Origin of the sequence: Paenibacillus nuruki, from assembly GCF_963311185.1 — a bacterium.
Classification (GTDB): domain Bacteria; phylum Bacillota; class Bacilli; order Paenibacillales; family Paenibacillaceae; genus Saccharibacillus; species Saccharibacillus nuruki.
The window spans coordinates 3,587,501-3,645,171 of record NZ_OY725677.1 but is presented as its reverse complement, the minus strand read 5'-3'; the positions used below and the strand labels follow the sequence as shown (position 1 = coordinate 3,645,171).

General features: G+C 40.3%; 52 protein-coding genes, 1 pseudogene and 1 riboswitch (2 of these 54 running past the window's edge). Of the genes and pseudogenes, 36 read left to right on the top strand and 17 right to left on the bottom strand.

Annotation, left to right across the window (positions count from 1 at the left end; translation table 11 throughout):
• Positions 1–1,055: the 5' portion of an aconitate hydratase AcnA gene (gene acnA, locus RCP16_RS16145; RefSeq protein ID WP_069329415.1), read on the bottom strand. 1,675 nt of this gene lie to the left of the window's left edge; the window shows 1,055 of its 2,730 coding nt (coding positions 1–1,055); it begins with the start codon at positions 1,053–1,055; its stop codon lies off the left edge, out of view.
• Positions 1,056–1,730: 675 nt separating this feature from the next.
• Here acnA and RCP16_RS16140 point away from each other — a divergent pair.
• From RCP16_RS16140 to RCP16_RS16065, 16 genes are all read left to right on the top strand, one after another.
• Positions 1,731–2,705, top strand: a complete 975-nt coding sequence (locus RCP16_RS16140) for a glycoside hydrolase family 5 protein (protein ID WP_069329414.1) — start codon at positions 1,731–1,733, stop codon at positions 2,703–2,705.
• Positions 2,706–2,862: 157 nt separating this feature from the next.
• Positions 2,863–3,162 carry a chorismate mutase gene (locus RCP16_RS16135; protein WP_137225978.1) on the top strand — a complete coding sequence of 100 codons (300 nt, stop codon included), beginning with the start codon at positions 2,863–2,865 and terminating at the stop codon, positions 3,160–3,162.
• Positions 3,163–3,291: 129 nt separating this feature from the next.
• Positions 3,292–4,383 (top strand): D-alanine--D-alanine ligase, encoded by a 1,092-nt coding sequence (locus tag RCP16_RS16130; protein WP_273593126.1) that lies wholly within the window; start codon positions 3,292–3,294, stop codon positions 4,381–4,383.
• Positions 4,384–4,634: 251 nt separating this feature from the next.
• Positions 4,635–4,952 carry a hypothetical protein gene (locus tag RCP16_RS16125; protein WP_069329411.1) on the top strand — a complete coding sequence of 106 codons (318 nt, stop codon included), beginning with the start codon at positions 4,635–4,637 and terminating at the stop codon, positions 4,950–4,952.
• Positions 4,953–5,044: 92 nt separating this feature from the next.
• On the top strand, positions 5,045–6,046 hold the full coding sequence (gene uvsE / locus RCP16_RS16120) for a UV DNA damage repair endonuclease UvsE (RefSeq protein WP_308640807.1): 1,002 nt from the start codon (positions 5,045–5,047) through the stop codon (positions 6,044–6,046).
• 47 nt (positions 6,047–6,093) lie between these two features.
• Complete coding sequence (locus RCP16_RS16115) at positions 6,094–6,966, top strand: inositol monophosphatase family protein (protein WP_083243679.1); 873 nt, start codon at positions 6,094–6,096, stop codon at positions 6,964–6,966.
• A 135-nt stretch (positions 6,967–7,101) separates the two neighbouring features.
• The gene (locus RCP16_RS16110) at positions 7,102–7,371 is read left to right on the top strand and encodes a hypothetical protein (RefSeq protein ID WP_069329408.1); all 270 of its coding nucleotides are present in this window, start codon (positions 7,102–7,104) and stop codon (positions 7,369–7,371) included.
• A 127-nt stretch (positions 7,372–7,498) separates the two neighbouring features.
• Complete coding sequence (locus RCP16_RS16105; protein ID WP_308640806.1) at positions 7,499–8,773, top strand: stalk domain-containing protein; 1,275 nt, start codon at positions 7,499–7,501, stop codon at positions 8,771–8,773.
• Positions 8,774–8,894: 121 nt separating this feature from the next.
• Complete coding sequence (locus tag RCP16_RS16100) at positions 8,895–9,800, top strand: alpha/beta hydrolase family protein (protein ID WP_371748110.1); 906 nt, start codon at positions 8,895–8,897, stop codon at positions 9,798–9,800.
• Positions 9,801–10,033: 233 nt separating this feature from the next.
• The gene (locus RCP16_RS16095; RefSeq protein ID WP_308640805.1) at positions 10,034–11,797 is read left to right on the top strand and encodes a sensor histidine kinase; all 1,764 of its coding nucleotides are present in this window, start codon (positions 10,034–10,036) and stop codon (positions 11,795–11,797) included.
• Complete coding sequence (locus tag RCP16_RS16090; RefSeq protein WP_308640804.1) at positions 11,790–13,349, top strand: response regulator transcription factor; 1,560 nt, start codon at positions 11,790–11,792, stop codon at positions 13,347–13,349. The genes RCP16_RS16095 and RCP16_RS16090 overlap by 8 nt, the downstream gene beginning before the upstream one ends.
• Positions 13,350–13,890: 541 nt before the next feature.
• Positions 13,891–15,183, top strand: a complete 1,293-nt coding sequence (locus RCP16_RS16085; protein WP_069329403.1) for an ABC transporter substrate-binding protein — start codon at positions 13,891–13,893, stop codon at positions 15,181–15,183.
• Between the two features lie 115 nt (positions 15,184–15,298).
• Positions 15,299–16,207 (top strand): carbohydrate ABC transporter permease, encoded by a 909-nt coding sequence (locus RCP16_RS16080; protein ID WP_069329402.1) that lies wholly within the window; start codon positions 15,299–15,301, stop codon positions 16,205–16,207.
• Between the two features lie 2 nt (positions 16,208–16,209).
• The gene (locus RCP16_RS16075) at positions 16,210–17,115 is read left to right on the top strand and encodes a carbohydrate ABC transporter permease (protein WP_083243647.1); all 906 of its coding nucleotides are present in this window, start codon (positions 16,210–16,212) and stop codon (positions 17,113–17,115) included.
• A gap of 76 nt (positions 17,116–17,191) precedes the next feature.
• Positions 17,192–18,487: a rhamnogalacturonan acetylesterase gene (locus RCP16_RS16070; RefSeq protein WP_308640803.1), complete on the top strand. Its 1,296-nt coding sequence runs from the start codon at positions 17,192–17,194 to the stop codon at positions 18,485–18,487.
• A gap of 88 nt (positions 18,488–18,575) precedes the next feature.
• Positions 18,576–19,610 (top strand): glycoside hydrolase family 88/105 protein, encoded by a 1,035-nt coding sequence (locus RCP16_RS16065; RefSeq protein ID WP_273593132.1) that lies wholly within the window; start codon positions 18,576–18,578, stop codon positions 19,608–19,610.
• Between the two features lie 154 nt (positions 19,611–19,764).
• Here RCP16_RS16065 and RCP16_RS16060 read toward each other — a convergent pair whose 3' ends face one another.
• Positions 19,765–20,850 carry a hypothetical protein gene (locus RCP16_RS16060; protein ID WP_308640802.1) on the bottom strand — a complete coding sequence of 362 codons (1,086 nt, stop codon included), beginning with the start codon at positions 20,848–20,850 and terminating at the stop codon, positions 19,765–19,767.
• Positions 20,851–21,022: 172 nt separating this feature from the next.
• On the opposite strand from RCP16_RS16060, the gene RCP16_RS16055 reads away from it, so the two are divergent.
• Positions 21,023–22,321: a VWA domain-containing protein gene (locus RCP16_RS16055; RefSeq protein WP_308640801.1), complete on the top strand. Its 1,299-nt coding sequence runs from the start codon at positions 21,023–21,025 to the stop codon at positions 22,319–22,321.
• 197 nt (positions 22,322–22,518) lie between these two features.
• On the opposite strand, the gene RCP16_RS16050 is transcribed toward RCP16_RS16055, so the two are convergent.
• The gene (locus RCP16_RS16050) at positions 22,519–23,439 is read right to left on the bottom strand and encodes a DMT family transporter (protein ID WP_069329398.1); all 921 of its coding nucleotides are present in this window, start codon (positions 23,437–23,439) and stop codon (positions 22,519–22,521) included.
• Between the two features lie 263 nt (positions 23,440–23,702).
• Here RCP16_RS16050 and RCP16_RS16045 point away from each other — a divergent pair, with 263 nt between their 5' ends.
• Entirely contained in the window at positions 23,703–25,061 is a 1,359-nt protein-coding gene (locus tag RCP16_RS16045; protein WP_308640800.1) for an aminotransferase-like domain-containing protein, read from the top strand.
• 162 nt (positions 25,062–25,223) lie between these two features.
• On the opposite strand, the gene RCP16_RS16040 is transcribed toward RCP16_RS16045, so the two are convergent.
• Positions 25,224–26,543, bottom strand: coding sequence for a glutamate-1-semialdehyde 2,1-aminomutase (locus RCP16_RS16040; protein WP_069329396.1), 1,320 nt, complete (start codon positions 26,541–26,543; stop codon positions 25,224–25,226).
• Positions 26,544–26,702: 159 nt separating this feature from the next.
• Positions 26,703–27,806, bottom strand: a complete 1,104-nt coding sequence (locus RCP16_RS16035; protein ID WP_069329395.1) for an LCP family protein — start codon at positions 27,804–27,806, stop codon at positions 26,703–26,705.
• Positions 27,807–28,029: 223 nt separating this feature from the next.
• Between RCP16_RS16035 and RCP16_RS16030 the strand changes: the two genes are divergently transcribed.
• The 7 genes from RCP16_RS16030 to RCP16_RS16000 all read left to right on the top strand — a co-directional run bounded on the left by RCP16_RS16030 (position 28,030) and on the right by RCP16_RS16000 (position 33,748).
• Positions 28,030–29,055 (top strand): ABC transporter ATP-binding protein, encoded by a 1,026-nt coding sequence (locus tag RCP16_RS16030; RefSeq protein WP_069329394.1) that lies wholly within the window; start codon positions 28,030–28,032, stop codon positions 29,053–29,055.
• On the top strand, positions 29,048–29,842 hold the full coding sequence (locus RCP16_RS16025) for an ABC transporter permease (RefSeq protein ID WP_137225949.1): 795 nt from the start codon (positions 29,048–29,050) through the stop codon (positions 29,840–29,842). Before RCP16_RS16030 ends, RCP16_RS16025 begins: the two co-directional genes overlap by 8 nt.
• Positions 29,843–29,846: 4 nt before the next feature.
• Positions 29,847–30,635, top strand: coding sequence for an ABC transporter permease (locus tag RCP16_RS16020; RefSeq protein WP_069329392.1), 789 nt, complete (start codon positions 29,847–29,849; stop codon positions 30,633–30,635).
• Positions 30,636–30,697: 62 nt separating this feature from the next.
• Positions 30,698–31,156, top strand: coding sequence for a thioredoxin-dependent thiol peroxidase (bcp, locus tag RCP16_RS16015; protein WP_308640799.1), 459 nt, complete (start codon positions 30,698–30,700; stop codon positions 31,154–31,156).
• A gap of 32 nt (positions 31,157–31,188) precedes the next feature.
• Complete coding sequence (locus RCP16_RS16010; RefSeq protein WP_308640798.1) at positions 31,189–31,755, top strand: DUF3290 domain-containing protein; 567 nt, start codon at positions 31,189–31,191, stop codon at positions 31,753–31,755.
• A gap of 31 nt (positions 31,756–31,786) precedes the next feature.
• Entirely contained in the window at positions 31,787–32,422 is a 636-nt protein-coding gene (locus RCP16_RS16005; RefSeq protein ID WP_069329389.1) for a DUF421 domain-containing protein, read from the top strand.
• A gap of 150 nt (positions 32,423–32,572) precedes the next feature.
• Complete coding sequence (locus RCP16_RS16000) at positions 32,573–33,748, top strand: M20 metallopeptidase family protein (RefSeq protein ID WP_308640797.1); 1,176 nt, start codon at positions 32,573–32,575, stop codon at positions 33,746–33,748.
• A gap of 206 nt (positions 33,749–33,954) precedes the next feature.
• Here RCP16_RS16000 and RCP16_RS15995 read toward each other — a convergent pair whose 3' ends face one another.
• On the bottom strand, positions 33,955–34,608 hold the full coding sequence (locus tag RCP16_RS15995; protein ID WP_069329387.1) for a DedA family protein: 654 nt from the start codon (positions 34,606–34,608) through the stop codon (positions 33,955–33,957).
• Positions 34,609–34,877: 269 nt separating this feature from the next.
• On the opposite strand from RCP16_RS15995, the gene guaA reads away from it, so the two are divergent.
• The 9 genes and pseudogenes from guaA (at position 34,878) to RCP16_RS15950 (ending at position 42,489) form a co-directional block, all read left to right on the top strand.
• Complete coding sequence (gene guaA / locus RCP16_RS15990) at positions 34,878–36,416, top strand: glutamine-hydrolyzing GMP synthase (RefSeq protein WP_308640796.1); 1,539 nt, start codon at positions 34,878–34,880, stop codon at positions 36,414–36,416.
• A gap of 158 nt (positions 36,417–36,574) precedes the next feature.
• Positions 36,575–36,961 (top strand): DUF6794 domain-containing protein, encoded by a 387-nt coding sequence (locus RCP16_RS15985; RefSeq protein WP_308640795.1) that lies wholly within the window; start codon positions 36,575–36,577, stop codon positions 36,959–36,961.
• A 79-nt stretch (positions 36,962–37,040) separates the two neighbouring features.
• On the top strand, positions 37,041–37,436 hold the full coding sequence (locus RCP16_RS15980; protein WP_308640794.1) for a DUF5071 domain-containing protein: 396 nt from the start codon (positions 37,041–37,043) through the stop codon (positions 37,434–37,436).
• Between the two features lie 44 nt (positions 37,437–37,480).
• Entirely contained in the window at positions 37,481–38,638 is a 1,158-nt protein-coding gene (locus RCP16_RS15975) for a DNA glycosylase AlkZ-like family protein (RefSeq protein ID WP_308640793.1), read from the top strand.
• 40 nt (positions 38,639–38,678) lie between these two features.
• Positions 38,679–39,047: a hypothetical protein gene (locus RCP16_RS15970; RefSeq protein ID WP_069329382.1), complete on the top strand. Its 369-nt coding sequence runs from the start codon at positions 38,679–38,681 to the stop codon at positions 39,045–39,047.
• 195 nt (positions 39,048–39,242) lie between these two features.
• Positions 39,243–40,082 (top strand): helix-turn-helix domain-containing protein, encoded by an 840-nt coding sequence (locus tag RCP16_RS15965; protein ID WP_308640792.1) that lies wholly within the window; start codon positions 39,243–39,245, stop codon positions 40,080–40,082.
• A 346-nt stretch (positions 40,083–40,428) separates the two neighbouring features.
• Positions 40,429–41,433, top strand: a pseudogene (locus tag RCP16_RS15960) (chitinase); the annotation flags it as partial.
• A gap of 6 nt (positions 41,434–41,439) precedes the next feature.
• On the top strand, positions 41,440–41,643 hold the full coding sequence (locus RCP16_RS15955; protein ID WP_308642499.1) for a carbohydrate-binding protein: 204 nt from the start codon (positions 41,440–41,442) through the stop codon (positions 41,641–41,643).
• 60 nt (positions 41,644–41,703) lie between these two features.
• Entirely contained in the window at positions 41,704–42,489 is a 786-nt protein-coding gene (locus RCP16_RS15950) for a lytic polysaccharide monooxygenase (protein ID WP_308640791.1), read from the top strand.
• Positions 42,490–42,643: 154 nt separating this feature from the next.
• Here RCP16_RS15950 and RCP16_RS15945 read toward each other — a convergent pair whose 3' ends face one another.
• From RCP16_RS15945 to RCP16_RS15930, 4 genes are all read right to left on the bottom strand, one after another.
• Positions 42,644–42,871, bottom strand: coding sequence for a hypothetical protein (locus RCP16_RS15945; RefSeq protein ID WP_069329379.1), 228 nt, complete (start codon positions 42,869–42,871; stop codon positions 42,644–42,646).
• The gene (hydA, locus tag RCP16_RS15940) at positions 42,871–44,304 is read right to left on the bottom strand and encodes a dihydropyrimidinase (RefSeq protein ID WP_308640790.1); all 1,434 of its coding nucleotides are present in this window, start codon (positions 44,302–44,304) and stop codon (positions 42,871–42,873) included. Before hydA ends, RCP16_RS15945 begins: the two co-directional genes overlap by 1 nt.
• Positions 44,301–45,593: an NAD-dependent dihydropyrimidine dehydrogenase subunit PreA gene (preA, locus tag RCP16_RS15935; protein ID WP_069329377.1), complete on the bottom strand. Its 1,293-nt coding sequence runs from the start codon at positions 45,591–45,593 to the stop codon at positions 44,301–44,303. Before preA ends, hydA begins: the two co-directional genes overlap by 4 nt.
• Positions 45,594–45,731: 138 nt before the next feature.
• Positions 45,732–47,123 (bottom strand): NAD(P)-dependent oxidoreductase, encoded by a 1,392-nt coding sequence (locus tag RCP16_RS15930; protein WP_308640789.1) that lies wholly within the window; start codon positions 47,121–47,123, stop codon positions 45,732–45,734.
• 331 nt (positions 47,124–47,454) lie between these two features.
• Between RCP16_RS15930 and RCP16_RS15925 the strand changes: the two genes are divergently transcribed.
• A complete protein-coding gene (locus RCP16_RS15925) occupies positions 47,455–49,143 on the top strand; it encodes a PucR family transcriptional regulator (RefSeq protein WP_308640788.1) in 1,689 nt (562 codons plus the stop codon).
• Here RCP16_RS15925 and RCP16_RS15920 read toward each other — a convergent pair.
• The 5 genes from RCP16_RS15920 to RCP16_RS15900 all read right to left on the bottom strand — a co-directional run bounded on the left by RCP16_RS15920 (position 49,118) and on the right by RCP16_RS15900 (position 54,220).
• Positions 49,118–50,476, bottom strand: a complete 1,359-nt coding sequence (locus RCP16_RS15920) for an aspartate aminotransferase family protein (protein ID WP_308640787.1) — start codon at positions 50,474–50,476, stop codon at positions 49,118–49,120. The two genes, RCP16_RS15925 and RCP16_RS15920, sit on opposite strands and share 26 nt — an antisense overlap.
• A 49-nt stretch (positions 50,477–50,525) precedes the next feature.
• On the bottom strand, positions 50,526–51,602 hold the full coding sequence (locus tag RCP16_RS15915) for an ABC transporter substrate-binding protein (RefSeq protein ID WP_308640786.1): 1,077 nt from the start codon (positions 51,600–51,602) through the stop codon (positions 50,526–50,528).
• A 75-nt stretch (positions 51,603–51,677) separates the two neighbouring features.
• Positions 51,678–52,604, bottom strand: coding sequence for an ABC transporter permease (locus RCP16_RS15910; protein ID WP_308640785.1), 927 nt, complete (start codon positions 52,602–52,604; stop codon positions 51,678–51,680).
• Positions 52,601–53,416: an ABC transporter permease gene (locus tag RCP16_RS15905; RefSeq protein ID WP_308640784.1), complete on the bottom strand. Its 816-nt coding sequence runs from the start codon at positions 53,414–53,416 to the stop codon at positions 52,601–52,603. The genes RCP16_RS15910 and RCP16_RS15905 overlap by 4 nt, the downstream gene beginning before the upstream one ends.
• Before the next feature lie 3 nt (positions 53,417–53,419).
• Positions 53,420–54,220, bottom strand: coding sequence for an ABC transporter ATP-binding protein (locus RCP16_RS15900; RefSeq protein WP_069329372.1), 801 nt, complete (start codon positions 54,218–54,220; stop codon positions 53,420–53,422).
• Positions 54,221–54,663: 443 nt separating this feature from the next.
• Positions 54,664–54,762: riboswitch (purine riboswitch) on the top strand.
• Positions 54,763–54,931: 169 nt separating this feature from the next.
• Here RCP16_RS15900 and RCP16_RS15895 point away from each other — a divergent pair.
• Entirely contained in the window at positions 54,932–56,323 is a 1,392-nt protein-coding gene (locus RCP16_RS15895) for an NCS2 family permease (RefSeq protein ID WP_069329371.1), read from the top strand.
• A gap of 498 nt (positions 56,324–56,821) precedes the next feature.
• Here RCP16_RS15895 and RCP16_RS15890 read toward each other — a convergent pair whose 3' ends face one another.
• Entirely contained in the window at positions 56,822–57,601 is a 780-nt protein-coding gene (locus tag RCP16_RS15890) for a MerR family transcriptional regulator (RefSeq protein WP_308640783.1), read from the bottom strand.
• Positions 57,576–57,671: the 3' end of a DUF2268 domain-containing putative Zn-dependent protease gene (locus tag RCP16_RS15885; protein ID WP_308640782.1), read on the bottom strand. Its footprint extends 834 nt past the window's final position; 96 of the gene's 930 nt are visible here — the last part of the coding sequence; its start codon lies beyond the right edge, outside the window — the gene reads right to left on this strand; it ends in the stop codon at positions 57,576–57,578. The genes RCP16_RS15890 and RCP16_RS15885 overlap by 26 nt, the downstream gene beginning before the upstream one ends.

The following is a 57,671-nucleotide window of genomic DNA, read 5'->3' as shown; positions in this document are numbered from 1 at the left end:
GTGCGGAACATGTTTTGTGCTTTGTAATACGCTTCAACCAATTCTACTTGCTCATCAGCACGTCCTGTGTTGCGAAGATAGAACAAAGTCTCATCATCAACAGGGAAGAAACCAATAGTAGCACCGTACTCAGGAGCCATGTTAGCTACAGTTGCACGGTCAGCAAGACTGATATTGCTTAGGCCTGGACCGTAGAATTCTACGAATTTACCAACAACGCCTTTTTTACGAAGCATTTGAGTAACAGTAAGCGCCAAATCTGTTGCTGTTGCGCCTTCGCTCAAGCTACCTGTTAATTTGAAACCAACTACTTCAGGCATAACGAAGTATAGCGGTTGTCCAAGCATACCTGCTTCAGCTTCAATACCACCAACGCCCCAACCAACAACACCTAGACCGTTGATCATTGTAGTATGTGAATCTGTACCCACTAGGGAATCAGGGAATACTTGCAATTCGCCATCAACGGTACGAGTTGCTGCTACAGAAGCAAGATACTCCAAGTTTACTTGGTGAACAATACCTGTAGCTGGTGGAACAGCACGGAAGTTATCAAATGCTGTTTGTGCCCAACGCAAGAAGCGGTAACGCTCTTCATTACGTTCAAATTCAATATTCATATTATATTCAAGTGCATCAGGCGTACCGAATGCGTCTACCATAACGGAGTGGTCAATAACAAGGTCAACCGGTACTAGCGGATTGATCTGTTTAGGATCGCCACCTGATTTTTTAACAAAATCACGCATAGCGGCTAAATCAACAACTACAGGTACACCGGTGAAATCCTGAAGCACGATACGTGCAGGAATAAATGGAATTTCTTTCTCTTCGCGACCTTCACTCCAGTTCGCAAGTTGCTTCACATGCTCTTCAGTAATCGCACGTCCATCATATTGACGAACAGCGGCTTCAAGTAGCACACGAATAGAGAAAGGAAGTTTGGAAATGTGTTCATAACCTTTTTCAGCTAAAGCATTAAGGCTGTAATAACGGTAAGACTGGTCTCTCACTTTCAGTTCTCGGCCAACAGAAAATGAATCTTTTGGTGACATAGATGCCCCTCCTCAAATAAAATACGGCTTACTTTTTGGATTTTGCGTTACAGGGAAAAATCCTCAACATTTTGGCAAATGATCTTCAAACGCTTGCTGGATAAAATTAGAAATGAAAACGGTTCAATTCATTACTATTCTATACTATTAAGCAACTAAAATCGAATTATTCAAAATGGAGAACGATAAAAATGTTTATAGTTTCACACAGTGAAACACAATTTCAAAAAGTAATTCTTGTATTAAGTATACCGTTTACATGGGAGGTAGTAAAGATGTTTTTGGAAGAAATTTGTTAAGATGACAATCTTGAAAATGACTTGATGTAACTGGACTAATTAAGCCGAAAATATCATATCAGGTGCAAATATAGCTATGAATATAGAGGACAAAAATGAGATCACTCATATAAACATATTGAGTTACTTTATACGATCATTTTACTTCTATATAGTTATATTTTTATTTGAAATACCTTTATAAAAAAGGATTAAAATAAATTATATACTTCTTTTAAATTATGCTCATTAGTCGCTCTATTAGATTAATACCATATTCATCACCTAATTGAATAATTACAATTAAAACAAATATTGTAATTTAATACGTTTGGTGATAATTTACAGGGGACAGTCGGAAGACAGCTTATTTTCAAAATAGCAGAGGAGGAATAATATGTTGTTGAGAAAAAGCTTGATGGTGGTATTGGCAATGATGTTGGTTGTTGTAACGATAGGAGTATCGAAATCATCTGCTGCTACCGGATTTTATGTAAGCGGTACCAAATTATATGATTCAACAGGCAAGCCTTTTGTGATGAGAGGGGTCAATCATTCTCACACTTGGTTTAAAAACGATCTGAATGCTGCTATTCCAGCCATCGCCAAAACAGGTGCCAATACAGTACGTATTGTATTATCCGATGGAACACAGTACACCAAAGATGATATCAACTCAGTTAAAAATATTCTGGCTTTGGTCAATCAATATAAAATGATCGCTGTTTTGGAAGTGCATGATGCGACAGGTAGTGATGATGTAGCCAAATTAAATAATGCTGTGAACTACTGGATCAGTATCAAAGATGCGCTAGTCGGCAAAGAAGATCGAGTCATTATCAATATTGCCAACGAATGGTACGGTTCATGGAATAGTGAAGGTTGGGCGAATGGCTACAAGCAAGCTATTCCTAAATTAAGAAATGCTGGACTCAATCATACACTCATCGTTGATGCTGCTGGTTGGGGACAATATCCACAATCCATCGTAGATTATGGACAAGCCGTATTGGCAGCCGATTCTAAAAAGAATACGGTATTCTCGATCCATATGTATCAATATGCAGGTAAAGACGATGCAACAGTCAAAGCAAATATGGAAAATGTACTCAATAAAGGTCTGGCTCTAATCATCGGTGAATTTGGTGGATACCATCAAGGTGAAGATGTGGATGAGTATGCCATTATGAAATACGGTCAGCAAAAAGGAGTCGGTTGGTTAGCATGGTCATGGTATGGTAATAGCTCTGATCTATCTTACCTTGATCTGAACAATGGACCCGCAGGTAGCTTAACAAGTGCTGGTAATGTAGTTGTTAATGATCCGAATGGTATCAAAGCGACTTCGAAAAAAGCTGGAATTTATCAATAAAACGATATGTAATAGCGAATCACAAGAAGGCAACTGGATCGTCCAGTTGCCTTTTTTGTTGATTTTGTATTGGGTAATATAAGGAAGACATTTATAATAGTACGAAACAAGATTTAGAAATGATCTAGCTAGAGGATAATAGAGGAGATGAGCAGAGATGAGAGATTGTCAGAATTTAGATGAGGTAAGGGAAAGTATTGATCAATTGGATCAACACATCATTCAATTGTTAAGTGAACGGAGTCAGTATGTAAGGCAAGCAGCCGCTTTTAAAAAAGATAAAGATGCTGTAAAAGCACCCGCAAGAGTTGAATCAGTGATCCATAAAGTTCGTCAGCTGGCTGTAGAACACGCATTAAATCCATCGATTGCAGAAAAGGTCTACCGAGCAATGATTGCCGGTTTTATTGAAGATGAACTACAAGAACATGAGCGAATCAATCCAAGTAATAGATAAGCATACAAAGTTTTTTTGCAGTGTTTTTCTACAAGCTTTATACTGAATACAGGTTATATAATAACGATCATTTACAATAGCATTTATTCACATGCTTTCATATGTACAATGACTAACGGGGGTTCTGAAATGACAGCAACAAAATTAACAGTAGGTTTGATTTATGGTGGTAAATCTGGAGAACATGAAGTTTCTTTACAGACTGGATTTTCTGTTTTAAATGCGATTGATTACAACAAATATAATGTAGTGCCTATCTATATCGATCCGCAAGGACGCTGGAATATGGGCGAAGTGTATCATGGTGCGCCTAGCCAATTGAGTGATTTACAGATCGATGGTGGTGCAGAAGCCACTTCACAAGCGATGAGCATCCTTTGGAAAAAATTAAGCGGACAAACTAGCGAAATCGATGTATTGTTCCCACTTCTTCATGGTACATACGGTGAAGATGGTACTATTCAAGGTCTTTTTGAAATGATGGATATGCCTTATGTTGGTGCAGGTGTACTTGCTTCTGCAACAGGTATGGATAAAGCGATTATGAAAAAGCTATTCGCTCAAGCTCATTTACCACAGTGTAAATACGAAACGTTTATTGCAAAAGAGTGGGAAACGCAACAATACGACATTTTGACAACGATCGAAACCAATCTTGGCTACCCGTGCTTCGTCAAACCAGCGAACCTCGGATCAAGTGTAGGTATTTCCAAAGCTAAAGACCGTAATGAACTGGAAAAAGCAGTTGACTATGCTTTACGTTACGACCTGAAAGTGATCGTTGAAGAAGCTGTAGATGGTCGTGAAATTGAAGTCGGCGTACTCGGTAATGAATTGCCATTATCTTCGGTTCCAGGCGAAGTCGTATCCACTAGCGATTACTATGATTACGATGCTAAATATATCGACGGTACATCCAAAATGGTCATCCCTGCTGAAATCGACAGCGAACTTGCCGAAAATCTACGCGAACTCGCTATCCGCGCATTCCGTGCTATCGACGGAAACGGTCTATGTCGTGCCGACTTCTTTGTTCGCCGTAGCGATGGCGAAATCTTTATCAACGAAGTCAACACTATGCCAGGATTCACTGCTTTTAGCATGTATCCACTACTATGGCGCGAAACCGGTACAGCCTATCCAGACCTATTGGATCAGCTGATCACACTAGGTATAGATCGCTATAACCAACGCCATGAACTGAAATACGGAAGAGAATAGTAAGCAACCATCAATGATTCTAAAATAAACTAGCTTCATCCCATCTCTAAGGTTTTTTTAAGGTATTAAATGTACTAAACCGCGTGGAAAAAGTGTAGGTACCTCTAGCGGAGGGGATAGAATGTTCTGAAAGAGCTACAAGCTTTCATTGAAAGCTACTTCGGAAGCTTAACAGCGACGGCGAGAACATCCTATCCCCGAAGCGTCCGTACCTCACCTCAACCACCGCCCACTCGAAAGGAGCAATGGCCATGGGATTTCAAACCGAATTTAACTCCGTATGCAAGTTCAAAAACGAACAAGAACTACTCGAACTGCTTGAATACGGCAAAGGCAAAATGCTCAAAAGCGGATTTCGCGTCTATCCAACCGGACAAAAAGTAATCGCCTATACACCCAAAAACGTAGCGATTGCCATCGTCAAAATCACAGCGTCTATCGCTGAAATCAACTTCCAAGGTCGTGAAGTCACCGCCGTAGAACTTGAATTGGTTCGCAAATTAACAGAAGAAGAAGCAAGAGTACAGACCGATCTTGCACATGAAATGTTTTTCGGAGAGCAAGAATAGGTTTAATCATACACATACAGAATCATACTAGATCGAATGCTTTTCTTCTGTATACACCTTGGACATCACACTAGAGGAGGCACTTGAACCCTATGATTGTACGATTCGGATATGTGGCGATGTCACTAGAGATCGCAGATTCTTCACCTTCCAAAACAATGACAATGGCAAGATTCAGCAAACTGCCTGATCGTGAAGCAGGCTTGCGTTTGTTAGAACAAATTGCTACGACTAACTTACACAATACCTTGCGTTTGTTACGCCATAATGTAGCTGAAGGTATTCAGATGTACCGTTTTTCATCCAAGTTAATTCCGCTTGCGACCCATACCGATTTACACGATTGGAATCCGTTTGAAGCGTTGGCAGAACCTTTTGCAGAGATCGGAGACTATGTGCGTAAGCATGACCTGCGAGTATCGTTTCATCCAGATCATTATACTGTACTCAGCACGCCAAGACCGGAAGTACTGATCTCTTCGATTCGTGATCTGCAATACCATGTGAATATGCTCAAAGCCATGGGGCTGGATGCTCGTTCAAAGAACAATATCCATATTGGCGGAGCTTATGGAGACAAGCCTACATCGGCGGCACGATTTGTAGAACATTTTGGTCGCTTGAGTGCAGAGATTCAGTGCCGTCTCACGCTAGAAAATGATGATAAAACCTATACCACAGGCGAGACGCTTGCAGTAGCCCAGCAGACCGGTCTGCCGATGGTGCTCGATATTCATCATCATATGGTCAATTGTCATGGAGAACCAGCTTCCGATTGGTGGGAAGAAGTAGCCAAAACATGGGATTCTCCATTAGCACGTACCGATGTGCCTGATGGTATACACTTACCACCCAAAATTCATGCGTCTAGTCCTAAAAGCGACACCGATCGTCGAAGTCATGCAGATGGTGTAGAAGCAGGTCCTTTACTGGATTTCCTCAGAGTCGCTGCACGCACTTCTTCTCATCTGGATGTCATGCTTGAAGCGAAGCATAAAGACCATGCACTATTTCAATTAATGCGTGACTTGACAAAGTATGAAAATGACGGAGTACGGATCATAGATGGTGGAAGTATAGAAGTGTTGTCGTGATATAATGTAGGTAGATGTAGATTCCAGAAATCAGGGGGAATGAAATGATGGAAGAACAACAAAAAGTACCTTATGTAGTCAGTGGAAAAAGTAAAGTAGCTGTAGCTATTAATGCGGCGTCCAAAACAGGCGAATGGATCAAAAGCAAGCTAGGTGACTATAAACAATTAAATACTAAAGTCTCTTCACAAGATCTGGTCACTGAAGTCGATAAAGGCGCAGAACAGATGATTCGTAAGCTTATTCTAACCTACTGCCCGGATGATGAATTTTTGGGAGAAGAAAGTGTGGGCGCAGGCGCAGCAGCTTCAGCCAAAGCGATTGATGCAGTGAAAGATTCAGAATATGTATGGATCGTCGATCCAATTGATGGCACGACTAACTTTGTGCATGGTTTCCCATACTTTTGTGTATCGATTGCGCTTGCTCACAAAGGTGAAGTAATCATCGGTGTCATCTATGACCCTTCTCATGATGAACTGTTTGTAGCCGAAAAAGGTAAAGGTGCTTATGTGCATGGTAATCTTATGAAAGTTTCACAAGAAGCTACACTGGGCGAAAGCTTGGTCGCTACAGGTTTCCCAGCAGATCGAGGAGAATCATTGCGCCTGAATATGAGTGGATTGAATGCGATTGTACCAAAAGTACGTAGTATTCGTAATGGGGGTTCAGCAGCATTACATTTAGCTTATGTTGCCGCAGGACGCTTAAGTGCGTACTGGGAAATTGGATTGAACGCATGGGATTTGGCGGCAGGTTCATTGTTAGTGACTGAATCGGGTGGTCAAATTGGAGATATCTCAGGAGATGATTACCATCTAGCTGTGCGCAATGTGTTAGCCACTAATGGTCATATTCATCAAGAATTAATGACTGAATTACACGATGCTGGGCTTCAACATATTCCGGCTCAAAAGTAATGATTTGAATCGGGAGCATGTGGTATACAACGATTAACATCCCTACGATTTGGGGTAATACCATACTATCCAGCTTTATTACAAATACCAAGTCCTTATGGCGAATCGATTATTATCGTTAAAGGAGTGACCAAGATGAGCTCATCTGAGAAATCAGCCGAAGAATTAGAACGCGAGCTAACCGAACGTTTAACAGAAGGCTTTATGCAAGAAGAAGACCGTGAGGTTAGAGAGCGACGTATGATTCCTTCGAAGTATGAGATTCGTATTCAGACTACACTTGATCCTATCGCTGAAGAAACGATGCAATATCGCAAAATGGCGAAAGAAATCGATGGACGTTATGATGAATACATGAACAAAATCAAGCGCCCAGAGTCAACAGATGATACTGAATCTCGTTGATCACATCATACAGGGTAAAGAGCTGTTATCTACCACCCTTTAGGGAAAATAGATAACAGCTTTTTTTGGTGTAAATAACAATCGAAGTTACTAGACAGAACCAGAGATAGAAAGGATGAAGCACGGAATGAAAAAGAATTATAAACAAATACTAGGTTTGATGGTGGTAATAATCAGTCTAGTCGGTAGTAGTGTAGGTCTAGGAGGAGCGCAAGTGGATGCCGCCACCTCAAGTCAGAATCCAGATGCCAAGCGTGCTTTTTCACATATGGTCTTTCTTGGCGATTCGATTACAGCAGGATATGAGCCAGGTGTGAAAGCTACTAATTATGATGGATTTGCACCCCGAATCGCAGAACAAGGGTTATTCCGTAGTGCTGTACAATCTCAGAACCACAGCATCCTCGGATTAACCAGCACAGGACTTGATAATTATTTAAGCGAAGTTACCGCAGGATCAAAGATCACGACGAATGATATTCAAGCTAATTTGCCCGGAGCCGTCTATTCACTAGGTACGATTCAGGTGAAAAAAGATATTGCTCAAGCGGATCTGATTACGGTAACGATTGGAGGTAACGATTTCCTGAACGCATTGGGTTCTCTGAATGAATTGCCACAAGATATTTCCAGTCTGAATCTAGATCAAGTAGGTACAAAGTACAAAATCAATATCGATCATATTATGAAGCAATTAACATCGCTCAATGCCAAAGCAGTCATTGTAGTTGCGGATCAATACCAACCTATGCCTGCTGAAGTAGGCACTCAATTATATGCAGGACTGAATACAGTGGCTAATCAATTTAGCCAGATTGTTGATCAGACTGTAAAGTCTTATGTCGCTCAAGGATATGATGTGCGTGTCGCTCATGTTTCTAAAGATTTTCCGGGCAAAGAGTTAGCTATGACTCATATTGCAGAGGGAGATATTCACCCGAATCAGACAGGGTACGATGCGATTGCTCATACTTTTGCACAAACGATCTGGGGAAGTAAAGGGGATAGGACTCCATTTATAAAAGGACAATCTGCTACATCAACAACTCCTGTGATTGTAACCAACGGGCAACCCCTTCAAACGGCATATGCTCCGCTGATTCGTAAAGGCAAAACCTATGTTACATTGCGAGATGTCACTACAGCTTTGGGTGCAACAGTCAACTGGTCGAATGCTACACAAACAGCAACGATCCAAAGTGGCAAAAACAAAATCAGTATTCCAGTAAATAGTAAACAAATCAAAGTAAATGGTGCTACTCAAATGATAGATAATAGTGCTTTTATACAAACGACTAAAGGAACGCAGAAAGTCTATGTGCCTTTAACTGTACTCACTCAAGCATTTGATTATAATGTACAGTATGTAGCTCGCTGGAAAGCTGTCTTTATTAGATCATAATAGAATAAATAACATCGTATTTAGCAATCAAATAGAGAGGGTTCTTAGAAATAAGCCCTCTATACATAATAAGCAACTACTAACTTTAGAATAGCAATAGATACGAAAAGGAAGGTGTTATGTGGAAAGTAAAGAAATAAGCCATCGTTATCATGCAGGATATCGTCAGGTGGTAGTAGAGGATAAATTATTAGCTGTATCCTTGCCAATGACGATTATGTATCCGACAACAAGTCCTGAATGTATCAAACCACTCGGACCCTACACATTAGAATTGTCAAAAGATGCAGACCCCATCGAAGACATGTCATTCCCTTTGGTGATCATCTCCCATGGGAATAGTGGGTCCCCTTTGGTACATCGTACATTAGCTCAATATTTAGCACGTCGTGGATTTGTAGTGGGCATGCCAGAGCATCTTTACAATAATCGCAATAATAATCAATGGGAAGGTACGATACAGAATCTTACACATAGACCAAGACATATTGGACTAGCTATCGATTGGTTTTGTGAGAATAATGTATTTCAAAAAGTGGTACAGTTTGATCACATATCTTTAATTGGTCATTCTTTGGGAGGGTACACAGCATTAGCTGTAGCAGGTGGGTTACCGACTTCATTTGACCATGAGTCTCCAGATCAAACCGAACATCCGATAGAAGTAACTTCAGATCACCGAATTCAATCACTTGTATTATTAGCACCTGCATCGGTATGGTTTCGAGAAGAAGGAGCATTGAAAAATGTAGATATACCTATTCTGATGCTAGATGCTGAGCAAGATCAGTATACTCCTTATTTTCACGCTCAAATTGTTTTACATGGAGTAGCATATCCTCAACAAGTTGAATATCGAACGATTCAAAATGCAGGACATTTTTCATTTCTTAGTCCTTTTCCTGAAGCGATGAAAAATCCAGCTTTTCCTCCTTCTCAAGATCCTGCCGGATTTAATCGTACCGATTTTCATGAGATCCTAAATAGCGATATATTAAACTTTCTTCAAGCAAATACGCTTAAGTAAAATGTAAACTATAGTGTATTAAACTAGATCATATCAAATAACCTCTGAGGCTCAAAAGAGGTTATTTTTTGCTATATACGATTGTAAAACTTGGTATTTATAAACATATACTGAAATTTTGGAGTATTCACGCTATAATAAACATACAGGAATTGGAATTTAATTAATAAAAATGTAAACGTTATCATTAAAAGTGTAAATACTAAGGGGTAGCAAAGGTGGAGACTATTCTTATGTTTACCAGAATTAAAAGCGCTTACAATAATCTAGGTATTCATCGAAAAATGTTGCTACTTATCTCTGTGTTGTTGTTAGGAAGCTTTGCTTTTTATGCACTGGTACTCAGTAATTTGTATGAAACGTATGATAGCCAAATGTATGAGAAGACTTCTGAACTACTCAATATGTCTTCGGTCGGAATCGAAAATCAACTGAAAGATATGGAGCATTTATCATTCAAAGTTGTCACAGACGAGCAATTACAGCGGTACTTAACAGAACTGGAACAGACTAATTCGGTATATCAAAAAAATGTATTACGCAAAAAGCTGACCAATCGCTTGATCGCTTTTGCGGGTTCTGAACCTTTTGTATACTCCATGATGGTGATTGATAAAGAAGGCGAAGTGATGTCAGCAGGCAATCGGGAAGGCATACCGGCTGAATTACGAACCGATCTAACAACATTGGCAGACCAGAATAATGGAGCGAATGCTTGGTATGTTGGTGGCAAATCTTCATTGTTGGCAGTGCGGCAATTCAAAGCATTTACCGGATCAACCTTCACACTGAAAAATCTAGGTACAGTTATTATCCGTATTCGGATCGACCGGATCGTCGATAAACAGGTTCATCAGTCAGCAGGGAGCACACTGGTGATCGCAGATCATCAAGAGATTGTGTATCCTGAGAAATTATCATTTAGTGAAACAGAGATTAACCAAGAACTGAGTCGCAATCAGCCATATGGTGTAGTGAACTTGCCGGAAGGCGGGTATTTTTCCGCTCGGATTCAATCGCCTTACACGGGCTGGACGTATTTGCATATGACTCCTTTTGACCCGATGTTCGAACGAATTACATGGATGAAGCGTCTGGTGACTATTATTTTTATCGCTATCTTTTTATTAGGATTAGCTTTCGGCACACGATTATCTCGCAGTATTACAAGACCGATGGAACGTTTATTGCAGAAAATGAGAACGGTAGAGACCGGTAATCTGGATCGTTTGGAAGAATTAACACTGGGGCCTGTACCCGAAGGCTCGCAGACAGAAGTCGGATTATTGCACCGTACCTTTAATCGTATGTTACGGCGAATCAGTGAATTAATCGATGAAAATTATGCCAAACAGCTTATCATTCGTGAGACTGAACTCAAAGCATTACAAGCACAGATCAATCCCCATTTTCTATACAACACCTTAGAATCTATTAACTGGATGGCAAAAGTAAATAAACAATCCAAAATCTCTGAAATGGTCGAAGCTTTAGGTTTTCTGTTACGCAGTTCTGTGAATATGAGCGAAAAGTTGATCCCGTTAGGACGTGAACTTGATATCGTCTATAGTTATGTCACGATTCAGCAGATGCGATTTGAAGAACGATTACATTTTGAAGTCGATATCCCTGACGATCTCAAAGATGCGCTTATTCCCAAGCTTACTTTACAACCACTGATCGAGAATGCGATTCATTATGCGTTGGAACCCAGTGTGAACGTATGTCATATTCGGATTGTAGCTAGGCATGAAGAAGATGTACTTTATATCAGTGTCGAAGACGATGGGCCCGGGATGACGGCTGAATTTCTAGAACGTCTGCATAGCGGACAAGTACAGACACGTGGTGAAGGGATTGGACTCAGTAATATTATCGAACGGATTCGGCTAACATTTGGCTCAGAGTATGGGATGGAAATTGAAAGTCTACCCGGTGTGATTACTGCTTTTCATATTCGTATTCCTTATGAAAGAGGGGAAGCGCAAGATGTATAAAGTATTGTTAGTGGATGATGAACGGATGATCTTAGAAGGAATATCACAGGTTGTGAACTGGCAAGAAAGTGGAACCGAATTGATCGGTACGGCTCGTAATGGACTGGAAGCGTATGAACAGATTCAAGCGAATTGTCCGGATATCGTGATCAGTGATATTTCGATGCCGGGATTGGATGGGATTGGACTTGTAGCGAAGACACATGCATCATTTCCAGATGTACGGTTTATTATGTTGTCCGGTCATAAAGACTTTGATTATGCACGTAGAGCGATGCAATACGGGGTGAAGCATTATCTGGTTAAGCCTTGCAACGAACGTCAGATTCAAGAAGCGATCAGTGAATTATTATCCGAACGTGAGGTTGAACATGAACGGGATCAATTCGTAAACAGTATGAAAGAACAATTCACACGTATGTTGCCACAAGTGAAAGAACAATTTCTGAAAGAATTTATTGCGAATAAAATGTACGGTGTACGTGATCTCGATTATTATGAGCAACTGTTTCATCTCAATCTACGTGATCGTCCAGTACGTATGGCTTTGATGCGTGTCGAAGAATCTCATGAATATGAACATTTATTTGCACTGAAAAATATCGCGGATGATCTATTGGATGGCGTGTTGATGGGCACAACGATTCATATGCAAGATGAATTACTTCTTTTATTAGATGATCCTACTTCGATCTCGAAGCTGATTAGTGATCTGGAACATGTACAGAATGTCTTTGCAGGCTTTTACAAATTAGAAGTAACAATCGCTCTCAGTGAACCGGATTATATGATCTCATTACGTCGTATGTATCGGGATACTCAACAGTGTATGAATCATCGCTTCTATGTAGGCGAGGGCAGTATTATTACCAAGTCCGATCTAGCATTAGCCGATCAGAAAGACAGTACTTCTTTTGAACTGGATGAAGAAGCATTCACACTGTTAATCAAATCAGGGCAAATGGAAGAAGTGACTGCGGAAATTGACCGCTTATTTGTAACTTTAGCGGAGTGGAGACATGATATTGGAGTCACCCGCTCGTATGTGTTGCAATTGTATGCCGTTATGATTCGCTTATGCTTACCAGAAGAACGATCTTTATTTACCAGCCGAATGGCAGAACTGGCAATGGTAGATACACTGACTGGATTGCATGAATTTGTGCAAGAAGCGGCGGCTTACTTAACGATGAGTTACTATAAGAGCAATGTGAATCGTCAATCTTCGGTCGTCAATAAAATGATCCAGATCATCGAACAAAATTATACCAGTGCTGAATTATCACTTAACGGTGTCGCCAATCAGATGCTCTATATGAACCCTGATTACCTCGGTAAGATTTTCAAAAAAGTAACCGGCGATAATTTCTCTCATTATGTCAATCGTTATCGAATTGAACGCTCAACCGATCATATTCGTCGTAGTGGAGATGTAAAAGTATTCGAACTCGCCGAACTATTCGGATTCGGTGGCAACTCTCAGTATTTCAGTCAAGTATTCAAAAAATGGACAGGCATGACCCCAACCGAATATCGGAAAAGTGAAGAGTAAACTCATTTCTAAAAATACATTAAATATGATAATCAACAACGAAATAAATCATCAAAATACATTAATAGTAAAATATCGTACAACATACCTCAAAATAAAAAGCGACTTTTGATTGTCGCTTTTTATTTTGACTTAAATCAAATTTACAGTACCTCAACGCACAAGCGAAGAGCATCATCATATTCTGAAAGAGCGAAGCGCTCGCCTTTGTACTAAACTCCCTACCGCATAGCGGTTATTCAAGGGAGTTCAGTACAACAAGCGACGACAAGAATAAGATGATGATCGTAGCGAAAGCCACTTTATACCGTAAACTCAGTCATTTTTATACAAATATCCGTCTTAGCAGAAATTCAGACTACTCTGTTTTTTACACGATCACATCGGATTTGTGTATTCATTTGTGATCTTTCATCTGCGAAAATGAAGGTATCACTTAAATGTAAGCGTTAACAAAAAGGAGTATCATCGTATTCTACTTACTTATTTTGAGCAATATGAACAGCCATCATCTGTTTGATTAACGAAAGGGGAGAATATAATGAGAAAAAAAACAGCACTGTTATTCATGGTTACTATTCTACTTTTTATCACAGCTTGCGGTAATTCAGGTAGCGGAGGTAGTAATGCGAGTGGAGGTACAGATGGCAAAACGCTTCGTATTGCCTGGTGGGGATCAGACACTAGACATGAATATACACAAAAAATTATTGATATGTATAAAGAGCAAAATCCAGGTGTGAATATCGATATCGAATATGCTTCTTTTGACGATTATTGGAAAAAGCTAGCGCCACAAGCAGCGGCTAATCAATTGCCAGATATTATGCAAATGGATGTATCTTATATTAGCCAATATGCTAAAAATGGACAATTGGAAGACTTGACCCCTTACTTAGGCAGTAAAATTAAAGTCGATGATGTGACTGAAAACGTACTTAAAACAGGTGTGATTGGTGGCGTACAATACGGTATGCCAACAGGGGTTAACGTTTTAGGATTCCAATATGATCCAGCGATTTTGAAAAAAGCAGGAATCAATGAAATTCCAGACAATTGGACATGGGATCAATATAAAGAAATTGCGCTTAAAGCAAAAGACAAAGGAATTTACTTTGATAGTTCGATGGCAGCAGATATTTTCTTTAACTACTTTTTACGTACCAAAGGTCAATCGCTTTACAATGCAGAAGGAACCGCACTTGGATATGAAGATGATGCGCTATTCACTGAATTCTTCGGAATGTTAGCAGAGCTGATCAAAGAAGGTGCAGTCCCTTCCCAAGAGAAATTGAACCAGACTAAAGGGATTCTAGAAGAGTCGGATATTGTAAAAGGTACAGGTATCGGGATCTGGCAATGGTCGAATCAATTCGTAGCGTTACAGCGTGTTGTGAATCGTCCGATGGAGCTTGCTCCTATGGTAGGGCCGGATATGGAAAAAGGAATTTATATGCAACCAAGTATGTACTGGGCTGTAGCGAAAAGTTCACAATCCAAAGACGAAGCAGCTAAATTTATCGACTTTTGGATCAACAATCAAGATGCGAATAAATTGATCAAAGGTGAGCGTGGTGTACCGATCTCTGCGGCTGTGAAAAAAGCAGTGGCACCAGAACTCAGTGAAACAGAGAAACAAGTATTTGATTTTGTTGCCAAAATGGAACCAATTAGTTCGCCTATGAGCCCGCCACCACCTGTAGGATCTGCTGAGATTATTGCAGCACTAACCGATTACGTGGAGCAAATTAACTTTGGACAAGCAACCGCTGCTGAAGTCGCACCGAAGTTTCGTGCAGATGCTAATGCGATTTTGTCAAACAATCAACCTTAATATGGCACTCGTTAGCTGATACATGTAGAGAAAGTGAACCGGACGTTGGATAATTCTCCACCCGGTTCACCCTTATCTCTCAAAATCTCAACGATCTGAGGAGGTGCGAACGCTTATGGCTATACGTAATGAGTCTTTAAAAACCAATTTGACCGGATATGCTTTTATTAGTCCTTTTATTATTGGCTTTCTGGCTTTTACTTTGATTCCCATGTTTATATCGCTCTATCTGTCTTTTACAAGCTATAACTTGTTTACTTCGCCACGCTGGATAGGACTTGGTAATTTCGAAAAAATGTTTACCAATGATCCGAAGTATTGGAACTCGGTGAGAGTCACGATCTATTATGTATTTGTAGGTGTTCCATTACGATTAGCTTTTGCTTTATTTGTTGCGATGGTGCTGAATACAGCATCACGGATGGTGGGTACATATCGGACGATTTATTATTTACCATCGATTATTGGTGGGAGTGTAGCCGTATCTATTATGTGGCGTAATATTTTTAGTGAGCAAGGGATCGTCAACCATTTCTTGATGGCGTTCGGTGCGGCACCTGTAAACTGGTTTGGTAATGCTACAGCTGCTCTAGGTATGCTGATTACGTTATCAGTATGGCAATTTGGATCATCGATGTTGATTTTCCTTGCTGGCTTGAAAAATATTTCACCGGAAATGTATGAAGCCGCTAGTGTCGATGGCGCTTCACCTGTACGCAAATTTCTGAATATAACATTGCCATTACTGAGTCCGGTCATTTTATTTAACCTGATTATGCAGACGATTAGTGCATTTATGACATTCGTACCTGCCTATGTGATTTCTAAAGGAGAAGGCGGACCACTGGATGGAACCATGTTGTATTCACTGTATTTATTCCGTCAGGCATTTATGTTCAACAATATGGGTTATGCCGCTGCAATGGCATGGGTAATGTTGATCTTTATCGGTATTCTAACATTTGTATTATTCAAAACATCTAAAATGTGGGTGTTCTATGAATCTGAAGGGGGAGGGCGTTAATTATGGCTGAACGTAAAGCGTCTATCCCAGAATACAATGTCATCAGCAGTACACGAGCGCAAAAAGGTTGGTTCTGGCGCAAAATCAAATGGCCCATCTATCATATTTTTGTCGGTTTACTCGCTGTCTTAATGATGTATCCGATTGCTTGGATGTTACTAAGTTCATTCAAAGAAAGCCGTACGATCTTTGCAACAGCCAATACACTATTACCCGCACAGTGGATGTGGGATAACTATATTACGGGCTGGAAAGGTGTCGGCGGTTATTCTTTCGGACATTATATGTGGAATTCACTGGTGATTGTAGTGATCTCTACGGTCGGCGTTGTCTTATCGTCTGCTGTGATTGCCTTTGGATTTGCTCGCTTAAATTTTAAAGGTCGGAACTTCTGGTTTGCGATTATGATGGTTACTTTGATGTTGCCTCATGATGTCGTGCTAGTTCCACAATATATTATTTTCACCAAATTAGGATGGTTGAACAGTATCTATCCAATTGTCGTTCCACAGTTTTTCGGAGCACCATTCTTTATTTTCTTAATGGTACAGTTTATCCGTACGATTCCTAAAGATTTGGATGAAGCGGCAACGATTGATGGCTGTGGTAAATTCCGTTTATTTATACAGATCATTTTGCCATTGATTAAGTCTTCGCTAGCTACAGCAGCGATTTTCTCCTTTTACTGGCGTTGGGAAGATTTACTCGGTCCGGTATTGTACTTGAATTCACCGGATAAATATACAGTCTCTATGGGTCTGAAAATGTTTTTAGATAGCGAATCGTCTTCTAACTGGGGTGCGATGTTTGCGATGTCGATTGTCAGCTTACTACCTGTTGTTGCAATCTTCTTCGCTTTCCAAAGACATATCGTTGAAGGGATTAGTTCTAGCGGAATCAAAGGATAATTTTAACGACAACAAAGTATACACAATACTGTAGCAATTCAGGATCAAAGCGATCTAGGCAAGGATGGTGGAACCAATGAATGATCAATCAACCACTCATACTTCTACAGAACCATGGCGGATAACAGAAGGTGGCGATGCCAACGCAGCATTAGGTGAATCGTCCTCTATCCCTATTTCATCTACATCTGATCTTTCAGTGCCTGAACCGTTACCTGCACCATTGCGATATGATTTTGGACCGGGAGAAGTCACTCCCGGTTATATCGCTGTGTCTCCTGATGATCGGTACGAGGAGAATGAACAGACTAAAGGGTCTTATGGATTTGCACATCCAGAAAGAGTATATGGACGAGAACGAAGCGCTATGTACAGTCATTACAACCGTACAGACCAGAGTGTCATGACTACCGATCATTTGAAAAGTAGTTTCTGTATTCCGCTAGGGACTTCATTTATAACTGATCTACCTAATGGTACATATCAGATCCAGATCATGGTGGGAGATGAACAAGCGGCTACCCATACGATTATCAAATGTGGAGCAGACAAGTTGATGTTACCGCCTATCGACACGTTGCCAGGGCAGTGGATCAGTAAATTATTTACCGTTCCTGTGATCGACAATAAATTGCAACTGCATATCAGTGGCAAAGCGCCACGTCTAAATGCGGTAGAGATTACAGCAGTACCTCAAGTGCTCAAACTATTTATCGCAGGAGATTCTACTGTAACCGATCAGAAGGAAGGCGGCGCTCCTTATGCGGGTTGGGGGCAAATGTTGCCTGCACTATTCAAACATGATGTGTGTGTAGATAATCATGCGATATCCGGTCGTAGTTCCAAAAGCTTTATTGATGAAGGACGACTGACTATCATTGCAGATCAGCTCAAAGCAGGTGATTTTCTGTTGATTCAATTCGGTCATAATGATGAAAAGAATGATCCTGCGCGTGGTACAGAACCATTTACAACATACAAAGATTATTTATTGCAATATATCGAAGTCGCTCGCACTAAAGGAGCTAACCCAATCTTAATCACACCGGTAAGTCGGCGTTACTTTGATGCCAATGGATTCCTTATGGATACACATGGCGATTATATTGTAGCTGTCAAAGAATTAGCGATAGAACAGCAAGTACCCCTAATTGATCTAGCAGAGCAGACCAAGATGCTATTAGAGTCGTTGGGTGAAGAACAAAGCAAGTCGTTATTCGTATGGTTGTATCCGGGAGAATATATCCATTTTCCTGATGGGATGGAAGACAATACGCATTTTCAAGAACAAGGTGCATTTCAAGTTGCCCAATTGGTTGCTGAACGTATTCGTGAGCTAGCGATTCAACCTTTATTGATGTATTTACGCTAACCTACATGCTGATCTAGCTATTCTGTAATAAGAATATTCCGATTTCTGATCATAACTCTATAAGTGATAGCGAAAGGATGATTATATTATGCCTGCATTACAATTTGATGAACAACATATCCGTGATGTGATAGATCGCGTCGTTGAACGTACATTTAATATGGATTTCCGTTGGGATTGGCCGGGTGGTGTGGCTTTTTATGGTATATGTGAAGCCTATGAAGCGACTGGCAAAAAGGAATACTTGGACAAACTCAAAATCTGGATCGATGAACAGATCGAAGAAGGACTACCACAGTTATCGGTTAATGGCGTCTCGATCGGTCACTGTTTGCTAACGTTATATGAAGCAACAGGTGAAGAGAAGTATTTGGATATTGCGAAAGAAATGGCAGAATTTCTCGATAGCAAAGCAGAGCGCTTCGCAGATGGTATTTTCCAGCATACCGTTAATTCGCTGACAGATGTATTTCCACAGCAAGCATGGGTAGATACGATGTTTATGGCGGGTTATTATTTGTTGCGGATTGGTCATTTGTTAGGCAATGAAAAATATATTGAAGATGGCTTGAAGCAGTATCACGGACATGAAGAGTTTTTGCAAGATAACGATACCAATCTGTATTATCATGGTTGGGATCATGTGAATCAGCATCATATGTCAGGCATGTACTGGGCACGTGGCAATTCATGGGCAGCACTCACGATGGCAAAAGCACTCAAATTTATTCCGGTGCAACATCCATCCTATATGATTATCGATGGTTCTCTACGAGATCAACTAAGTGCTCTGGTGCGTCTGCAATCGCCAGAAGGGTTATGGCATACTGTACTGACAGATGAGACGTCTTATCTAGAAACATCAGGTTCTGCCGGTATTGCGACAGCGTTGTTATTGCAAGGCAGACTGTATAATAAATATACGCAAAAAGCGATAGATGGCATTCTATCCAAAATCAAAGAAGACGGCACCATCACAGGTGTATCCGCAGGGACGGCTGTCATGAACGATATCGACGGCTACCGCAAAGTGCCAGCCAAACGTATTCAAGGTTGGGGACAAGGATTAGGTTTAGCTTTTCTAGCTCAACTGGTACGAACCAAAGAAGATGTGTTTGGTTAAATCGTTTGCTATCGTATAGATAGTTGTCTCGAAAAAAGGGATAAGATATCACGTTAAGTAGACTTGTCAGCTCCATAAATAAGATATAAAAAAACACGCTGCTCTTTGTATAAGAACAGCGTGTTTATCTTTTTATTTCAACAGATAGATAAGATTACAATAGCGGTTGCTTCACGATCGAGAATTGATGATCTAGATTCTCAACAATCATATAAAGTAGACCATTTTCGTATTTAATAAATTTGGATACTGTGTTGTCAGATGTTTTGGACATTTGCCAGATTTCTTTACCGTTACGATCATACAAATAATTTTTCTGCTCACTATCGTCTACAAGAAAGACTTGATTGTTATTATAATCGGTTGTCCATTCTGCATCACGATCCGCTAACGTACGCATCATTTCATACGTAGGTTGAGCTGTGGCTAGATTATAACGTGCATAGACTGGAAAAGGTTTGTCTGTATTGGCGCCTAACGGATTCCCTTTAATATTGGTAGTGTAGAGAATCAGTTCGTTATTTTGCAATTGAAAATCAGCATCGATATTCCATGGAGTCGTAATCGTTTTGCCTTTTACTGTAGGTTGAGCAGTATCCCAGATATAAAAGACATTTTGGGATTGCATCAAGCTACTACCGTTATATTGAGCGACCACATAATGCGATTGAGTATTTACTTGATACGGAGTAGCATTTTCATAATTAAAGGTCTGCTGAATCGAAGGTGTTGTGCTGAGAACAGCCTTTTTCCACGGTGCTTGATAGACCGATAACTGTTTAGTTGATTGAACTACAATCTGTTCTTTAGTTGTTGCTGTTGGTGCAGACCAATCTAGCTGCGAACCATTCCCAGCAACAGATTGATACAGAGTCTGTGGCAAAGTCGTGGTGGATAGCACTTTACCCATTGTGGCTTTCGCTGTAGATAATGTGATTTTCTGTAGCGAGCTCTTATGATCAACAAGCAACACCATCTTATTAGAACCGATCAACACATCGTAGCTGAAAATACGATCATAAGACTGTTTCCAGAGTGACTTCGATGTATTGAGATCAACCATTTCAATATGGTACTTAGCCATATCTACTAGAACAGCTTGATCATGGGGTAGATTCACAATTTGTGTATCAATATGGAAATCTTCAGGAAAAGATAAATGATCATCTGTACTATTTGCAGCAAAGGCTTGTACAGGTAATAATAGAAGCAATACTATCGTTAATATCCATTTTTTCATCAAAGATAATCCTTTCTGTACGATCTTTTATTTTATGTAGCATACCTATATATTCTATTCTATTCTATTATACCGTATATTTATAGCCTATGTAATGTTTAGATTTGACGAGGAAAATAATAGGCTTTATGGTAAGAATATAACAATCATGATTCAAAAAGGGGTTGCTGTTATGGCTAGCGAACATATCGTATTGAATCAAGGGCAAAATACTAATCTAGCACAGGGTCATTCATTGAACGTCACAATTCAATGTGAATCTTCACCGTCACCACTCGATATCAGTTGCTTTATGGTCGATGAAGCAGGCAAAGTTCCTTCGGATGACTATTTTATTTTTTATAATCAAAATGTTGATCCGCATCAATCGGTTCAATGTACACAATCGACAGAGCGAAGTACACAATTCACATTAGATATGGATAAACTACAAAGTGTTCCTGTTGCCAAATGTGTATTTACAGCAACATTAGAAGGAGCCGGTACTTTTGCAGAAGTACAAGGATGCCAGGCTGTGCTTCATATTGGTGAGCAAGAGATTACATATACCATTACAGAAGCGACCGCAGAGACAGCGCTTATTTTTATAGAAGTGTATCGTTATCAGCAAGGATTCAAAGTTCGAGCGATCGGACGTGGATTTTTTGGCGGATTGAAGCCTTTAGCTGAATCATTTGGGGTAGAGATTGATGACAGTCCTGAAGAAACGGTAGATGTTCCAACAAGTTCTGTTGAGACTACACCGGCACCAGTGAGTTCTGAACCAACACCCGAATCTGCGACACCACCGCCTAATCCATCTTTAGGCAAAATCGATTTACTCAAACGCAAAGTGACTTTATCTTTGGAAAAGAAACAAATTCCACCGATTCAAGCGAGAGTCGCGGTTGTATTCGATGCGTCAGGTTCGATGTATTCCCTTTACAAAAAAGGAATCGTGCAAGAAGCGTTTGAGCGTATTCTGGCGATTGCAACAGCATTTGATGATAATGGAGAATTGGATGTATGGTTTTTTGCCAAAGAATTTTTACGGGCTCCAAGCGTACGAGCCGAAGATTATAAAGATTATGTCGCACGCACGTATAAGCTAGGAAGCAAAGGTGGAACAAACAATGAACCGCCTGTGATGGAAGATGTGATTCGCAGATATACGGTGGAAGAACCGAATGTACGGATTCCAACGTATATTATCTTTTTCAGCGATGGTGGAGTAAGTAGTAAGAGCAAAATCACCAAGTTGATTACCGACAGTTCGCATCAGAATCTATTCTGGCAATTTGTCGGTCTGGGCAATGCCAACTACGGTATTCTGCGTCAATTGGACGAACTCAAAGGACGATTTATAGATAATGCGAGCTTTTTTGAATTAGATGATATTTCCAAAGTCAGTGATGAAGAGTTATATGATCGATTGTTGAGTGAGTTCCCAAGCTGGATTGTAGAAGCGAGAAGAAAAGGCATTTTGGCATAATGTTAAAAGAATGAAAAGCCAGAAGGTAGCAAAGTATCTTGCGTAATATGCAGATGGCTTTCACTATCTTTTGGCTCTTTTTAAGTTTGAAGAACTAACAGATATCTATTGTAACCATTCATTGAGATAAAGAAAGGTTACACATGTGGTTACTACATATGACTGATGTGTAAAATCTGATTTCTCTTTTTCACATATCAACTTTCTATCGAACGCTTCCCCCAATTGGTTCCCAATACGCCGAGAATAATCAAGGCTGTACCAATGATGTGATAATACATCAACTGCTCATGTAGAAATACAGTGCCTGCGATCATCGATGTAATCGTAGCAAAATTGCTAAATACGCTCATTTTGGTTGCTTCCAGATGAGAAAGGGCATAACTAGATAACAAAGTTGTGCCTAGCGAAGATAAGATACCTAGATACAATAAAGCCAATCCATAATTCGGTTGTAGCAAGGGCTGCACGTAGTCGATCATATTCCCGAGGATCAGATGGCGACCAAGTGCGACAACATTAAATAATACACAAGCTGTAATCATCGTCACCCATGTTAATTGAAGCGGATTGTACTGTCGTGTCAGCGGACGAGCCAGTACCCCGTACCCTGCAAAACAAAGCGCAGATCCCACCAACAACAAGATACCTCCTAGATTACTCAATGAAAAGTGGGTACCGCCTTTCATAACAAAAATAAACACTACCCCTATCACCGACAATAACAGTGAACTTTTCTGTATCCATGACGATTGTTCTTTAAGAAAATAAGTCGCCAATATTAATGTAAAAATAGGCGCGGTTGCTTGTATAATGCCAGCTTCGGAAGAAGAAGCATACAATAACCCAAACGCTTGAAAAGCAAAAAATAGAATCGGCGATAACAACGCCAAAGGTAGCATGCGCCAGATATCTCGCCATGTACATGTGACCTTAATCCAACCGAACACAATCGGAATGCCCATCACCAACGTAGATAACAAAAACCGATGAGCCAGTACATCCAATGGATGAGCGGTATCGACTGTCATTTTCATAAATAAAAATGAGAATCCTATAATTAGTGCATAAGCCAGTGCAGCAAAATAAGCGGGTAAACGCTTTGAATCTGTAGACATCGGTATACCTCCAAACGATCATTTGCTATAGAATAAGAACGCTTATTCAATATACTGCGGCTAGTAGACCGCTCACAATCACGATAAAATCAAACTGTACCGATACAGATAGAGTAGAAGATAATAGAAAAATGGATGTAGCATATGACATACTAATGCTACTAAAGAATGACATATATATGATTAAAAATAATGAGGTACACATCACTCGGACTCATGTGTACCTCCATATCAAAATGAGAAGGTTGGCAAGGAGTAGACCGATGAATAAACAACAACAATTAGTTGCTCAGATTCAAGAGCAGATTCAGCAAGGTATTTTATTATCAGGCCAGAAGCTACCTTCGATTCGTGTTATGTCTCAGACGAACCATTGTAGCCCATCGACTATTATTGGAGCCTATGAACAATTAGCACGCGAGCGGTGGATCTATGCTATGAATCGCAGTGGGTATTATGTGGCACAGCAAGGGTATCATCAACAGCGTTATCCAGTACGCGATCAAGTGGATTTATCATCGGCAGCCCCAGCGTCTGAATTGTTTCCCTATGATGATTTCCAAAGTTGTCTTAATCAGGCGACACAAGTCTACCGAGATCAATTGTTTTCGTACGGTATGCCTCAAGGATTGCCACCCTTATTATGTGAAGTGAGGCAACAGTTAGAAGAGGTTCAGGTATTTGCACGAGAATCGCAGTTATTTGTCACTTCAGGCATTCAGCGAGCATTATCGATCTTGACGATGATGCCTTTTCCGAACGGTCGACAGACAATTATGATTGAACAACCCAGTTACCATTTGCTGATTGAATTACTGGGAGCGCTACATGTACCTGTGGAAGGGGTAGAACGAACTGTTCATGGACTGGATTGGGAAAAAGTAGAACGTCTTTTCCAGAGTGGAGAGATTAAGTTTTTCTATGTGATTCCACGATTTCATAATCCACTCGGTACATCGTTATCGACAGCAGATAAGAAGAGGTTAGTTGCCTTAGCTACCAAGTATGATGTGTATATTGTAGAAGATGATTATTTGTCTGATCTGGAACATGCTGTCTCGAATGATCCGCTATATGCGTATGATACGTCAGAGCATGTCATTTATCTCAAAAGCTATTCTAAAATTCTTTTTCCCGGTCTACGAATCGGTGTCGCTGTTTTACCTGAAGCGCTTATTTCTACCTTTTCACAATATAAACGATTACTCGATATCGACAGTTCTGTTCTTTCGCAAGCAGCTTTACATATGTACATCAAAAATGGAATGTTTACACGTTATCGTCGGTATCTACTGGAAGGATACGATCGCCGTATTGCTCAACTGCATCGTACATTAGATGAATTATCTGCTGATCCTATTTTTGCCAATGCTCCTCGCAATCAGGCTGTGCATACATTTTTGCGATTACCGGATAATTTCCCTACGGCTGTCTTGATCAAGCGCTTAGCACAACAGAAAATTGTTGTAGGGGATGGCAGTCAGCACTTTTTAACTAATAGCCCGTATACTATGAATTTACTGCGGATTAACGTATCAAATGTACCTGAAGAACAGATTGATCCTACACTACAAATCATAGCCAAAGAAATTCGCAAATTATCTATCACGCCCAAGTTGTAACTTTATGATGAGGAGCTACTAGTTACTGATCGTAACTATTTTTATAAAAATGAATCGAGCAAAAGAAAAGCGACCTGTGATATATACACAAGTCGCTTGATTTATGTTTTGGATCATCCAAACGATATATGGATGTGCTAAATAATGAAGCGTAGTCGCATATTACTTCCCTGCTGCAACTAACTTCAACGCTTCATCTGCCGCTTGCAACGTCTGATCAATATCTGCATCCACATGAGCAGTCGTTAAGAACCATGCTTCATACTTGGATGGAGCCAGACATACACCACGATCTAGCATATGACGGAAGAACGCTGCGAATTTCTCGCCATCCGTATCTTGAGCTTGATCATAATCTGTCACTGGATGATCGCAGAAATGCGTTGAAAATGCACCACGAATACGGTTAATGGTCATCGCTACGCCGTGACGATCCGCAGACTCACGCAATCCATCGGTTAAGCGAATCGCTAGACGTTCCATTTCTTCATAGACACCTTCGCCTTGTAACACTTCCAGACAAGCGATACCCGAAGCAACAGACGCAGGATTACCTGCCATCGTACCTGCTTGATAAGCAGGGCCTAGTGGAGCCACTTGTTCCATAATATGTTTGCGTCCACCATAAGCACCGATAGGAAGCCCGCCACCAATAATTTTACCAAGAGCTGTTAAGTCAGGGACGATCTGATCGTGATTGTCTAAGCCGGCATACGTCTGACTGGAACCATAATGGAAACGGAAAGCTGTAATGACTTCATCGTAAATGACTAAAGCGCCGTAATCATGAGCTAATTTACATAATCCTTCTAGAAAACCAGGAGCAGGCATTACCATACCGAAGTTCCCAACGATCGGCTCTACCATTACAGCTGCAATCTGATCGCTCCAATGTTCCAGAGCTTCGCGTAATGCTTCTAGATTGTTAAAGGGAACAGTAATCACTTCTTGCGCAATACTGGTTGGAATCCCTGCACTATCTGGAATGCCCAGCGTAGAAGGGCCAGAACCAGCTGCTACTAATACCAGATCCGAATGACCGTGATAACAGCCTGCAAATTTAATAATTTTATTTCGCTTGGTATACGCACGAGCGACACGGATTGTAGACATCACTGCTTCTGTACCAGAGTTGACGAAGCGAACTTTATCCAATGAAGGAATACTGTCTTTAAGCATCATTGCTAATTGGATTTCGATTTCTGTCGGTGTACCATACAGAATTCCATTTTGCGCGGCTTTGGTAATCGCTTCAGTAATATGAGGGTGAGCATGCCCTGTAATAATAGGACCGTATGCCGCCAGATAATCGATATACTTATTGCCATCAACATCTGTGAAATGAGCACCTTTGGCATTAGCCATAAATACAGGTGCACCGCCACCGACAGCTTTAAATGAGCGAGACGGGCTATTTACACCGCCTACAATATGTTCTAGTGCTTGTTCATATAATTGGGAAGAACGTGTTCGTGGATTCAATACAATCGCTCCTTATTCAAAATAACAGCAACCACCGTTCAGACAAGAAAAAAGCGCCCTTGATATGGGCGCTATAATTACAGGTGTAACGATCGTTGAACTGCGCTACTTTTATTTTACCATTGTTGCTACAGAATGTTGAGTGATTATCTTAATAGCTTACTGCACCGAAGAGCTTGAGCTGTTCGAGGTTGAACTTGAAGAAGAGGAGCTACCTGTACGTTCTGGATTAGCACTTGAGCTGGAAGAACTGTCTGTACCTGTTGTACTTTTCGTAGAGCCTGTAGATACAGGAGTCGGTTCAACTGCTGATTTGTTCAGTGCATCTTGTACATATTTTTGTAATTCTTCGCTACTCTTAATGCCGATCACATCCGCGCCGCCTACTTTTTTCTCCGCTAATAGATCATCTGGAGGCAGTTGGTCACTACCGTTCATTTTACTGTCATAAGCAACCGAAGCCAATTTCCAGAGATCATCGGTACTCAAGTTGGTATCGATATACGGATTCACCTGTTCTAAGATCGTTGGTAAATTCATAATCGAAGTAGTGGACTTCATTTTCTCGCCAACAGCGGTTAAGAAAGCACGTTGTCTTTCGGTACGAGAAAAGTCGGACATGGCATCATGACGGAAACGTACATATTGAAGAGCTGTTTTGCCATCTAAATGTTGCATACCTGCTTTGAGATCAATATCATATTCATGCTTATCTGCGGCACTGGTATAATGCATATCTTTTTCAACATCAAAATCGATACCCCCTACAGCATCAACCAGTTTGATAAAGCCCTGGAAGTCTGTGTAGACATAATATTGAATCGGAATACCAAGCAAGTCACTAACGGTTTTCATAGCTGTATTCGGTCCATGGGTAATCGCACTATTGATCCGATTCTCACCATAACCAGAGATTGGAATATACGTATCACGCAAGATCGAGAATAAATGAATTGTTTTTTTGACAGGATCAAGTGAAGCGACAAGCATTGTGTCTGAACGTGGAATCTCACCATCGTCTGCACTACGAGAATCGACACCCATTAACAGAATATTGACCGGTTCGGTTCCTTCCCATACTGGAGGTTGAGTCGCAGCGACATTGGTAGGTTGTACATTTTTGAAAGGTGAAGCAGCGCCTGTTTTTTGCAAGCCATCAATTTGGTTAAATACTGCTGTGAAATAATAAATCGCATAGCCTATAACCGCAACTACAATAATCGCTACGGTCCAAAGCAGCGTTCGCTTTGTCTTTACATTCATGTTCTTTCTTCCTTTCGAGGGTGAGGTCTATACTATGTTTACAGAATCTTAATGCCAATTTGAAAAATTGTTTATCACTTTTGATTGCTCTTCATGACACCCGTACATTATAATTTTTTTTTAGGCAACAATCAATTACAGCGAATTGACAAGATTGTTATAAATGACGCCAAATTTAGCGCATATCTAACATGAACATCAATCAAGCATAAAGGAGATACTCATGCAGGCGATCGAAGTACAAGATTTACGCAAAACCTTTCAGATTCAGAAGAGCCGCGGAGGATTAACCGGAGCACTGAAAGACTTATTCGCACGACAGTATAATGAAGTCGCTGCGGTGAACGATATTACCTTTTCAATACCACAAGGAGAAATCTGTGGGTATATCGGGGAAAATGGTGCTGGCAAATCAACCACCATCAAAATGCTGACCGGTATTCTTGTTCCTACATCCGGACAGATCAAGGTCAACGGGTATGTGCCTTATCAGGAGCGGGAAAAGTTCGTACAGGGGATCGGTGTTGTTTTTGGACAGAGAAGTCAGTTGTGGTGGGATATAGGAGTTATCGAATCGTTCCAATTGCTTCGTAAAGTATATCAGGTATCTGAAGCAGATTACAAAAAACGCTTGGATGAGCTGGTGGAACGTTTACAATTACAAGACTTATTAAGCCGTCCAGTGCGTAAGCTAAGTCTGGGTCAGCGGATGCGTTGTGAATTAGTTGCAGCATTGTTACACAATCCGTCGATTATTTTTTTGGATGAACCGACAATCGGCTTGGATATCGTGGTCAAATCCGAAATTCGTGAATTTTTGAAAGACCTCAATCGTACGCAAGGTACAACGATTCTGCTAACGACTCATGATCTGCAAGATATCGAAGCACTCTGCTCGCGCGTAATTATGCTAGATGCAGGGAACGTTATCTATGATGGTGGCTTAGATGATCTGAAGACTCGCTGGGGCAAAGGGAAAGAAGTACGCTTCCAGTTTGGCAAAGCTGTTACAGCTTCTCAGCTACAGGCATGGACAGCCAGCTTACCGGTACAATGGACACAAGAAGGTGAACTGGTGGCAACAGCATTAGTAACCGCAGATACAGCCGTGTCTGATGTGCTAACGGCAGTGCTTAGTCAGGTCGAGATTCTAGATATCCAGATTTCAGAGACCAGTACCGATGAAATTGTACGTCAGATCTACAGTTCCGGTTCAGCAGAAAAGCCGGAGGTTAAGATTCATGTCTAGTCTGTATTGGGATTTTATTCGTATTCGCTTTTTGACGATGTTAGCGTATCGAGTTAATTATTACTCGGGTATTCTCGTGTATACGCTCAATATTGGTGTGTATTATTTTACATGGCAAGCCATCTACGGGGGTAAAGAACAGATTGCAGGCTTTACAGCGGCGCAGATGACGACCTATGTTGCTGTTTCATGGATGGCACGTTCGTTTTATTTTAACAATCTAGATCGAGAGATTGCGACCGAGATTCGAGACGGTACGATTGCGATTCAGTTTATCCGTCCATACAACTATTTAATGGTCAAAATGATGCAAGGATTCGGCGAAGGGTTGTTCCGGTTCTTACTATTTATGATTCCAGGAATGTTGATTGCGTTACTATTATTCCCTGTTCAATTGCCGACAAGCATCACCTCTTGGATAGGTTTTCTGATAATGTTATTTTTCAGCTTTCTGATTAACTCGCAGATTAATATTATTATCGGAATGCTTGCCTTTTTTGTTGAAAATAACGAAGGAATGATGCGAATGAAGCGCATTGTCGTCGATCTATTTTCTGGGCTATTGATTCCGATTAGCTTTTTCCCGGGATGGTTAGTCTCCATTATGAATTTTCTTCCTTTTCAAGCGATTACGTATTTGCCGGGTTCGGTATTTACAGGTCGTGTCAAAGGAACAGGTATTTTGGAAGTGTTAGGGATTCAAGTGGCTTGGTTTGTTCTATTATTGATTCCTATCTATTTTATATGGCGTGCTGCTCGTGTGCGGCTGTTCGTACAGGGGGGCTAAGCAGATGAAATATTATCTTGGACTGGTATGGGAATATTTTCTGAATTATGCGAAGACACGCTTAACGTATCGTGCAGATTTTTGGGTAGAAGTGATCTCGGATCTGCTGTTTCAAGCGACGAACTTAATCTTTATTTTCGTCGTATTTGCCCATACCGACACGTTAGGTGGATTTACAGAAGCTGAAGTGGTATTTGTGTATGGATACTTTATGATCCCTTACGGGCTATATAGTTGCTTTGTGAATCTATGGAACTTTGGCGATCGTTATATTGTCAAAGGAGAAATGGATCGCATTTTGACCCGTCCTGCACATAATCTATTTCAGATTTTTCTAGAAAATCTGGATCCACCGTCATTAATCGGTTCGTTCATCGGTGTGATTATTATGTTCTGGAGTGGAGGACAACTTGGGATTGAATTGTTATGGTGGCATATCCCTGCACTGATTGTTATGGTACTGGGTTCGACACTGATCTATACAGGTATCTATACGATTCTGACTTCGATCTCATTTTACTCGGATTCGCCAACAGGCATTATTCCGTTAATGTACAATATTCAGACTTATGGACGTTACCCAATCACGATCTACAATCGTATTATTCAAATTTTGCTAACATGGATATTACCGTTTGCATTTGTGGGTATCTATCCAGCCGCACTGTTTTTAGATCGACCTGAAATGATTCGAATGGCATGGATTACACCTGTAATGGGGATTGTCTTTTTTACATTAGGATTGTTATTCTGGAATGGTGGGATCAAGCGTTATCGCGGAGCAGGATCATAAGTCTAACGTGATCTGAAGCAGTGTATGATCACTACCAGCGATATTTCAAAGGAGGCTATACAATGAGTGAACTACAAGTAGGACAACCTGTGCCAGAATTTACACTAGAAGCATCAGGAGGTCAGGAAATCTCGTTAAGCGATTATCGTGGCAAAAAGGTCGTGTTATACTTTTACCCTAAAGATAGCACGCCAGGCTGTACACAAGAAGCTTGTGATTTCCGTGATAGTGCAGCGGCTTATGAACAAAAAGGTGCGGTCGTTCTCGGGATTAGTCCTGATCCAGTCAAGTCACATGATAAATTTGCACAAAAGTATGAACTTTCTTTTCCTTTATTGTCTGATCCTGATCATGCAGTAGCTGAAGCATTTGGCGTATGGCAATTAAAGAAAATGTATGGCAAAGAATACGAAGGTATTGTGCGTTCTACGTTTCTAATTGATGAAGAAGGTATATTGATCAAAGCATGGAGCAAAGTGAAAGTTAAAGGGCATACCGAAGAAGTATTTGCTGCTTTATAAGTCGCTCTACCTCTACAAGTCAATGATGATCTATGATAGTTATTTCAAAGCAACGTCCTTCCAAAGACGTTGCTTTTTTTATTTCTAAGATTGCGCTTACGTTGCTACAGGCAAGTGAGAGTACACGTCAAAAAAAGAGAGGATGTTTATCTATGGATTTCTATACGATTGCCTATTTGGAGAACCAATCCACCTTTAATGTCTATCTGAAATATATCTTTATTTTTGTCGCTTTGATCTTATTATTGATTTTATTCTCATTATATATGCGTAAACGAATCGAAACGAAATATCGTGATTTGAGCATTATTTTGTTATTGGTTATTGTATTTCTGATCGGTGTACAGTATTCAGATTATACCCAGGATCAAAGTACGTATTCGAAATACTCGCAGATGGTGCAATTTGTCCATCAACTTGCCAAAGATCAACAGCTAGATGAGACGCAGATCAGTGTAAATTCGACAACACTGGTAGATGAAGTGATTATCAAAACACCGACTCAATACTATACGGCTCATTTTAATGACGATATGAGCGCCTATACGTTAGAAACAGTATATCTAGTCAATCCAGATATTCGTGTGAACGACCAATAACAGACTGCAATCGACAGAAAGGAACCAACTTATGGAAGCATATTATCCGGTTATTATCAAATTAGCACTGGGTATTCTTTGTCTGGTGTTACAGATTAATCTAATGGGCAAAGGTAATCTAGCCCCTACATCTGCCATCGATCAAGTACAGAATTATGTGCTCGGGGGCATTATAGGGGGTGTGATCTACAATGAAGCTGTAAAGCCATTGCAATTTTTTCTAGTATTGATGATCTGGACATTGCTTGTATTTATGATCAAATTCCTCAAACAGCACAATCCATACATTAAACGTATTGTCGATGGCAAGCCGATCAATCTTGTCGTCAATGGTGAAGTGGAAGTGGGAGAATGTCTACGTTGTGGTATCTCAGCCAATGAATTAATGTTCAAGCTACGTGCAATAGGTATCTACGAAATCCAAAATGTAAAACGAGCGATATTAGAACAAAATGGACAATTAACCGTCATCCAGTATGGAGACGAAAATATACGCTATCCTATTATTGTCGATGGACAGGTGAATCAAGATGTACTGGATCTTATTCATAAAGATATCGAATGGTTAGAAAATCGAGTTAAAGAAGAAACACATCATCAGATATCAGAGATTTACTTGGGTGAATATATTTCAGGTGAACTCCGTCTACATGCGTACAAAAAGTAAAAATTAGAAATTAAATAGTATCTATAACACTATAATTTTATATGATAAATTTGACATAAAGAGTGAGCTATGTTAGTTTGGAGTCATTGGTTTTTTCTAAATAATGGAATATTTAGAGGTGGATTCACACTATATAGGAGGCTTACAGTTATGGTAAAACAACAATGGATACAAGCAATAGAAGCACAATTTGATCAAATGGTCGCTTGGCGCAGACATATGCACCAGTTTCCTGAATTATCATTTCAAGAAGTCAAAACATCACAATTTATTGCAGATACACTCAAAGGATTCGGTTATGAAGTGCAGACAGGTGTAGGTGAAGGCGGATTAATAGCTGATCTACAAGGCGGACAAGCAGGGCCAACGATTGCTTTTCGTGCAGACTTTGATGCATTGCCCATCCATGAAGAAAATACAGTGGACTATCGTTCGCAAAATGATGGCGTTATGCATGCTTGCGGACATGACGGGCATACAGCGACACTACTTGGCGTAGCCCGTGTACTTAGTGATCAACAAGCCCATTTGAAAGGCAAGATTCGTTTTATTTTCCAACATGCTGAAGAATTACTTCCAGGTGGAGCCAAAGCGATGGTCGAAGATGGAGCATTAGACGGAGTCGATGAAGTGTATGGAGCGCATTTAGCAAGTGCTCTTCCACTAGGCAAAATCGGAACAGCTTCAGGCCCTGCGATGGCATCGGCAGATTCCTTTTCGATTACGATTCAAGGTAAAGGCGGACATGGAGCACAGCCTGATTTGTCAGTCGATTCTATCGTGATTGGTAGCCAGTTAGTCGGTGCTTTGCAGACGATTGTATCCCGTCATATCAGCCCTATGCAATCAGCAGTAGTGACTGTCGGTGTATTCCAAGCAGGACAAGCGTTTAACGTTATTGCCGACAAAGCGAAGATCGAAGGTACGGTGCGTGCGTTTGATCCAGAGATTCGAACTAAGATCGAGCAAGATATTCGTGACTTGGTACACGGAATTACTTTAGCCAATCATGCCACATATACGATTAATTATATTCACGGGTATCCAACCGTCGTGAATACACCAGAACAAACAGAACATGTTCAAAAAGTCGTCGTTGATACGATGGGCGAAGAAGCATTTCTCATGTTGCCACCAGCGATGGGTGCAGAAGACTTTGCCTATTATCTACAAGAACGTCCGGGTAACTTCTTCTTTGTCGGATCGAAAAATGAAACCGAAGATACCGCATTCCCTCATCACCATCCACGATTCGATATTGATGAACGTGCGCTTGTGAATGGAGCCAAAGTCTTTTTGGGTATTGCAGCAGAGAAATTACTGTAGGTTATTCTGGATGATACGATGATAGAAGATACAACAGAACTTTGTATATAGAACTTAATAAAAAATATCATCAAAAAAAGAACAAAGTACTAATAGCAGTATGAGAATATCCTCTAATAGTGTCACATTCAATATAAAATTATAAAAAAACAGCCAAGATCGTGGCATCCATTGCCCGGTTCTTCGCTGTTTTTTAAATTTTTAGTTTATTCACCTGCGGAATCATCGGGCTTTTTCTTCCCAAATCGATTCACCAGTGCAATTCCTAATCGTCTGCGGAACTTCACAAGAATAAAGAATAAGATTAGCACCACAATAATCGCAATCGCTTCAAATGAATATTCATGAATCCAGTGAAAGACCATCGTCCATTGTGGTCCGAAAATTCGACCTAACGCTAGAAATACACCAACCCAGATTAATGCTCCACTATACGAATAAGCGGCAAACCGCCAGAACTTAAAGTTCATCACACCTGAGAAGTAACCGGTGAAATGGCGTACCCCCGGTATAAAATATCCAAAAAAAACAAGCGTATATCCATATTTACCAAACCACGATTGTGCTTTATCCAACTTCGATTCTGGAAGAAGCAACCATTTGCCATATTTACGTAAGAACGGAAGCCCTGCTTTTCGACCGATAAAATAAGTAATCGTCATTCCGATCGTAGTACCGGCAAAAGCACACAGCAATAATAATGCCATATTGAGGCGACCCATATAAGATAAATAACCAGCGTATCCCATCGTTGTTTCGCCAGGGAACGGAAGAGCAATAAATTCAAGCAACAACCCTAGAAATAGTACCAGATAACCATGATCAGTAAAAAGAGATTCTATATAATGTATCAATTGCATGTGCTGTCCTCCGGAAGACTATAATTTCTCTATATTTGACTATTGTTGTTAAAATAAAACAATCTATTACATCATAATCTATCGGAAAGTACAAAGTCTATTAACAGGTCTATTTTAAAAGAAATCTTGTTATTTCTAAAATGTAAACGCAATCTTGAGTAAGACGGGAAGAAACCCTGATTTTAATTGCTATAGTAAGGTGGGAAGCCTTGACGGTGGCTTTTGCACATAGGTATAATTAGACTCATTGAAATATGGGAGGCTCGTGAATGAATAGTCCAAGTGAAATAATTGTAGTGCTCGATTTTGGAGGACAGTATAACCAGTTGATCGCAAGACGTATCCGTGATCTTGGGGTATACAGTGAGTTAATGCCTTTTAATACACCTGTAGAAAAGATTCGTGAATTATCACCAAAAGGAATTATTTTCTCTGGTGGACCATCTAGCGTATATGCTGAAAATGCACCACATGTAGATCCAGCGATCTATGATCTCAATGTGCCAATCTTTGGTATTTGCTACGGTATGCAGTTAATGGCTCAACAATTGTCCGGTAAAGTAGAACGTTCTGCGAAGCGTGAGTACGGGAAGTCAGATGTAGACTTTATGGCTCATTGCGAACTAAATAAAGGCATGGAATCCAGTCACACCGTATGGATGAGTCATGGTGACCATGTAGTCGGTTTGCCAGAAGGGTTCGTATTGGATGCAAGCACAGAATCTGCACCGATTGCAGCAATGAGTAATGCAGAGCGTCAATTGTATGCAGTGCAGTTCCATCCAGAAGTACGTCACTCTGTGTTCGGTAATGAAATGATTCGTAACTTCTTATATGAAATTTGTCAATGTGCGGGCGAATGGAGTATGGAGACGTTTATCGAAGATACAATCGAAGAGATTCGTACTCAAGTCGGCGACAAAAATGTATTGTGCGCACTTAGTGGCGGTGTCGATTCTTCAGTTGTTGCGATTCTGTTGCACAAAGCAATTGGTCCGCAATTAACATGTATGTTTATCGACCACGGTCTATTGCGTAAAGGTGAAGCGGAAAGTGTAATGGAGACTTTCGTCGGCAAGTTCGATATGAAAGTTGTCAAAATTGATGCGCAAGAGCGTTTCTTGTCTAAATTAGTAGGCGTTGACGATCCAGAGCAAAAACGTAAAATCATCGGTAACGAATTTATTTACTGCTTCGATGAAGAATCCCGTAAATTGGGTGACTTCGCTTATCTAGCACAAGGTACACTGTATACGGATATCGTAGAAAGTGGTACAGCCACAGCACAAACGATCAAATCTCACCATAACGTAGGTGGATTGCCAGAAGATATGCACTTTGAATTGGTAGAGCCACTCAAAGCACTATTCAAAGATGAAGTACGTAAAGTCGGCGAACAATGTGGATTACCAGCTGCCATCGTATGGCGTCAACCTTTCCCAGGTCCAGGTCTAGCGATTCGTGTCTTGGGCGAAGTGACTGAAGATAAATTGCAAATCGTTCGCGATTCGGATTATATCTTGCGTGAAGAGATCGCTAAAGCCGGTCTTGAAAGCGAAATTTGGCAGTACTTCACAGCCCTTCCGAACATGAAGAGCGTAGGCGTCATGGGCGATGCTCGTACGTACTCATATACTGTAGGTATTCGTGCAGTAACGTCGATTGACGGTATGACTGCTGACTGGGCACGTATTCCTTGGGATGTGTTAGAGAAGATTTCGGTACGTATTGTCAATGAAGTTGATAATGTGAACCGGATTGTGTATGATATTACATCCAAACCACCAGCTACGATTGAGTGGGAGTAAAATAACCAAGTCTCAAAATCTTAGATATCTAAGGTTTTGAGGCTTTTTTTAGTTATACTATATACAAAAGGAATGATCATCCATGCTACCAACAGAGCAGTTACATGATTTGTTAATCAACTCCTGCCAAACCGACCTTATCGAAAGGATTGAAGTTTATGGATAAAACCAATTCCTTACCTCCAAAGCAAATCATTGATTCTTTTGAAGGAATAGTGGATCATATTATGCAATATCATTTTGAAGATGGAATGAGGCAACATTTTCTTAATATTGAAGAAAATCATCTATTTGAATTTCATTGGTCATTTGGAATGTTTATTCGAAATGCTTATGAATTATCTGATCCTGAGAAAGTTCCAAACTTAGTAGAACATTACAAAAGAGTATTGATTATTGAAGCTGGAGAAGATCCAGATATATTAACTTCAGAAAGTGAACCTTTGTATTATTTTCTTCTAACAGGGTTGTTAAATAATGATGGGGTATCAAGGCATATTCTCAAATTAATATGGAGACGGTTAAATATAGAGCATAGAGACTAGTTTTAAAAATAGATGGAACAACCAACAGTCATGATGAGATATCTACATTTTGATATTCATACGTAAAGGAGACTATAATATGACCGAATCCAATCACTTAATCCCTGAGTCCAAATTTGATTTTGGCGCCATCCAGCGATTACAGCAGTTAGATCCAAAAGCATTAATTCCTATTCTTCCGGAGTTACTTGTATGGTTGCAGGATATCAACTGGCCTGTTGCAATACCCATGTCCAAAATATTGCTTACGGTTCCTAATGAGATTGTTCCTCATGTACGAAACGTCTTACATACAAATGATTCTGAATGGATCGAATGGTGTTTGCAATATATTGTAAGTTTTTTACCAGTAGCTTTGATTCGAGAGTTAGAACCAGAGCTTCAGCGAATTGCATACTCCCCGACAAAAGAAGAAGTTGAAGGAGAGTCACATCTAACAGCGCAAGAGCTTTTACAGACACTAGATAATCATTAGAAATCATATCGATAAAATATAAAATAATTATCAGGAGGATCGCTATGCTGACCACGACTAGAGCACAGATGAAGCGTCTGCAATTGCACCAACAAGGACTGCTACAACCTCACCTCAATCACTATCAAGATGCTAGTGGAGTCTTACATACCCTTAACCGCCTTGGTTATGTTCAGCTCGATACGATGAATGTGTTATCTCGTAGTCAGGATTTATTTTTCTGGTCAAGAGATCATCGGTATAAGCGAGAATGGTTATTAGAATTGTATGAACAGCAGTCGATATTTGAAGTGTATTTGTTTGCTTTGTGTTTGTTGCCTGCATCCTCATATGAACATTTGCATCATTATTTTGCACATCATCAGGTGAAAATGATGAATGAACCTCAGTTGGATTTGATTTTGGATATTTATCAGCAAGTGCAGGTCGATCAGCCATTGCGCTCACGTGATATTCAACATGATCACCCGTCAAGTGGAGCCACATGGAGTATGACACCAGCAAGGCGAGCACTGGATAAGTTATGGCGTGCAGGTTTGGTTAAGGTTAGTCGAGATCATCATTTTAATAAGTTATACACACGCACTGACCAGAATATTGAAGAACAGCGCACGATTGAGCATGAGCCAACATTGAATACGTATTTAATGGAGTTAACGTTTGAGAATCTAGGCATCGCTACACTGAAAGAATTGAAAGCTTGCTTTAACCTCAACAAAACAGCAGTCAGCGAGTATATCAAGCAACAATTAGAGCAAGGACATATTCAGCGTATACAGGTTGAAGAATTTGCTGAAGAGCATTTTATACGGACACAAGATATTCCGTTACTAACGACACTTGAAAATTTAGAAGGTAGCGCAGCCACATTGCTATCTCCATTTGATAATATGATTCGTGATCGGTCACGATTGTTGAAGCTATTTGATGTAGATTATAAGCTGGAAAGTTATATGGCCAAAGAGCAACGGACATACGGTTACTTTGCGATGCCCATTTTGATTGGGGAACAGATCGTGGGTGTGGTTGATCTCAAAAATGATCGCCAGCGCCGAGAATTACAGGTGCAAAAGTTAACGTTGTTTGATGCAGCTCAAGCAACTGAGCATCAGCCAACGATTGAATCGATTTTGCAACAGTTATGCGTATTTGTCGAAGCAGAGCAGATCGTTTCTATGCAAGAGACTACGTATTTGAAGTAGAACGAGAACAGGTATTTATCCGCCAAAGGAGATTAAAGCATTGGAGCCATTTACACTAATATTAAGTTGTATCGGATTACTAATATTTTTTGCAGTGATTGCTATTGTATTACCAAGAGTCCTGAATAAGAAAAGCATCACAGAACAGACGATACTGGAAGGGTACTCTGCGCGAGCAACAGTGATCTCTAGTACGCCTACAGGTCAGTATAGTAGCGGGCAACCTGAGATTGTTCTTGTGCTGAAGATTGAGCGCCCCACATCTCTTCCTTTTCAAGCCACTGTTAAGACAACGGTGTACACGATGAATCTGCCGAAATTTCAAGAACAAGCCAAAGTCCATGTCAAAGTATTTGAAGATCGCAAAGGTAAGCATGTTGTTGTAAAAGGAACACTGGATTATCCATAAAGTCTGTAGAATACTAAGGAAATACTTTTCTATTCAACTATATCAATGAGATTTTATCCAAGATCGTACCAAATGATCTGCTTTGCTAATAGATACTAAGAAATTCTCTCGATATGCGTATTTCTACACCTGATGCTGCTTTGATCGATTGCTTATGATATAGAGATCATCGAAGTATTCGGGAGGTTGTGTACAATGGTTAGCCAGACGATACTGGATTACCGCTGGATCGGGCAACGGATTCGTGAGATTAGACAGCAACGTGGATTAACCCAGCAACAATTGGCGTTAGGCATTTGTAATCAATCGCAGATCAGTCGTATTGAAAAAGGGGTAGAATCAGTATCGGCTGAGATTTTATTTCAGATCGCTCATAAGTTTAGTCTGGATATTCGGATCTTTTTCGATATGAATGAACAACAGATTCATGAGATTCAGAGCATTCGCAAAAACATCAAATATTTGCAGAAAAAGCATATGTATCAGGAACTTCTACAATATATCGAAGATCATCAGGTAGAAGAAATATGCCGTTATTCGTTAATGGATCAGCAATTTGTACTGTATCAGAAAGGAAACGCTCATGTGCATTTAGGTGCAGTAGATCGTGGATTGCCGATGATTCAGTTAGCTTTGAAATTAACTTATCATTGCGAACGGATTCCAGCTTTGTATGAGATTGAAGTGATTCAAGCACTAGCCATTGCTTATGGATTGGACGGGGATTATCGAGCATGTATCGGTTGGTTACATAAATGCCTGCGTGCCCTGCATATATATCGTGAGGGAAATGATCAATTTACGCCGATCTTTTACTATTTATCCAAAGCTTATTCAGATACGCAAGATTATCGGACAGCGATTGAATATGCCACTCAGGGTATCCGTTATTGTGCTAATCATCAGATCGGTTATTATTTGGATCAACTGTATTATGAATGTGGCTACAGTTATGAGCAGATTGGACAACAGTTCAAAGCACAGCAGTGTTATGCCAAGTCTCAGTTGTTGCAAGAACTATTTGGCGTATATTAAAAGGTATTGCACGATATAGCCATTTTGACACTGTTCACCTTTTCCATATGGAGAAGGTTTTTTTGTTTTTTTGATCTTATTTGCTGACTCTTCTAATGATCAACAGCGAGAGAATAGCCCTTTACTACAATTCGCCTTAGATTATGCGGATATACATAAGTTTTTCACAATCTAAGCAGTATAATTCAGTTATACCTTGAAAAAGGGATTTATTGGAAAATAGGAAACCTATGTTGTTCATTGTCATGTAGCATGCTGTCGGGAAAATCGTAAGGGTATCAGGCAATATCTTATTCCACTATTTGAAGGAGTGTATATGATGAATATCATTCAAAAAGGCAAATTAATGAAATGGGTATTAGCAGGAGTGATGAGTTGTTCGTTACTGGCTACATCGATGCCGACCACTCAAGCCGCAGATAGTGCTTCCACGATGCCAAGTATTAGTGGCAAAAAAGTTATGGTAGGCTACTGGCAAAATTGGACATCTTCTGCTAAAGACGGTTATGCAGGTGGGACTTCACGTACGATGGCTTTGAGCGAATCTCCAACTGCTTACAATGTGGTTACGGTTGCTTTTATGACTGGGAATGGTATTCCTACATTTAAGCCAGATCGAGGAACCGATGCTGAATTTCGTCAACAAGTCGCTACGTTAAATGCAAGAGGAACAGCCGTTATTCTTTCGTTAGGTGGAGCAGATGCTCATGTACAACTCAGTGCAGGACAAGAGCAAGCTTTTGCCAATGAGATTATTCGTCTGGTTGATGTATATGGATTTGATGGATTAGATATCGATCTGGAGCAAAATTCGATCAAAGCAGGTAGTAACACAACGGTTATTCCAGCCGCGCTTAAGATCGTCAAAAATCATTACAAAGCGCAAGGGCAGAACTTTTTGATTAGTATGGCTCCTGAATTTCCATACTTGAAACCAGGTGGAGCTTACGAACCGTACTTAACCAGTCTGGCAGGCTACTATGATTTTATAGCGCCTCAATTGTACAATCAGGCAGGCGATGGCATCTGGGTCGACGAAGTGAGCAAGTGGTTAGCTCAAAATTCAGATGCAGACAAATATAATTTCCTTTACTATATGGCAGATTCATTTATTCATGGCACAAGAGGATTGCTACAGATTCCAGCCAATAAATTAGTGCTAGGCTTACCTGCTAATCCAGATGCAGGGGGCAATGGAACGGTCAAAGATCCAACAGTAGTGTATAACGTATTTTCCAAATTACAATCACAAGGTCAATCGCTCAAAGGTGTAATGACATGGTCAGTAAACTGGGATCTAGGTAGCAATAGTGCAGGAACACCGTACAACAAAGCCTTTTCCAATGCGTACTACAACTTGATCTATAACGGCAGTGCACCAACCGATCCAACGACACCGACCACACCAACCAATCCTGATCAACCAACAGCCAAAGCTTGGACAGCATCCGCCGTATATGTCGGTGGAGATACCGTAAGCTACAACGGCAAAACGTATCGTGCCAAATGGTGGACTACAGGCGAGACACCTGGACAAGCAGATGTATGGCAACAACTGTAATAGATTCTTCGATCATATCATTTATACCGTATAGATTTGGAACACTTGGGAGGTCTATAAATGAATTGGAAAAAGGCGATAACAGCGACTGTGGCTATTAGCACATGTGCTTTGTTAATGAGCAGTACCATTTGGGCACATGGTTATATCGAACAGCCTGCTAGTCGTGCTTACAAAGGATCGAATGCACTCGGACTCAATACCAATGTGGGAAGTGCTCAGTATGAACCGCAAAGTATTGAAGCACTCAAAGGCTATCCATCAGCAGGACCGACAGATGGGCATATTGCAAGCGGCGGTGTAGCAGGATTTGCACCGCTAGATGAGCAGACATCTACCCGCTGGCACAAAACAGATATCAAAACAGGTGCACTCAAAGTTCAATGGAAATTAACAGCTCAACATGCAACAGCCAGTTGGAAGTATTACATCACCAAACAAGGTTGGAATCCAAATGAACCACTGAAGCGTAGTACATTGCAAGAAATTGCTGTGATTAATGACAATGGAGCCAAGCCGGCTGCGAGTGTGAGTCATACGATTAATATTCCGTCAGACCGGAGTGGCTACCATGTCATCTTGGGCGTATGGGATATTAGTGATACCGCCAATGCTTTTTATCAGGTGATCGATGTGAATATTACGGGACAAGGTACTGGAGGAACAACACCGACGACTCCTACTGATCCAGGACAACCTTCTGCTAACGCTTGGAGCCCTTCTATGATTTATGTTGGTGGAGATACTGTCAGCTATGATGGCAAAACGTATCGTGCGAAATGGTGGACAAGCGGGGAAATGCCAGGTCATTCAGATGTCTGGGAATTGCTTGCTGGATTGCAGTAAATTCATATTTTCCAGTCACTTCTAAGCCAATCTACTTTTTGAAATGACAACATAGCTCAAAGCCCATCTGATCGAATCCAGTAAGAGGTACTGGTTCGGTCTAGATGGGCTTTTTGAATAAAGGTATATCAATGTAATGTGTAAAGAGGAGAGGTTACACCGAACGAGCGAGTTGTCCATTCATCAGTAAGCGAGTCGTTAGATATTTACGAGCATCAGCAGTAATGAGATGAAGATCATCATGCTTAGCACGAGAAGGGTCTTTACTGAATTTGACACATGCGCCTTCCAGACTTTCCTGAATAGCGATAACCTTATATCCATTATCTAGCCATTGATCGATCGCCAGCTTTTCTTTTTCAAAATCAGCGAAAGCAGACATTATCGTATCCCTCCACTTACTTGTTCAGTTGTAGAAGATAACAGGGTTGTAGGAACTTCAAACCGATTACGATGCAAATACTGACCGGTTCCCGGCGTACCGACAAACTGTTTATCTCGAATCACAAATTCTCCTCGACTCAGTACAGATACCGGTTCGCCTGTAATCTCTATTCCTTCAAAAGCATTATAATCGACATTCATATGATGCGTTTGCGCTGAGATCGTTCGTTTGACGGTTGGATCGAAGATCACAATATCAGCATCACTACCAATCGCAAGTGTTCCTTTCTGCGGAAAAAGTCCAAATAGACGTGAGCTGGCTGTAGCAATAATATCGACAAATTTGTTAAGTGAGATTCGTCCTTTAGCAACTCCTTCAGAATAAAGGACACTGAATCGGTCTTCGATCATCGGGCCACCATTAGGTATTTTGGAGAAGTCATGAATCCCCAGATCTTTTTGCCCTTTAAAATTAAATGAGCATTGATCGGAACCAATCGTTTGTAGACTTCCATTCCAAAGAGCATCCCACAACACCTCTTGATTCCATTTCTCACGTAGAGGAGGAGACCATACATATTTTGCTCCTTCAAAATTCGGTTTTTCCAAATCGCTCTGATCCAATAGTAAATATTGAGGACATGTTTCTCCATATACACGTAGACCTTTACGGCGGGCTTCTTCAATTTTGTAGACAGCTTCTGCACAAGTTACATGCACCACGTATAATTGCGAATCCGTCAGACCCGTAAGGTAAGCAGCGCGTCCGGTAGCTTCACCTTCTAATTCAGGAGGACGAGTAAGCGCATGATAGATAGGTTCTGTCTGTCCAGCGGCTAGTGCTTGTTCGACTAAATATTCGATCACATCACCATTTTCAGCATGGACCATTACAAGTGCGCCTTCACGCTTCGCTGTTTGCAATGTTCTGAATAATGTGCCGTCATCGGCTTGAAATGTATTTTTGTACGCCATAAATACTTTAAATGAGGTAATGCCTTCTTTTTCAATAATCTGAGGTAATTCATCCAATACGATATCATTAATTTCTGAGACCATCAGATGAAAGCTATAATCAATGACAGCTTTGTCTCGTGATTTCTTATGCCATGTATCGACAGCACTTTGCAAGGTATTACCTTTAGTCGTTAAGCAGAAATCAATCACTGTCGTTGTACCGCCGAATGCAGCTGCTTTGGTGCCAGACTCAAAATCATCAGCCGTAACGGTTCCACTAAAAGGCATATCAAGATGAGTATGGGGATCAATACCTCCAGGGAATACATAGCAACCACTCGCATCAATTATTTCAGCATCTTCTGCTTCCAAATGAAGCCCGATACTGGTGATGATCCCATGTTCGATTAATAGATCGGCGACATACGTATCTGCTGCCGTTACAATCGTTCCATTTCGAATAATCTTTTTCATCCAATCACCTCAGCTCCGGTATACGAATCATTCAACGAACCGATCATTTTTTGACGATCGTTCCAGCTCATTGGCGCCATACCGTTTTGTATTTCGATCATATCTATCGCACCATCTACAGGACAGACGATAGAACACAGATTACAACCTACACAATCTTCTTCACGAACTTGCAAAATACTTTTTCCTTCAGCATTGGTCAGCATATCAATACATTGGTGGGAAGTGTCTTCACAAGCAATATGGCACTTATTGCAGTTAATACAATTTTCTTCATTGATTCGAGCAACAACTTGATAATTAAGGTCTAGATCACCCCAATTGGAATAACGAGATACACTTTGACCAATCAATTCAGTCACTGAGCTAAGACCTTTATCATCTAAATAGTTGTTGAGACCATCGATCATTTCTTCGACAATTCGGAAACCGTGATGCATTGCGGCAGTACAGACTTGAATCCCTGTAGCTCCCATCAACATAAATTCAACCACATCTTGCCATGTAGAAATGCCGCCAATTCCTGAAATAGGTACACCTACATTCATATCACGAGCACATTCGGCTAACATATTTAGGGCAATCGGCTTTACCGCAGGGCCACAATATCCACCATGTGCCCCTTTGCCACCGACATGAGGGATGGTATTCCAACTATGAATATCGACACCAGCGAGACTATTGATCGTATTGATCAGACTAATCGCATCCGCACCACCTTTAACAGCATGGCGAGCCACCACCGTGATATCCGTAATATTCGGAGTTAATTTCACAATCACAGGTGTCGTTGCTACTTCTTTCGCCCATGTGGTCTGTGCTTGGACTAGATCGGGTTGTTGACCGGAAGCCGCACCCATACCACGTTCAGCCATACCATGCGGACAACCGAAGTTCAATTCCAATCCATCGACACCTACATCTTCGACTCGTTTTACAATTTCATGCCATTTGTATTGAGTCGGTTCAACCATTAGAGAAGCAATAACTGCATGATTGGGGAATCGTTTTTTCGTTTCATAGATTTCTTTAAGATTTACATCTAATGGACGGTCAGAGATCAATTCAATATTGTTAAATCCAGCGACTCGTTGTCCGTTGAAATTGATCGCTGCAAATCGGGCAGATGTATTAATAATCGGATCACCCAGCGTTTTCCAGACCGCTCCGCCCCAACCTGCTTCAAAAGCACGCTGTACTTGATAACCTGTATTCGTAGGTGGTGCAGAAGCGAGCCAGAACGGATTAGGGGAACGAATACCTGCAAGATCAATACTCAAATCTGCCATAATCAACAACCTCCTAGTCATATCATCTTATATCTCAAACAGTACATTAGATGTGCCTATCTTTTATTTATAGAATCAGATTTTGGATTGATTTATTTTAGTAATCTTATTTGTATTGATAGCAGTGGAAGCCTTATTTTATACAATCGAACGTAAAGAATGATCTTCTTGAGCAAGTAAATGTTGGCTGATTGCATACGCTGCTAATTTTCCTTGTTGCGCAGCAGAGACGACCATTGCTTCACCTTGACCCGCTCCGAATATAATATCGCCTGCGGCATATACTTTAGGATTAGAGGTACGATGAGTCGTCGTATCAATCTTGACAACACCCCATGTATGTTCTAATCCAAAATGCTCAATCAGATCAGTACGACGTTCTTGTCCAATCGCTGTCACCACAGCATCGACGGGCATTAAGAATTCAGAACCTTCAACAGGCATCGGCACTAACCGCCCGTCTTTACCAAGTTCACCTGTTAATTTCATTTGTACACACTCTAGATGAGTGACTTTACCTGTAGCATCACCAATAATTCGCTTGGGTAATGTTAACCAGTTGAATTCTACCCCTTCTTGTTTGGCAAATTCATATTCAAAATCATAAGCAGTCATTTCTTCGCGTGTCCGTCGGTAGACCATTTTCACATTAGAAGCACCTAAGCGTACTGAACAGGTAGCTCCATCAATAGCCGTATTACCTGCACCGATCACCGCTACTTTTTTGCCGATTAGATTAACATGAGGTTGACCTGTTTTGGTCTGTTCAACCAGTTGAATCGCATCATAGACGCCTTGTAGTTGTTCCCCTTCAATTTTGATCGGAGGAACGTATCCCATGCCAGCTGCTAAGACGACTGCATCGTATTCCGTCAGCAATTGCTCGGCAGTGATATCAGTGCCTACTTTCATATGGGTGCGAATATCGACGCCTAACTTTCGTACTTGTTCAACTTCCCAGAGCGATATGGATTGAGGTAAACGAAAAGAGACAATACCATGCGTATCCAGTCCACCTGCAAGTGGTTTCGATTCATAGATCACGACACTGAATCCCTCACGTGCTAATTCACGTGCAGCAGCCAAGCCAGCAGGACCGCCACCGATCACCGCTACTTTTTTCTCGTTAGGAATACCTGCTTCGAATAAAGAAGCGTCTTTTTCGATCGCCCAATCCGTAGCATAACGTTGTAATCTTCCGATATCTATCGGTTTGGAACTTTCATTCAGTACACAAGCGCCTTCACATAACTCTTCTGTTGGACAGACACGAGCACAACTAGCACCAACAGGATTAGCATCCATAATCGTATATGCAGCGCCTTTTAGATTATCGGTTGCAATGCGTTTGATAAAAGAAGGGATATTGATTCCGGTAGGACAAGCTGTTATACATGGCGCATCATAACAGTACAGACAGCGATTCGATTCTTCTATAGCTCCCTTGTGAGTTAGACCAGGTTCTGCTTCCGCAAAATTACGCATAAATAGATCGGGTGAAAACGAAGCCAATGTAGAAGAAAGTTCCATCGGTTAAACCTCCTTAGGGTATAGAAAACTATTTTGTGTTAAATAATGTAACATATTTTTCGCTAATATCGATCTTTTTATAGATTTTTTCAGTGAAATTATTTTAAAATATCATATAAAGCATAAATATAGTATAATTCATATCCATATAGGTTATGTAATCTGACATTTATATATTAAAACTATAGACAATTCGCTTTTTTATTACATTAGACAGAGTGTCTAATTTCAAAAGTTTATTTTTGACGACCATAGCGTAGATACAGGTGCGGCTGAACGTTATTTTATATGAAGGTGATTGATCCATGATTTAGAGAAAGGCGGGGGAGAGATGGAAGGAAACCGTATGTTTACTATCGAAGATGCGATGACAAGACCTTTATTTGCTCAAGCAGAAGTGATCGGAGGAATAAGAGGAACAAAGAATTATGTTCGTTGGGTTCATGTGCTGGAGAGTTCTAATTTTGAAAGTCTTATTCATGGAGAAGAAATGATTCTGACTACAGGTATGCAATTCCATGATCATCTTGCAACTACACTCGAATTTATGGAAAATTTAATTCAGAAAAAGGCAGCATGTCTTTGTATTGAACTGGGCGACTTTTTTCAACAGATTCCTGCTGAAATGATTGAACTTGCCAATCGCCACGATTTTCCTTTGATTATTTTTAAAGAAACCGTACGGTTTGTAGATATTACGCTCGATCTACATTCATTGATTATTAATCACCATCATCGTATGCTTCAAGAATTAGAAAGTATTTCACGTGAATTCAATCGGTTAACGCTCACTTCGCAAGGCACTACGAAAGTATTACAATTGCTACACCAAAGCACGCATCATCAAGTGATCTATTTACAATTGCAAGGAAAACCTTCCTTTTTCCCGGCACTCGCTCCTGATAAGCAACGTCCGCTATTGGATTTTTTTGCAGCATTTAATGAAAGTATGGATGGGGTACAACATGATACTGCACCTTATTTTCGTGAACATCAGCAACAAACGATTGTGCTCAAGCCTGTAGGTGCTCTGGATCAGACATGGGCATACATTATGTTGATCTGTCCGCACAAACCACAAGAGTATGATTGTTTATTACTAGATTCGGCTTCGCTATCCATCGCTCAAGAATTGTTACGTACCCGTTATATGGAAGAACGCAAGTTATTTTCGGAAAATCTATGGGTGGAGGAATTGATTTATGGAAGGATTGAAGATGAACATCGACTCAAAAGTCTAATTGGACCTGATTTCGCCGCCATGAATGAATTACCTTATCGTGTCTGCCTTATCGAAATTGAGAATCCGCAAGATGTGAAATGGAACAGTTCGGAGAATGAGTGGGAGTCGATCACATTTCATCTTTCGCTAGCTTTAAGGTCTATTTTTGAAAAGTATCTATTTCATCCGCTTATCACACTCAAAAATAATCGACTGACAGTGATTGCTCTGGATCAACAAGCCAAAATGCCTGCGAAGCCAAGACTTCAACAGGCATTACAATCTCTACAACATATTCATGCAGATGATAAGCTGAAGCATTTGAAATTAATTATCGGTGTAAGTAAATCCGGTCATCATTTGAAAAATGTTTCAGCCAGCTATCAAGAAGCTGTTCAAGCCTTATCTCTGTATTCCTGTTCGGATAGTACGTTACTATTTTATGAAGAATTAGGCGTATTTCAATTACTACTCAGCTTGAATGATGGCAAAACGCTTCAGACCTTTATTCGTAACTATCTAGGGCCTCTGATTGACCATGATCAGTCCAAAGGCAGTGAATTACTTCTTACATTACGAGTATATCTAGATCATGATGGTTCCAAGCAGATTGCCGCGCAGAAATTGTTTATCGTACGCCAATCTTTATATTATCGCTTAGACAAAATTACCGAACTGCTCGGTGAAGATTACATGTCACCTGAAAATCGCATATCGATTCAAGTCGCTCTACGTGCTTATCAATTTTTGTATCCAGAAAAAATGACGTTACCTAATGCTCACTCATCACATGTTTGAATGTACTAATTAAGAATTCCAAATCTTCATCTGTAGAAGATAATGGAGGGGCAAAAGTAAGTATATTGTTATAGCCAGCGACCGTATCGCCATTTTTGCCGATAATCAGTCCTTTACGTTTACAACCGGCAATTATGGACTTCACGATATCGAGTGACGCTGGCTTTTTGCTATCTTTGTTTTCAACCAGTTCAATGCCTGTAAGCAGACCGAAGCTACGGATATCGCCGATTAGTGGATGGTCTGCAATATCCATCATTGCTGTATTGAGGCGTTGCCCTAACAGTTGAGCACGTTCAATAAGATGTTCTTGCTCAATCACTTCCAGATTACGTAGTGCTAATGCACATGCCGCAGGATTACCACCAAATGTATTTACATGCCGGAAATGCCCGTAATCATCACTTTTATCTTTAAATGCTTCATAGATATCTTTGCGGACAGCCGTAGCCGATAGTGGCAAATATCCACTTGTTAATCCTTTAGCCATCGTCACAATATCCGGTTTTATGCCAAAGTTGTGATGTCCGAACTTTTGACCAGATCGTCCGAATCCGCAGATCACTTCGTCTATAATAAGTAGCACACCATGAGTACGGCAAATCTCTTGTACCCGATCCATATACACTTGATGGGGAATAATAATACCACCACCCGTAATTACAGGCTCCATAATTACAGCGGCAATCGTTTCAACCCCTTCCCAGATGATCATATCTTCGATCGCTTGAGCACAGTTCAGGTTGAACTCTTCTACTGTTTGACCAGCCGGACGACGGTAACTGTCTGGTGGGGCCACATGCAGGAAGCCACCACTTAACGGTTCATATTTATATTTACGTTGAGCCTGCCCTGTAGCTGATAGCGCACCCATAGAACTACCATGATACCCACGATAACGCGAAATAAATTTGTGGCGATAATGCTGTCCAATCTGTTGTTGATATTGACGTGCGATTTTGAAAGCCGCTTCATTAGCTTCAGAACCACTATTAGAAAAGAAGATTACATAATCATCACCAAGCCAGTTATTCAACTTTTCCGCAAGTGCAATCGCAGGCATATGACTTTGTGTTAATGGAAAATAAGGAAGTTGTAACAGTTGTTCATATGCCGCTTCCGCTAACTCTTTGCGACCGTAGCCCACATTCACACACCATAGACCAGACATTCCATCCATATAACGCTGACCATTGGTGTCTGTTACCCATGATCCACTACCTGTCGCAGCGATCATCGGTGGAGCTGCTTCATTGTAAGGAGTTATATTATGCCACAAATAGCGCTGATCCTTTTGGATTGCTGATTCACTGTCTGTTCCTAATTCGAGCATGATGATTTCTCCTCTCTGTTGCTGGATCATTAATAGCGAGCAGTGACGCTTACTGCATTTTACTAGCCATATCTACAATTTCATTGGTATACGCTTCTTGCACATTAGCCGCTTCTTTAATGACGCCAAATTTCAAAGCGATATCAGCAGTCTGCTGGAACATTTTGTCGTCAGTGTAGCCCATTTTAGTTTCATCGAATCCTTCAGGTTGAATCAATTTTGCTACTTCTTGCATCATTTTGAGTTGATGTTCTTTCGTAGTACTGCCCGATTCCGCTTGCTTCATTACACTGTCAACTGCCGCTTCAGGATCAGCAATCGCATCTTTCCATCCTTTAAGTGAAGCACGTACAAATTTAGCGGCAGTTTCTTTATTCGCATCTAGCCACTCTTTATTGGCAAATAAATTATCTTCTAACATCGCTACGCCTTCGTCGTTCATATCAATCACATTCAGATCGCTATCTTTAAGACCAGACTCTAGCAAAATTTGATATTCGTTATAGGTCATAGCTGAAGCGGCATCTAATTCGCCACCTAGAAATTGATCCATTGTGAATCCTTGTTTGGTAAAGCTCACATCTTTGTTCGGATCAAGCCCGTACTTATCGAATAAAGCCAATAGTTCGAATTCATTTCCACCCATCCAGTTGCCTACTTTTTTACCTTTTAGATCAGCAGGAGTGTTAATACCAGCCGATTTTTTAGATACCACCACTAGACCGCTTTTTTGGAAAATTTGAGCGATTTGAATCAATGGCATTTCCTGTTCCTGACTCGTCAGCAGACTTCCAACCCAATCTACACCGATATCTGCGGAACCACCAGCGACCTGTTGCTCAGGAACAATATCTGGGCCGCCCGGAAGAATCTCCACATTTAGACCTTCTTGCTCATAATAACCTTTATCTTTAGCGACAAAATAACCAGCAAATTGTGCTTGAGGTACCCATTTCAACTGTAACTTGACAGTTACGGGTTCTGTTGAAGTCGCTTCATTGGCATTCGCTGTTGTACCTGTGTCTGTCGAAGCACTTTTCATTCCGCCGCATCCTGCGAGCATCGTAATCATAATCACCAGCATAATTACAAGACTGGCTTGAACTTTTTGTGGTTGGATGTTCATCTTTTATTCCCCCTGAATCGTTAATCTATTCTCGATAGCTATATGCGAAAATAAAGTGGATGTATGCCCGGTCATTTAGGTGCGCTGAGAAGGATGCCAGCGAATACATACTTTTTCTAATCGCTCTACCACCATATAGAAAATAATACCGGCGATAGCAGCCAGCACGATACATGACCAACCCAGTGGCATTTTGGCAATTTTGATAGAATTAGAGAGGAGGTAACCCAGTCCTTGCGAAGAAAAGAAGAACTCACCGACAATAGCTCCGATCATGCTAGCAGTAGTATTGATTTTAAGAGCAGTAAATACATACGGTAAGCTATGTTGCATACGTAAATAACGAAAGACTTTTCCTTTATTGGCGGCATAGGAATGCATAAGATCAAGAGCGAGTGGATCAACAGATGACATTCCTTTATAAGCGTTAAGAGCCATAGCCGCCATAGTTGTTGCAGTGACGATAGCGATTCGAGAACCGATACCATCACCGAACCATAGATTCATAATTGGAGCCAGCGCTACAATAGGAACAGCATTTAAAGCGGCTACTAAAGTAAGACTTCCTGCACCCCAACGTGGAGAAGCTGTAGCGATAAGAGCAATAATGAATCCGAATAAAGAACCTATGACCATGCCCAGTACAGCTTCAGCTAATGTGTATCCGGTATAGGATAGTAGAAGACTCCAATTTTCTTGTATAGACGATGCAATTGCTGAAGGAAGAGGAAGTTGATATTTTTTAAGATCAAATATCTTGTGAAAAACCTCTATTTGCCATAATGCCACGAATAAGATACCTGAACCAAGAGGAAGCCATAGTTTTCCACCACCTAATAATGATTTGTTCTTGCTCTGACGTTTGCGCGAAGGTTGATCTGTTCCTTTTGCTTGTTGCTGTTCTGTTAACGAAGAATGTGGAGAAGGAAGAGTTGAAGAAGGTAATTCAGAGATATATGTAGCAGCCACTTTTTTGTTCTGTACCGATGATGGTTTGTTCATGAATGGCTACCTCCTTTGGAGCGGAATTCAGGTTGCCATGGAGATACGATACGTTCGATCAAGTTAATCAACCAATAGCTGAGTATGCCAAGTAAAGCTCCGATAAAAACAGTCGACCAGAACATATATACATGAGAAGGGCCATAATACAGATTGCGAAGCATAATCACGCCGATACCATGTTGTGCTCCCATTAGTTCAACAAGAATAGCGCCAGTTACAGCTAGAGGAGCCGCAATTTTTAATCCACTAAAAAGTCCGGGGATAGCAGCAGGTAATCGTAACTTCCAATAAATACTCCACGGTTTAGCCGCATAAGAATGCATCAATTCGAGAGCGGAAGGTTCAACACTTCGTAATCCTCGTAACATATTGAGTGCTACCGGAAAAAATGTAATATATCCCGAGATCAGAATCCGTGAAATATACTCATCTCGTACAATTCCATAAATAATAGGTGCGAGTCCGAGTACCGGAATCATTTGTGAAGCTACAGCATATGGAAAGGTTAATTTTTCGATCCATGTCGATATGCTCATCAATATAGCCAGTACAACACCTGCCAGAGCGCCAAGCAAAAATCCTATTCCTGCATTACCGAATGTAGCACTACCTTCTTTGATCAACGTTCCACTATATTGAATACTGGTGGCTAGCACTTCATGAAGATAAGGAAGTTTGGATTGAGCCAAAGGCAGATGACCTATATTTAATAGTGCCCATGATGTAAGTTCCCAGATTACCAAGATCGCAATAACCCAGACCATAGCAGGCAACAGGCGATTACGTACAAAAAGATGATTTCCTTTCATACGTCACACCCCTTCAAAGCTATCGCGAATACGGGCAATCAATTCAAAAAAGGCTGGACTGTTACGCATTTCCTGTGTACGTGGTCTAGGTAAAGGAATTTCAACCACTGCCGACAATCGTCCCGGATGTGGGGATAATACAAATACTCGATCTGATAAAAAAATCGATTCGGGAATACTGTGAGTGACAAATACAATCGTATTCTGAATGTTATTCCATACAGACAATAACTCTTCATTTAAGCGTTCTCTTGTAAATTCATCTAGGGCAGAGAACGGTTCATCCATTAGTAGAATTTCAGGCTCCATTGCCAGTGCTCTTGCAATAGCAGCTCGTTGTTGCATACCACCACTCAGTTGCCATGGATATTGATCTGCAAATTTTTCAAGTCCTACTAATTCCAATAATTCGATGGCTTTGCGTTCACGTTCGATTTTACTAACGCCTACTAACTCTAGAGGAAGAGCTACATTTTGTTTGACTTTACGCCAGTCATACAACACAGGACTTTGAAAAACAATCCCGTATTTTTGAGCTAATCGTGCTTCTTTAGCTGTTTTGCCTGCGACATGAATACTGCCACTAGTAGGCTGAATCAGATCAGCCATAAGTCGAAGTAATGTAGTTTTGCCACAACCAGAAGGGCCTAATAAAGAGACAAATTCGCCTTTGCCAATATCAAGACTCACTTGATGTAGAGCAAGAACATCACCAGTATCTGTTGGATAACGCATTTCAACATCTTTTAGCTGAATCTCAGGTGTTTGTACTTGATGCTTTACCGTAGAAGCGGTCAAAGACATTTTTATCCCCTCCAAAGATTCATAAGCCTCTAATGACGTTTAACCTAACTGATTAAGTCATATCATAATCAAAAATTGACTTAAACTCAATATCGAATGTCATATAAACTAACTTTATGTTCGATTAACTAACATATTAAATAAAATAAAGGAGTATAGCATTAGACAAAAAGTAAGATTGCTATCACAAAATTACGTCACTTTGTCCAGATCACTCATATATTCGTTAAAATTAGAATTAATCTATCATTTTTTGGTAGTGAAAAACGATCAAGTGATCATTATTACAGATAATATTTACAGATTGACGAACGATTACACATGTACATATAAATAACATTCGCTTTTTGATTGACAACCTTATAATCCTATCCTAGAATGTAACAAGTAAAGCTGTTTGATATGAAAATAACAACACGTATCAAAGACAGCGAATAGAGTTTGGCGACAATTGAAAAACACTTCGTATAATCTTGAGAATAGGCTCAGGAGTCTCTACGGATCACCGGAATGATCTCTCTACGGAATGAAGCAATGGCAGTGTAGGTTTTCTTTAGCGTCTATGTATATCGATATCGATATACATAGACTATTTAAGGAATACTATGACACGCCGTTATTCTGATTCTTAGAGACCCCGATGAACAGCTCGTCCATCGGGGTCTCTTGTCGTTTTCTCTATTCATTTCCAAGAGGAGGAAGATAGCAATAATGGAACGTTTCTTTAAGTTGAAGGAACACGGCACGAGTGTAAAAACAGAAATGATCGCAGGGTTAACAACCTTCATCACGATGGCATACATTCTGTTCGTTAATAACTTGTTCTTGGGACCAGGTGGAGCAGGTATACCCGCAGAAGGCGTGTTTTTCGCTACAGCTGTAGGTGCTGGATTGGTTACGATTTTAATGGGATTATTTGCAAATATTCCGGTAGCCCTTGCACCAGGTATGGGTTTGAATGCTTACTTTATGACCGTTGTACTTAGCTCCAACGGAATGATCACATGGCAAGCGGCTTTAGGTGCAGTGTTTCTTTCGGGGATTATCTTTATCATTTTAACAATTACCAAAGTTCGTCAGTTATTGCTGGTCGCTGTACCACAATCAATCAAAATGGCGATCACTGTAGGTATAGGATTATTTGTCACCATTATTGGATTGAAGCTTGGAAATGTAGTTTCGGTATCAGCTACGGTTAAAGGCGTTACAGATGTTGCTCAATTAGCAGCTCCTGTAACAGTTAAAGGTTCTGATTTCCAATTAGCATTGGGCGATTTCATGCATAGCCCGGATACATTACTTGCGATTATTGGGTTATTCGTTATCGGTATACTGATGGTATTACGTATCAAAGGTGGATTATTAATCGGTATTATCGTAGTTACATTGATTGGTATTCCAATGGGTGTTACAGATCTAAGCAGTTTGTCTACTGCACATTGGATTCCTTCTTTTGATAATCTAGCGGTTGGACAATTAGATATCAAAGGCGCAATCGGTATAGGATTATTCGAAATTATCTTTATCTTTACCTTTGTTGAACTATTCGATACTTTCGGTACATTGGTAGGTACAGCCGAACGTGCAGGATTGTTCAAAAACAAAGAAGAAGGCGAAAAGAAAATCAGCAAAGCTATGTTGGTTGATGCAGTAGGTGTAAGTGCAGGTGCTGTTTTAGGTACAAGTACAATTACTTCTTATGTTGAAAGTACAGCAGGTGTAGCTGAAGGTGGACGTACAGGTTTGACCGCTATTACTACAGGAGTATTGTTCTTATGTGCATTGTTTATTGCTCCTTTAGCTTTGGTGGTTCCTTCTGCGGCAACAGCTCCAGCATTAGTAATTGTTGGTGTATTGATGATGAGTCAGGTAAGCAAGATCGAGTGGGACGACTTTATGCAAGCATTCCCAGCTTTCTTAACGATTATCTTTATGCCATTTACAAATGGTATTGCAAACGGGATCTCAGCAGGTATTATTGCTTTCGTAGTTTTAGGATTCTTTAGCAACATCGCTTCACCGCGTAAAGTTAAAGTACACTGGTTGATGTGGGTACTTGCTATCCTTGTCATCTGTCGCTATGCATTCCTGGGCTCAGAGTAATCCAGTATTATCACATTATATTTTCGAATCAAATGATACTAATAAGAAATGCATTATTTAAAAGTTAACTCATCATTTGAAAAGTAACAGCAGTATGGAATTTTCCACAATGGACGCAAGTCTAACTAACGGAATAACATGCAAATCATTAAAACTCAAAATTTAGGCATAACTAAAAAAAGCAATAAATTAGCCTTAAATTAACCAAAGAGTAACAAAACTAAAACCCCCTTTAACAGCTAACAGAGCCGTTAAAAGGGGTTTTTGATTGAGTTCATTCTATTACTTTAATTCTCTTTAGTGCATTTCTATTTAATTTATTTATATTTGGTTCATTTACTTATTTAATGATTCGCTTATTACTCGTATTCTATATTTTTTATGAGTATTGTGTATATCCTCAATGAATGTGCTCGATCTATTCAATTTATTCTTTTTCGATTCATTAAACCAAATTCATTTTCTTAAATGAATCTTATTGCTAGTACTCCTACATACTTAACTCTCACTCAACTCTTTATACTCTTTTACAAAATAAACAATAGAACGATGCAAAAAGTCCAAATAACCTTCTTCACCAAACTGATCAAAATAACGAACAAAACGTTCATCAGTCACATAAGTCTCTGCTATACATAATAAAATAGCTTCATCACAAACCATAAACCGCCCAAGCACGCGGCTCCATTGACCTATTAAGTCTTGTACTTCATTAGAAGATGGGGGAAGTTGCTGGTGTTGAGCGATCCTGTGAAAAATATGCTCAACATCTGCCGAAAATTGTGTGTATGCCTCTTTTTTATCGCTATCAGATAAATGTTCTAGGTTTGCTTGGAATTCCTGATATTTCTCCGTATCTCCATACACCAATTTAGCTTCTGTATCATACTGATCTTTGATAGAGAAAGTAGAAGAATCATCAAATATATTTAGCTTCTGTATATCTGTTCCTTCTATATAATGATCCAATTGTTCAATAACGGTAGTCAACTTTTGTTTTCGTTGTTCAAGTAGACCACGTTGATGAAGTGAAATCTCTTTTTGTTCATCTTTAGATAAAGGAAGAATCATAGATATCTCTGTCAGTGAAAATCCCATTTCTTTAAATAGCAAAATCATCTGTAATGTCGCAAGTGCTTGTTGATCGTACAACCGATATCCATTCTCACCAACATAACTTGGAGGCAACAAACCAATTTTATGATAATGATGCAATGCACGTTTAGTAATCCCTGTAATATGCAGTATATTTTTAATCGTAAATAATTGTGGTTTCATGCCAAAATTCCTTTGTCTCCGCTAAAATAAGTTCTGCTGGAGTAATCGTTGCTTCTATAATACTTTTGCC

Coding starts and splice junctions, on each gene's coding strand:
- RCP16_RS16140 (WP_069329414.1), top strand. CDS start 1,731: ATGTTGTTGAGAAAAAGCTTGATGGTGGTATTGGCAATGATGTTGGTT.
- RCP16_RS16135 (WP_137225978.1), top strand. CDS start 2,863: ATGAGAGATTGTCAGAATTTAGATGAGGTAAGGGAAAGTATTGATCAA.
- RCP16_RS16130 (WP_273593126.1), top strand. CDS start 3,292: ATGACAGCAACAAAATTAACAGTAGGTTTGATTTATGGTGGTAAATCT.
- RCP16_RS16125 (WP_069329411.1), top strand. CDS start 4,635: ATGGGATTTCAAACCGAATTTAACTCCGTATGCAAGTTCAAAAACGAA.
- uvsE (WP_308640807.1), top strand. CDS start 5,045: ATGATTGTACGATTCGGATATGTGGCGATGTCACTAGAGATCGCAGAT.
- RCP16_RS16115 (WP_083243679.1), top strand. CDS start 6,094: ATGGAAGAACAACAAAAAGTACCTTATGTAGTCAGTGGAAAAAGTAAA.
- RCP16_RS16110 (WP_069329408.1), top strand. CDS start 7,102: ATGAGCTCATCTGAGAAATCAGCCGAAGAATTAGAACGCGAGCTAACC.
- RCP16_RS16105 (WP_308640806.1), top strand. CDS start 7,499: ATGAAAAAGAATTATAAACAAATACTAGGTTTGATGGTGGTAATAATC.
- RCP16_RS16095 (WP_308640805.1), top strand. CDS start 10,034: ATGTTTACCAGAATTAAAAGCGCTTACAATAATCTAGGTATTCATCGA.
- RCP16_RS16090 (WP_308640804.1), top strand. CDS start 11,790: ATGTATAAAGTATTGTTAGTGGATGATGAACGGATGATCTTAGAAGGA.
- RCP16_RS16085 (WP_069329403.1), top strand. CDS start 13,891: ATGAGAAAAAAAACAGCACTGTTATTCATGGTTACTATTCTACTTTTT.
- RCP16_RS16080 (WP_069329402.1), top strand. CDS start 15,299: ATGGCTATACGTAATGAGTCTTTAAAAACCAATTTGACCGGATATGCT.
- RCP16_RS16075 (WP_083243647.1), top strand. CDS start 16,210: ATGGCTGAACGTAAAGCGTCTATCCCAGAATACAATGTCATCAGCAGT.
- RCP16_RS16070 (WP_308640803.1), top strand. CDS start 17,192: ATGAATGATCAATCAACCACTCATACTTCTACAGAACCATGGCGGATA.
- RCP16_RS16065 (WP_273593132.1), top strand. CDS start 18,576: ATGCCTGCATTACAATTTGATGAACAACATATCCGTGATGTGATAGAT.
- RCP16_RS16060 (WP_308640802.1), bottom strand. CDS start 20,850: ATGAAAAAATGGATATTAACGATAGTATTGCTTCTATTATTACCTGTA.
- RCP16_RS16055 (WP_308640801.1), top strand. CDS start 21,023: ATGGCTAGCGAACATATCGTATTGAATCAAGGGCAAAATACTAATCTA.
- RCP16_RS16050 (WP_069329398.1), bottom strand. CDS start 23,439: ATGTCTACAGATTCAAAGCGTTTACCCGCTTATTTTGCTGCACTGGCT.
- RCP16_RS16045 (WP_308640800.1), top strand. CDS start 23,703: ATGAATAAACAACAACAATTAGTTGCTCAGATTCAAGAGCAGATTCAG.
- RCP16_RS16035 (WP_069329395.1), bottom strand. CDS start 27,806: ATGAATGTAAAGACAAAGCGAACGCTGCTTTGGACCGTAGCGATTATT.
- RCP16_RS16030 (WP_069329394.1), top strand. CDS start 28,030: ATGCAGGCGATCGAAGTACAAGATTTACGCAAAACCTTTCAGATTCAG.
- RCP16_RS16025 (WP_137225949.1), top strand. CDS start 29,048: ATGTCTAGTCTGTATTGGGATTTTATTCGTATTCGCTTTTTGACGATG.
- RCP16_RS16020 (WP_069329392.1), top strand. CDS start 29,847: ATGAAATATTATCTTGGACTGGTATGGGAATATTTTCTGAATTATGCG.
- bcp (WP_308640799.1), top strand. CDS start 30,698: ATGAGTGAACTACAAGTAGGACAACCTGTGCCAGAATTTACACTAGAA.
- RCP16_RS16010 (WP_308640798.1), top strand. CDS start 31,189: ATGATAGTTATTTCAAAGCAACGTCCTTCCAAAGACGTTGCTTTTTTT.
- RCP16_RS16005 (WP_069329389.1), top strand. CDS start 31,787: ATGGAAGCATATTATCCGGTTATTATCAAATTAGCACTGGGTATTCTT.
- RCP16_RS16000 (WP_308640797.1), top strand. CDS start 32,573: ATGGTAAAACAACAATGGATACAAGCAATAGAAGCACAATTTGATCAA.
- RCP16_RS15995 (WP_069329387.1), bottom strand. CDS start 34,608: ATGCAATTGATACATTATATAGAATCTCTTTTTACTGATCATGGTTAT.
- guaA (WP_308640796.1), top strand. CDS start 34,878: ATGAATAGTCCAAGTGAAATAATTGTAGTGCTCGATTTTGGAGGACAG.
- RCP16_RS15985 (WP_308640795.1), top strand. CDS start 36,575: ATGGATAAAACCAATTCCTTACCTCCAAAGCAAATCATTGATTCTTTT.
- RCP16_RS15980 (WP_308640794.1), top strand. CDS start 37,041: ATGACCGAATCCAATCACTTAATCCCTGAGTCCAAATTTGATTTTGGC.
- RCP16_RS15975 (WP_308640793.1), top strand. CDS start 37,481: ATGCTGACCACGACTAGAGCACAGATGAAGCGTCTGCAATTGCACCAA.
- RCP16_RS15965 (WP_308640792.1), top strand. CDS start 39,243: ATGGTTAGCCAGACGATACTGGATTACCGCTGGATCGGGCAACGGATT.
- RCP16_RS15950 (WP_308640791.1), top strand. CDS start 41,704: ATGAATTGGAAAAAGGCGATAACAGCGACTGTGGCTATTAGCACATGT.
- RCP16_RS15945 (WP_069329379.1), bottom strand. CDS start 42,871: ATGTCTGCTTTCGCTGATTTTGAAAAAGAAAAGCTGGCGATCGATCAA.
- hydA (WP_308640790.1), bottom strand. CDS start 44,304: ATGAAAAAGATTATTCGAAATGGAACGATTGTAACGGCAGCAGATACG.
- preA (WP_069329377.1), bottom strand. CDS start 45,593: ATGGCAGATTTGAGTATTGATCTTGCAGGTATTCGTTCCCCTAATCCG.
- RCP16_RS15930 (WP_308640789.1), bottom strand. CDS start 47,123: ATGGAACTTTCTTCTACATTGGCTTCGTTTTCACCCGATCTATTTATG.
- RCP16_RS15925 (WP_308640788.1), top strand. CDS start 47,455: ATGGAAGGAAACCGTATGTTTACTATCGAAGATGCGATGACAAGACCT.
- RCP16_RS15920 (WP_308640787.1), bottom strand. CDS start 50,476: ATGCTCGAATTAGGAACAGACAGTGAATCAGCAATCCAAAAGGATCAG.
- RCP16_RS15915 (WP_308640786.1), bottom strand. CDS start 51,602: ATGAACATCCAACCACAAAAAGTTCAAGCCAGTCTTGTAATTATGCTG.
- RCP16_RS15910 (WP_308640785.1), bottom strand. CDS start 52,604: ATGAACAAACCATCATCGGTACAGAACAAAAAAGTGGCTGCTACATAT.
- RCP16_RS15905 (WP_308640784.1), bottom strand. CDS start 53,416: ATGAAAGGAAATCATCTTTTTGTACGTAATCGCCTGTTGCCTGCTATG.
- RCP16_RS15900 (WP_069329372.1), bottom strand. CDS start 54,220: ATGTCTTTGACCGCTTCTACGGTAAAGCATCAAGTACAAACACCTGAG.
- RCP16_RS15895 (WP_069329371.1), top strand. CDS start 54,932: ATGGAACGTTTCTTTAAGTTGAAGGAACACGGCACGAGTGTAAAAACA.
- RCP16_RS15890 (WP_308640783.1), bottom strand. CDS start 57,601: ATGAAACCACAATTATTTACGATTAAAAATATACTGCATATTACAGGG.